The organism is Qipengyuania gaetbuli, from assembly GCF_009827315.1.
GTDB classification, from domain to species: domain Bacteria; phylum Pseudomonadota; class Alphaproteobacteria; order Sphingomonadales; family Sphingomonadaceae; genus Qipengyuania; species Qipengyuania gaetbuli.
The window spans coordinates 1,899,094-1,954,382 of sequence record NZ_WTYF01000004.1 but is presented as its reverse complement, the minus strand read 5'-3'; the positions used below and the strand labels follow the sequence as shown (position 1 = coordinate 1,954,382).

Below are 55,289 nucleotides of genomic sequence, written 5' to 3'. Positions count from 1 at the left end.
AACTGGGTGGTCACGTTGATGACGTTCGCCTGGCCCGCGGTCGGGACGTGGAAGCCGGTCGAATAGGTACCGCGAAGGCGCCATTCGTCCGAGACCTTGAACAGGCCGCCCAGCTTCCAGGTCAGCGTATCGCCGAAGCTCTTGGTGTCCTCGTAACGAACCGCACCCTGCAGGGTCAGCGCGTCGATAAGGTCGGCTTCGATGTCGATATAGGCCGCCTTGTTGTCTTCCTTGCTGGTGCCCGCCGCATTGGTGGCGAAGCCCGGGAAGCCGTTGGAGCTGGTCGAGAAACCCTGGCCCGTTGGGTAGGCAGCGGTCGGCTGGGCAAGCGGGCCCAGTTCGAACGAAGCCGCGTCGCCGGCGGTGATGCCGAATTCCTCGTCGCGATATTCCGCACCGGCCGCGACATAGACGCTGCCGCCGCCGACCGGGATTTCATAACCGAGGTCGAGGTTGATCACGTTCTCGGTCTGCGAATAGCCGCCCGGGTTGAATTCGGTCGGCGTGTTCGGGCCAAGCGAGGCGTTGACCGTGTTGCGGATCGTGAAGGACGACTTGTTGCGCCCGTGACGATAGCTGAGGTCGAAATCGAGCCCGCCGAGGATCTGCCCGCGGATACCGGCTGCGATCGAGTAGTCCTCGATGTCGCCGCCGAAGCGCGGGGTGAAGCCGCCCGGGAACAGTTCGACGAAGCTGAAGCAGTTCGCATCTGCGCTGACCTGGGCAAGGATCGTCGGATCGGGGATCAGGCCGCCCTGTGTCAGCGGGATACCCGCCGGGCAGTCGCCTGCAGTGGTGTTCGAAAGGTCGCCCACGAGGACCGAGGGCACGCCGCCCGATGCCGCGTCGAGCGGCTGGCCAGTGGCCGGATCGACCGTCGGACCGGCATAGACGCCGCCGCGATTGGTCGGGTTGCGGAAGAAGAACCCGCCATCGACGTTACGCTCGGCGTAGTTACCGAAAGCGTAGAGTTCGATCGCATCGGTCAGGTCGACGCCGAAGTTGGCGAAGATCTTGAAGTCGTCGTTGACGTTCGGCTGGCCCCAGATCTGGGCCGGGTCGGCAACGGCGGTGTTGCCGGCAGCGATCAGTGCGGCGGCATCGTCGCGCTGGACCGAACGCACGGTTGCGTCCTGTTCGCCATATTCGGCCGACAGGTTGAGGAAGCCGGTCGAACCGAGCGGAACGCCGACATTGGCAGCGATAGTGTAAGTGTCACCGTCGCCTTCGTAGGTTTCACCCCACTGGCCGGAGATGGTGCCACCTTCGGGGCTGTCCTTGAGGATGAAATTCAGCACGCCCGCGATGGCGTCCGAACCGTATTGCGAGGATGCGCCGTCGCGCAGCACTTCGAGCTGCTTGATGGCGATCGACGGGATGACCGAGATGTCGGGGCCCTGCGAACCATCCGAGATGCCGCCACCGAGGAAGGCGATGACCGCGGCGCGATGCTGGCGCTTGCCGTTGACGAGGACGAGGGTGTTGTCGGGTGAAAGGCCGCGAAGGTTGGCCGGACGCACCAGCGTCGCCGCGTCGGAGATCGGCTGGGTGCCGACGTTGAAGGAAGGAACCGAAACGCGAAGCACGTTGCCGATGTCGCTGTCGGCGTTGTTCGACAGCTCGGCTGCGGAAACGATATCGACCGGCGCGACGGTGTCTGCGGCCGAGCGGTCGGACTGGCGGGTACCGGTCACGATGATGGCCGGCGCATCCGAAACCGAGTCCGTGCGGATCTGCGTCTGGGCGTCCTGCGCAGCGGCCGGGAACGCCATCGCGATGCCTGCGGCACCGGTCAGGAACGCAGCGCGCGTGCGAAATTGGGAACGGGTTTTCCGTAGCATATTTCCCTCCTCCTGTTGTCGGCGGCAATTCGTGTTGCCGCGATGCGCCAAGGTCTATTGCGAATTTTTTACAATTGCAACGAAACGCCCGCAACAAACGGGAAAACCGTGTGGCCCTTGCGCAACAAAAAAAGGCCGGAACCCGCGGGCTCCGGCCTGTGGCTAGTCTTGTGTTCGCAGGAGGAACATCGGTGGGCGGGGCCGCCCGGGGAGAGAGAGGAGAGAGTGGGCGGCCCCGCCAAGTCGGTTGTCAGTTGTAGGCGCGCTCCCCGTGTTCGGAGATGTCGAGCCCGTTGACTTCGTCTTCCTCGGTCACCCGGAGGCCGATTGCAGCCTTGACGATCAGGCCGGCGATCAGCGTGCCGATGCCTGCCCAGGCGATGGTGACGATGACGCTGAAGACCTGCACGCCGAGCTGCGCACCGAGCGCTGTCGAGCCGTCGCCGGGGCCGCCGAGGAACGGCTGGTAGACCACGGCCGTGCCGATGGCGCCGACGATGCCGCCAATGCCGTGGATGCCGAATGCATCGAGGCTGTCGTCATAGCCGAACTTGGCCTTCACCTTGGCAACGAAGAAGTAACAGACCGCTGAGGCGAGGATGCCGAGCAGGATCGCGCCGAAGGGGCCCGAGTTGCCGGCTGCCGGGGTGACGGCGACGAGGCCGGCGATCACGCCCGAACAGAAGCCCAGGGCCGAACCCTTGTGTCCGGCCATCCGCTCGATCACCATCCAGGTCAGGGCACCTGCCGCCGTGGCGACGAAGGTGTTGATCATGGCGAGGCCAGCAGAACCGTCGGCTTCGAGAGCCGAACCGGCGTTGAAGCCGAACCAGCCCACCCACAGCAGGCCCGTGCCGACCATGGTCAGCGTCAGGCTGTGCGGCATCATGGGCTCCTGCGGCCAGCCGCGGCGCTTGCCCAGCAGGTAGGCGAGGACGAGGCCCGAGACACCGGCGTTGATGTGCACCACAGTACCGCCGGCGAAGTCGAGCGCGCCGTCTTCGAACAGCAGGCCGCCGCCGGCCCAGACCATGTGGGCGATCGGGAAATAGACGATGGTCAGCCAGATCGGCACGAACAACATGACGGCGTTGAACTTCATGCGCTCTGCTGTCGCGCCCAGAATCAGCGCCGCGGTGATGGCCGCAAAGGTCATCTGGAAGCTGATGAAGACGTACTTGCTGATCACCTCGTCGGTGAAGGTCGCAGCCGTGCTGGACGCATCGGTGCCGGCAAGGAAGTAGCTACCCCCGCTGACGAACAGGCCCAGAGTGCCTTCATAGGTGGTGTCGCCGAAGGCGAGCGAATAGCCCCACATCACCCAGATGATCATCGCCAGAGCGGCGGTGGCGCCGATCTGGGTCATGGTCGAGAGCATGTTCTTCGAGCGGGTCAGGCCGCCGTAGAAGAGCGTCAGGCCGGGGATGATCATCAGCATGACGAGGACCGTTGCGGTCATCATCCAGGCATTGTTGCCGGGGTTGGGAACGGCAGCGGCAGCTTCTGCGGCCTCCTGCGCGAAAGCTGCCGTGGAGGCAGTCAGGGAAGCTCCGAGCACGGCGGCACCGGAGAAGAACTTACGCATGGTCATGAGTGTCTCCTTGCGGCTCACAGCGCGGTTTCGCCGGTTTCGCCGGTGCGGATGCGAGTGACTTCGGCGAGATCGAGAACGAAGATCTTCCCGTCGCCGATGGCTTCGGTGCTGGCGGTCTGCTGGATCGTCTCGATCACCTGCGGTGCAAGACCGTCCGCGACGGCGATTTCCAGTTTCACCTTGGGAAGCATGTTGGTGGAATATTCGGCACCGCGATAAATCTCGGTCTGCCCCTTCTGGCGCCCGAAGCCTTTCACCTCGGACACGGTCATCCCCGCCACTCCAATGCCGCCGAGGGCTTCGCGCACCTCGTCGAGCTTGAACGGCTTGATGACTGCGATGATGTATTTCACGCGTTCACCCCTCTGGCTGCGCACCGGCCAAGCACCGGCGTTCGCACATGCAGCACGAAGCGTGCCAAACTGCGGAAAGAGGGGAACGCAACGGCAAAACGATGCGTCAGGCGGCCTGTTTGCCTAATTTATGTGCGCGTGGCTATTTTTTGTGCAGCTCAAGCGTTGCCACGACCGGCAGGTGGTCGGAAGCGACGGCAGACAGGGCCGTGTGGTGCACTTCGGACGAAATGCAGCGCCAGTGCTTGCTGGCGACGATCCGGTCGAGCGTGGCGACGGGCTGGCGACTGGGGTAGCTGCGCCCGGGTGTCACGACCATCCAGTCCTTGGTGAACTCGCGCATGGCACCCGTGGCGCGGCCCCACTGGTTGAAATCGCCCATGATGACGGTTGGCAAATTGCGCTTGCAGGCCTCGACATGGCCGATCAGCGAGCGGATCTGTTCGCGGCGGCGAAGGCCCGAGAGGTCGAGATGGGTGCCGATCACGCGGATCACATGGCCTTCCACCAGCAGTTCGCCGCAGGCCGCACCGCGAGGCTCCAGCGTCGGAAGGTCGAGCGCCTCGCCTTCGCTGATTTCCAGGTCGCGGCGCACCAGCAGGGCATTGCCGTGCCAGCCGATGCTGCGCGGCCTGCGCGCGACCTCGACAACGCGCCAGTGCGTATCGTCCAGCTCGGCACGGGGAATGGTCGTCGCCCTGTCGCCGATGCGCCGGTCGACTTCCTGCAGCGCGATTACATCGGCATCGATTTCATGCAGGACCGTGAGAATGCGGTCGGGATCGCGCTTGCGATCGAGCCCGACGGCCTTGTGGATGTTGTAGCTGGCGAAGGTGAGCCGCACTGACGTCCTATTCACCCGAAATGTAGCGGTCGGTCGTGCGCACTGCGATCCCGTCGATGCTCCGGTCGCGACCCTGCGCCCGTGCGAGCCATTCTTCGGGATCGGACTGCGCATGCGCCTTCTTCAGCGTCACGCGCTCGTCCGTGAACTCCATGAAGGGGACGCCCCAGCCGCAGCTGGTCTGCACGCTTTCGACCGCGATATCAAAGATTTGCCGCGTGCCCGGCAACAAATCGAAATGCGCGGACAGCTCCGCCCAGTCCGCATCCTGCGGCAGGACCGCACGGCCCGTGCCGTAGATCCGGAGGATCAGCGCAGGCCGATCGAAATTGCAGAACATGACGGTGATGCGCCCGTCTTTCGATAGATGGGCGTGGGTCTCGTTGCCCGAGCCGGCAAGGTCGAGATAGGCGACGTGCGTCGGGCCAAGCACGCGGAAGGCATCGTAGCCCTTCGGGCTCAAGTTGATGCGGGCATCTTCGGCAGCGGTGGCGACAAAAAAGACCGGCTGCTTGCCGATCATGGCGATGTGCTTGTCGTCCAGCGCGTCGAAGAAGTCGGCCACTAGAGAAACTCTCCCAGCGTCGCCATGAAGCGGTCGAACTGGTCGTGGTGCAGCCAGTGACCTGCGTTTTTGAACTCGATCACCCGCGCATTGGCGAAATGGTCGAGCCTGCCATCACCTTCGGGGTTGGAGGCCCAGCTGTCCGCGCCATACAGCAGCAGCGTGGGCGCCTTGATCGCCGCCCAGGTCTGGTGAAGGAATTCGTCGGCGATATCCTCCACTGGCCAGACGTTGAGGTGCGGATCGAACTTCCAGCTGTAGGTGCCATCCTCGTTGCGGTTGACCCCGTGGATGGTGAGGTGGCGCGCCTGCTCCTCGGTGAGGTAGCTGTTCTCCTCAATCATGCGGGCAAAAGCCGCCTCGATGCTCTCGTACTTGCGCGGGATGCGGCCGGAGGCACGGCGCTTCTGCCCGATCCATTCGGCCATGCGTTCGGGATAGGGGCGCTCCCGCATTTCGGCCTGCCGCTTCGGGCTCGGCCCCAGCCCTTCGATCGCGACGATCTTGGTGACCATGTCGGGAAAGGTGCCGGCATAGCGCAGCGAGACATTGCCGCCCATGGAGTGGCTGACGATCGTCACCGGTCCCACGCCCAGCTGGTGGACCAGCTGCGCCAGGTCGTAAACCATGTCGTTGACGTGGTAATTGCCGTCGCTGACCCAGTCGGAATCGCCGTGACCGCGGTGGTCCATGGCGACGACGTGCCAGTCCTGGCGCAATTCCTCTGCCACCCAGTCCCAGCTGCGGGCATGGTCGCGCCCGCCATGGACGAGCACCAGCGGCGGCTTGCCGCGGTTGCCCCAGTCGAGATAGTTGAGCCGCAGGCGCTGCGAAATGAAGGTCTGCGAAGTCGGTCCGGTGAGCGTCATGCAGGCGCTTTGCAACGCCTCCACGATTGATTCAACCTCACCTTTCCTTCGTGGCCGAGAAAACCAGCTCCGGATTCTTCTCCTGCTGGTAGCTCACGTCCCACGGGCTCTTGGCCATGAACACGAGATCGCCGTCGCGGTCCTTGGCAAGATTGGCGCGGTTGTATTTCTCGAATTCGTCCATCGCCCTGGCATCGCCCCTGAGCCAGCGGGCGGTGGCGAACGGAGAGGCTTCGAGGCGTGCCTCGACCTTGTATTCCGCTTCGAGCCGGCTGATCAGCACTTCGAGCTGGAGCTGGCCGACCACGCCGACGATCCACTGGCCGCCGATTTCGGGATAGAAGACCTGGATCACGCCCTCTTCGGACAGATCGTCCAGCGCCTTGCGCAATTGCTTGGTCTTGGTCGGGTCTTCCAGCTGGACACGGCGCAGGATTTCGGGCGCGAAATTGGGCAGGCCGGTGAAGCGGATCTGGTTCTTTTCCGAAAGTGTGTCGCCGACCCGCAGCGTGCCGTGGTTGGGAATTCCGATGATGTCGCCGGCTTGCGCCGTGTCGGCCAGTTCGCGGTCCTGCGCGAAGAAGAGAATGGGCGAGTGGATCGCGATCGGCTTGCCGAGGCCGGACGGGGTAAGCTTCATGCCGCGTTTGAAGGTGCCCGAGACCTGCCGCATGAAAGCGATGCGGTCGCGGTGGTTGGGGTCCATATTGGCCTGCACCTTGAAGATGAAGCCGGTGACCTCGTCGCGGTCGGGGGAAATCTGCTCCTCCCCGGCGGGCTGCGGGCGAGGAGGCGGGGCGTATTTCGCAATCGCCTCGATCAGTTCGGTAACGCCGAAGTTCTTCAGCGCCGAGCCGAAATAAACCGGCGTCATGTCGCCGCTGCGATAGGCGTCGATATCGAATTCGGGATAGCCGATCTGCGCCAGCTCGACATTCTCGGCGATCGCGTCGGGCAGGTCGAAACCGGCCACCCGCTTGCCCTTGAATTCCTTCGACGGGCCTTCGGGAACCACCACCTCGCCGCTGGCGAAATCGAGGATGCCCTGGAATTCCCCGCCCATGCCGACGGGGTACATCTGAGGGGAAACGTCGAGCGCGAGCATGTCGGCGATCTCGTCGAGCAGTTCGAACACCGACCGCCCTTCGCGGTCGACCTTGTTGACGAAGGTGATGATCGGCACGCTGCGCAACCGGCAGACCTCGAACAGCTTGCGCGTCTGCGGCTCGATACCCTTGGCCGCGTCGATCACCATGATGGCGGAATCGACCGCGGTGAGCGTGCGGTAGGTATCTTCGGAAAAGTCCTCGTGCCCCGGCGTGTCGAGCAGGTTGAAGGTGATGCCGTCGCGCTCGAAGGTCATCACGCTGGAGGTCACCGAGATGCCGCGCTGCTGTTCGATCTTCATCCAGTCCGAGCGCGCACGCCGCGCCGCCCCGCGCGCCTTGACCTCGCCGGCAAGGTGGATCGCGCCGCCGGTCAGCAGCAGCTTCTCGGTCAGCGTGGTCTTGCCCGCGTCAGGGTGCGAGATGATCGCGAAAGTGCGGCGGGACTGGGTGGTATCGGTATTCGCTTGCGCCATGCGCCGCCCGCTAGACCGCAAGCGCCCCCGCGTCCACCGCTAACCGCGCCGCCCCGAGGGGCGCGCTTTAAGTGAATGGAAACACTCGGCATTTATAAAAGGCGATAATATTCGGGGGAATTACAATGAGCCTGTCCAAGTCAATACTCGCCCTGTTCATGGCCGTTTCGCTGGCAGCCTGCGGTGCATCGGGCGATTATTACGAAAAGCCGCCGGCCGAAGTTGCCAAGGCGATCAAGGGCGCGTACCTGCCGACCCACGTGCTCGGCAGCCAGATCAAGCGCAGCCGCGTCACGCAGCCTTCGCCCGATACCGTGGTAACCACTTTGCTGGGCGCTGGCGGGCGCGAGATGATGCATTTCGTCACCACGATCACGCCAGACGGGTCGGGCAGCCGTGTCTCCACCGAACTCAGCATTCCCGAAGGGGTAAAGGACCGGCTCGACGAAGCCGTGTCGAAGGACCCGATGGCAGCGCATGCGATGGGTGTCATGCAGATGCTGGCCAAGGAACACGTCGCCGCCGCGATCGAGGGACGTCCCTTTGACATGACGCTGGGCAATCCCAACGCCAAGGCCGCGATGGCGATGAACCCTGAGATGAAGCAGCACGTCGATGCCGCCAATGCGGCCGCCGCCGACATCGCGCGCCACGAACAGCAGGCGGATTTCGAGAGCAGCTACGGCAGCGAATGGGGCGAAAGCGGCAGTTCGAGCGCCGACGGCTGGGGAAACTGACCCCGGCTCGGCTCAGCCCTAGCGCGCGATCCGGAAACCGGCGAAATCCTGGCTGACGGGCATCAGTTCGAGCGCGTTGATATTGAGGTGCGACGGCAATTCCGCGACCCAGCGGATCGTTTCCGCGATATCGTCCGCCGTCATCGGGTTCGCGCCGCCGTAGAGCGCCTGGTGCGCATCCTCGTTACCGCCGGTGCGCACCAGCGTGAACTCGGTCTCCACCATGCCCGGTTCGATCGAACACACGCGCACGCCGGTGCCATGCAAATCGGCGCGCAGGCCGAGGCTGAACTGGCGCACGAAGGCCTTGGTCCCGCCATAGGCATTGCCGCCCGGATAGGGGTAGGTCGCCGCCACGCTGGAGACGTTGATCACTGCACCCTTGCGCTCGATCAGCGCGGGCAGGAGCTTGTGCGTGATCGAGGCGAGCGCGGTGACGTTCGTCTCGATCATGGTCTTCCACTGGTCGAGATCGGCGCTCTGCGCAGGCGCCGTGCCGAGCGCGAGGCCGGCGTTATTCACCAGCAGGTCGATGGCCGAGAAAGCGTCGGGCAGGCTGGAGAGCGCCGCATCGCGGGCCGCCTCGTCGCGCACGTCGAAGCTGGCTGCATGGACCTTGTCCGCACCGAGCTCCGTCACGAGGGCATCGAGCCGGTCCTTCCGCCGCCCCGTCGCCACGCAGCGCCAGCCACTGGCGACCAGCGCGCGAACCGTCGCCGCGCCAATGCCCGAAGTGGCTCCGGTGACGAGCGCGGTCTTCATCCGCGCAGCTCCGCGCCCTGCTTGGCGGCGCTTGCCACGATGCTGTCGGAGATCGCCTTGATCTCCTCGTCGGTGAAGGTCTTCTCGCCCGGCTGGAGGATAACCTCGACCGCGACCGACTTCTTGCCTTCAGGCACGCCTTGCCCTGCAAACACGTCGAACACGCGGGCATCGACGATAGACTTCTTGTCCGCGCCGCGCACCGCCTTCACCAGATCGCCTGCGGCAAGGCCTGCCGGCACGAGGAAGGCAAAGTCGCGCGTGACCGCCTGCAGCGCGGGCGGCGCATAGGCTGCGCGGGCAAAGCCGCCGCCGCCGCGCTTGGCTGGAATGGAGTCGAGGAAGATCTCGCCGGCGACCACCGGCCCGTCGATGTCGAGCGCCTTCAGCGTATTGAGGTGCAGCGCGCCGAAGCGGGCGAGCACGGTCTTGGGGCCGAGCCGCAGCGTGGCCGACTGGCCCGGGTGGAACTGCTCGCCAGCTTCCCCCATCACCATGAGGTTGGCGACCGGCGCGCCTGCCGCTTCGAGCAGGGCCGTGACTTCGGCCTTGGCGTCATAGGCATCGAAGCCTTGCGCCTTGCCGTTCGCCCAGCCGCGCGGGGTCCGCTCGCCTGCCAGCACGAAGCCGAGAGTCGGCTTCTCGTCGCTCGAACCGTCAGCTGCGCGGAAATAGCGGCGGCCGATCTCGAACAGGCGCGAGGCGTCCGCACCGCGATTGGCATTGCGGCGGGCGGCCATGACGAGGCCCGGCAGCAGCGAGGGGCGCATGACCTTCATGTCCTCGCTGATCGGGTTGTCGAGCGCCCAGAGCTGCGCGCCGTCACCGAAATGCTCGGCTTCCGCGGCGGGCAGGAAGGACCAGGTCACCGCCTCGTTCAGCCCGCGCGCGGCGGCTGCGCGGCGCAGCTTGCGTTCGGTCTGCTGGAGCGGGGTCGCGGTGGGCTTGGCCACGCCGTCGGCGCGCGGCAAGGCGACGCTGGCGACATTGTCGAGGCCGTGGATGCGGACCACTTCTTCGACGAGATCGGCCGGCCCTTCGATATCGTGGCGGCGCGGCGGGCAGGTGACCTGCCAGTCGCTACCCACGCCGAATTCGAGCGCGGTTAGGATGCGGCGCTGCTCGTCTTCGGCCACGTCGATACCGCCGAGATCGCGGGTCAGAGTGGGGTCGAAGGCGACGACCTTCGGCTCCACCGGCGGCTGGCCGGCGCGAACCACTTCGCTCGCCTCGCCGCCGCAGATGCGCTGGATGAGCGAGGTCAGGAGCGCGAGGCCATCGTCGAGGAAGGCCGGGTCGACGCCGCGCTCGAACCGCGTGCGTGCGTCCGAGGCGAGGCCGAGCTTGCGGCCCGTCACGCCGATCCGCTCGGGATCGAAATAGGCGATTTCGAGGAGGACGTCGGTGGTCGCTTCCGTGACGCCCGAATGTTCGCCGCCCATTATGCCGGCGACATCGTGCACGCCCGCATCGTCGGCGATGACGGTCATGGTCTCGTCGAGCGTGTAGGTCTTCTCGTTCAACGCCTCGACCTGTTCGCCGTTCCTGGCGCGGCGGGCGACCACCGGACCGGTCAGCTTGGCGAGGTCATAGGCGTGCGCCGGACGGCCGAAGGCGAGCATTACGTAATTGGTGATGTCGACAATGGCCGAGATCGGGCGCTGGCCGGCCGCGATCAGGCGGCGCTGCATCCATTCAGGACTCGAGCCGTTCGACACGCCGCGGATGGTGCGGCCATAGAAGGCCGGGCAACCTTCGGGATCGTCGGTGCGGATTTCGACCGGGCAGGCGAAGCTGGGCTCGATTGCCGGAATCTCGATCGGCTTGAACGTGCCGACGCCTGCTGCGGCGAGATCGCGCGCGATGCCGTAGACGCCCATGCAATCGGGCCGGTTGGGCGTGATCGCCACGTCGAAGACGGGCGAGGCGTCATGGTATTCGGCAAAGCTGGTGCCGACCGGCGCGTCTTCGGGCAGTTCGATGATGCCGTCGTGTTCGTCGCCGAGTTCGAGTTCGCGCACGGAGCACATCATGCCGTTCGATTCGACGCCGCGGATCGCGCTCTTGCGCAGTTCCATGCCGTTTGCCGGAACCACCGCGCCGGGCAGGCCGAGCACGCCCTTCATGCCGGCGCGCGCATTGGGCGCACCGCACACGACCTGCAGCGGGTTGCCGTCACCCGTGTCGACAGTGAGCACCTGCAGCTTGTCGGCATCGGGATGCGGGGCCGCGGTCAGCACTTTCGCGACACGGAAGCCTGCGAGGCGCTGAGCCGGATCCTCGATCCTCTCGACCTCGTGGCCGATACGGTTGAGCGCAGCCGCGATGTCCGCCGCGCTTGCCTCGGTTTCGAGGAAGTACTTCAGCCATTCGAGCGAGAACTTCATGCCTTCGCTCCTACGCCAGCGGAAAGGGTCGGCTGGTCGAACGGCGAGAAGCCGTAGTGGTCGAGCCAGCGCTGGTCGCCGTCGAAGAACGCGCGCAAATCATCCATCCCGTATTTGAGCATGGCGAGGCGGTCGACGCCCACGCCGAATGCGAAACCCTGCCATTCCTTCGGGTCGAGCCCGGCGAACCCGATCACGCGGGCATTGACCATGCCGCTGCCGAGCAATTCCATCCAGCCGTGATCCGGCGCATCGCCGTCACCGCCGAGGACGCGGCGTCCGCCCACGTCCTGCCAGCCCACGTCGACCTCGACCGATGGCTCGGTGAAGGGGAAGTAGGAGGGGCGCAGGCGCAGCACGATGTCGTCGCGCTCGAAGAAGGCCTTGAGGAAGGTTTCCAGCGTCCACTTGAGGTGGCCGAGGTGGATGCCCTTGTCGATCACGAGGCCTTCGACCTGGTGGAACATCGGCGTGTGTGTGGCGTCGCTGTCGCTGCGATAGACGCGGCCCGGCGCGATGATGCGGATCGGCGCGCCCTGCGCGACCATCGAGCGGATCTGCACCGGCGAGGTATGCGTGCGCAGCAGCATCCGGCGGCCTTCGCTATCCACGTCGGGGAAATAGAAGGTGTCGTGCATGGCGCGCGCGGGGTGCGTTTCGGCCATGTTGAGCGCGGTGAAATTGTGCCAGTCGTCCTCGATTTCCGGACCGGTGGCGACCGAGAAGCCGAGGTCGGCGAAGATTTCGGCAAGCTCGTCCATCACCTGGCTGACCGGGTGCACGCTGCCGCGGGGTGCGTGCGGCGCAGGCAGGGTGAGATCGAGCGTTTCGGTGGCGAGCCGCGCTTCGAGGGCAGCGGCGTCGATCGCGTCCTTGCGCGCGGCCAGCGCGTCGGCGACGTCGGTGCGCAGCGCCTGGATCTTCGGCGCCTCGCTCTGGCGTTCTTCCGGGCTCATCTTGCCCAGCGTCTTCATCAGTGCGGAGATGGAGCCCTGCTTGCCCAGGAACTCCACGCGCAGGGCCTCGAGTGCAGCGGCATCGCCGGCTTCCTCGATACGCGCGAGCGCGGTGTCCCGCATTGTTGCCAGATCGGTCATTGAATCCTCGGGTTTCGTCTTGCGCGCAGCCTCTAGCGGGATGTGCGGCAATGCTAAAGCCCAGTTTCGGACTCTCTTTCGCGGTCGGGATTGTAGAGTGCCTGCATGGCAACGCCGCTGCCCGCATTGGTCACCGCCACGGCGGCGTGGACGATGGGGTGCGGCAGGGCGGCATATTCGCCCGGCGTCATGCCCATCACCGACCGGAAATCGCGAATGAACTGCGCCTGATCCCAGTAATGCGTGTCGAGCGAGCTGATCCAGTTCATGGAAGGGTCGAGCATGTATTTGCCGAGGCTGCGCAGGAAACGCTGGCGGCGCAGCAGATTGCTGGGCGTGAAACCGAAATGGCGTCGGCAGAACCTCACGAAGGTGCGCGACTGCATCCCCGCGATTTCGGCAAGCTCTGTGACGGTATGCACGTCGGTCGAGGTCACAGCGAGATGGACGTCGCGGATCGCCTTCACATCGGCAAGCGGATCGCCGGCGAGCGAGCGGAAGGTCGCGGCGATGAGGTCGGCAGCTTCCTCCATCCTGTCCACCTCGTGGCACAGGGTCGCCAATAAGTCGCCGAGGCCTTCCTCGACCATGGCAGTATCGACCCGCTCGAAACGGTTCGCCATGGTCGCTGCGGACTGGCCCACGAAACGCGCCCAGCCTGCAGGCGTGAGGCCGATCCCCCAGAAATGCCCGCCAGCGATCCTGAGACGCGTGACCCGGTCGGTCGGGCCGGAAAGGATCGCGGCGGGCGCCTTTGCAAGTGCGCTGTCGCCGATGGCCGCTTCGTAGACCTCGGCCTTGCCGCAGCGCAGATTGGCTTCTTCGGGCGGCAACCAGTCCTCGACCACGGTGCCGGGCGCGACTTCGGTGCGGTAGTAGGCCGAAATATAGGGAGCGAGATCGGACGGCGGCCCGGCCACCTGCAAACGCAGGCCGCCTGCCGCAAATTCGGCACTGTGAAAGACGCGATCCGACATTATGCCCTTCCAAGCGCAGGGCGAGGGCAGGAGTTCCCTGCCTGCAGGAATACTCAGTTGGTGCTCGGCGCGCCTTCGGGCTTGTGCAGGACCTGCACGGCTTCTCCTACGACCTCTTTGCGGGCATGGGCAGCCGCGCCCAGCACCGGATGAGGGAGCCTGGCGTACTCACGCGGAGCCATCCCCATGAACCGCTTGAAATCGCGGGTGAACTGTGACTGGTCGTAATACTGCGGGTCCAGCGTCTCGATCCAGTGCATCGAGGGGTCGAGCATGAACTGGGCAAGGCTGCGCAGGAACCGCTGGCGGCGCAGCAGCAGCTGCGGCGAGAAGCCGAAGGCCTCGCAGGAGAAGCGTTCCAGCGTGCGCGTCGTCATCGACAGGCTCTGCGCCAGCTGGGCGACCGTAGCACAGGCCGGATCGATCAGTGCCTGCTGCGCGCGCACGATATCGTCCTCGCGCTTGTGCGGGGTTGCCAGCAGCGGTTTCAGCATGGCGAAGATGCGGTCGCGCTCTTCCTCCAGCGGGGCCTTGTCCTCCAGCCTGCCGAGCGGCTTGAGATGCGCCAGCGCAGGGTCGCGCTCCACGTCGACCGAACGGTCGGCATAGAGGTTGGCAGCCGCATCGACCAGGCGCGCCCAGCCGAGCGGCAATATGCCGATGCCCCAGGTACGCCCGGGGGGTGCGACGAAATTGATAGTCCGGCTGGTCGGCCCGGTCATCACCATGCGCGGCATGGGCTGCGGGTCTTCGGTACCGATGCCGGCCATCAACTGCCCGCTCGTGGAAACCCTGAGGTTCGCCCATTCGGGATGCAGCCAGTCGCGCACCGCGCTGTTCTGGCCGCGTCCTGAACCGCCCACATTCATGTGGTAGACGGCCGTGACGAAGGGCTTCAGCTCCGGCGGAGGAAGGAAGAACGTAAGGGCTACTTCGCCCTGGTCATCCGATCTTGCCACCCGTCAAGCCTCGCTCAGCTGTTCGCCAGGCGAGGCGCCCGCTTCACGGACCGGCGCACCCCAGACGCGCTGCCGCTCGGCTGCGAAGGCACCGAGAATCGGGTGTGGCAATGCGGCATATTCGCTGGGGCTCATTCCCATGAAGGTCTGGAACTCGCGAAAGAAGTGGGATTGGTCGTGATAATGCAGATCGATCGTTTGTCGCCAATTCTTTTCCTTGGCCAGCATGAAGGCCATCAGGCAGCGCGTCATGCGCTGGCGGCGCAGCAGGAAGCGCGGGGAAAAGCCGAAGTGCTTGCGGCACAGCCGCTCCAGCGTGCGCTTGTGCATCTTCGCGGCGTCGGCGAAGTCCTCGATATGGACCAGGTAGGGGTCGACCATTGCCGCGTGGATTGCCCGGATACGGGCTTCATCCGCGACCTTGCCGGGATGGTCGCGAAAGAAGCCGATCAGCGCCGCAAGCTGCTCATCCTCGTCCCCGTCCGGACTGCACAGCACATCGCAAAGCGGCAAGATGCCGGAAAAGGCAGGTTCCACCTCCCCGTCGCCGGCAAAATCGACATAGTCGCTGGCAGAGGCACCGATATAACGCGCCCAGCCCAGCGGCATGAGGCCGACGCCCCACACTTCTGCGCTTCCGGTTTCGAAATGGAGCGCCCGCGCGCGCGGGCCGGTAACGTGGAGCCGCGCTTCGCCAAGGCGGGTCGGCCCGCTGCGTTCCACCTGCCCTTGCCGCTTGGCGGAAACGCCGCAATAGAACCGCAGGTTTGCCCATTCCGGCTGGAGATAATCCTCGATTGTCTCCCCTTCCGGCAGCGACACCCTCAGGTGGTAAATGAGGGTCAGGTAAGGTTCCAGATCGGCAGGCGGCGGAAAGAAGCGCACGTCCAGCCGGCCGGTATCGTCAGGGAAGATCACCTCCACCATGCGTCACAGAGTAACGCAAATACGGAGACTTAGCCAATCGGACAGGGCAAAAAGAAAGGGCGCCTCCCAAAAGGAGACGCCCTTCCTGAATTCGTCTGGCCCTGTCAGGCCGGCATTCAGGCGGGAAGTGCCTTCTTCGCCTGTTCGATGATCGCCTTGAAGGCAGCGCCTTCGTTCATGGCGAGATCGGCCATCACCTTGCGGTCCAGTTCGATGCCGGCCAGCTTGGTGCCGTGCATGAACTGCGAATAGGTCAGGCCTTCGGCGCGCACCGCTGCGTTGATGCGCTGGATCCAGAGAGCGCGGAAGTTGCGCTTCTTGATTTTGCGGTCGCGGTAAGCGTACTGGCCGGCCTTTTCGACGGCCTGGCGCGCGACGCGGATGGTGTTCTTGCGGCGACCGCGATAGCCCTTGGCCTGGTCTAGGAGCCGCTTGTGCTTCTGGCGCGTGGTAACGCCGCGTTTAATGCGAGGCATATCAGTTTCTCCTTAGTTCGCGATCAGTCGAGGCCGTAAGGCGCCCACTTCTTCACCGTCTTCGTGTCGGCTTCCGACAGGACAGAGGTGCCGCGGTTCTGGCGGATATACTTCGCATTGTGGCTGATCAGGCGGTGACGCTTGCCAGCGACGCCGTGCTTGACCTTGCCGGTGGCGGTGATCTTGAAGCGCTTCTTCACACCACTCTTGGTCTTCAGCTTGGGCATTTTCATCTCCTTTACGGATATCGGTTCGGAGACACGTCCAACCAGCCCTGGCAGCCCTTGTGGCCAGACCGGCGGTGAATCACGTGTCGGTGAAGGGCGCGCAAATAGCGTTTCGCGCGGCGAATGCAAGTCAGAAGTGGGTGAGGTAGCCCCCGTCGACCGCCAGCGTCTGCCCGGTAATGTAGCTGGCCTCGTCCGAGGCAAGGAAGGCCACCGCACCCGCGATCTCGTCCGGCTGGCCCCAGCGCCCCAGCGAGGTGCGCCGCTCGAGATGGGCGGCGATGTCCTCGTCGGCGACCATCTCGTCGTTTGCCTCGGTCGCGAAATAGCCCGGCGCCACGGCATTGACGGTGATGCCCTGGCCGCCAAGCTCCGCCGCCAGCGCGCGGGTCAGCGCGGCGAGCCCGCCCTTGCTCGCGGTATAGAGCACGTCGCCGCGCGCGATATCGGCAGCGATCGAGGTGATGTTGATGATCCGGCCCTTGCCCTTGGCCTGCATCTGCAAAGCCGCGCGGCGGGCAAGGTCGAAAGGCGCTGTCAGGTTCACGTCGAGCATGGCGCGCATGTCCTCGCGGCGCAGGTCTGCCAGCGGCCGCCGGTCGCGCTGGCCGACATTGTTGACGAGGATGTCGAGACCGCCCTCGCCTGCCAAACGGTCGAATGCCGCAGCGGTCCCCGCATCGTCGGCAATGTCGAAGGCGAGAGGTTCGCAAGCCCCGCCGATGCGCAAGGCAGCCTCCTTGAGCGCCGCCGCATCGCGCCCGTTGAGCCAGACCTTCGCGCCGCGCCCGGCAAGGCGCTGCGCGATCTCGAAACCCAGCCCCCGCGCCGCGCCGGTGACCAGCGCATTGCGTCCTGCGAGCGATAGACCGTCCTGCATGGCGCCTTCCTAACGCATTCGCCCGGTTTCGCTACCGGATAGAAAAAGGGCGGGCCGCCTCTCCGGCAGCCCGCCCCCGATTTGGCTTGCAAGCCCGCGAGCTTAGAAGCGCGCGCCGAGCGACAGGCCGATGTGGCCGCGCTGGAAATCGAAGCCGTAGATGTCCGAGGCTTCGCTCACGCCCACTTCGGCACGGCCGTAGAGCGTGCTGGTGAAGCCGTGCTCGTAACCCATCGCGAAGGCATAGCCGCCACCCGTTTCGCTCTCGTCGAAGACGAAGGTGGTGTTGGTGCCGGCATCGTAGAATTCGCCGTCGAGGTAGATGGTCTGCTCGCCGTAGCCGAGCTTGGCATAGACCATGCCCGACTTGCCAGTGATCAGACCTGCATGGATGCCGGCCGACCAGAAGCCGTCCGAACCGACGCACAGGCCGTCGGCGCAGTCTTCGACGCTCGAGGCTTCGTAGTTCACGTAGGGGCCGAGCACGACGCGCTCGCTGACCGGGAAATCGACGCCGATTTCACCGCCATAGGCGATGCCCGAACCGATTTCGTAATTGATGCCGGCTTCTTCTTCGGGATCGTTAATACGCTCCCACGAAAGGCGGCCCTCGACGCGCACGCCGGCCTTGTCGGCGGCAACGGCGTTCGAGCTATCGTAATCCTGTGCCTGTGCCGCTGCGGGCATGGCGACGCCTGCGAGCGCAAGCGCGATAATCGTTTTATTCATGTGTTCTGAGACCCTTTTGAGTTCATGCCGTCCAAACGGCGAACGGGTCCCTAGACGCGGCCAAATGATTGTAAAGTGAACGGCGCGGGCTTTTCCCGCCTATTCGGCCAGCCCCATGGCCTCGAGCACGTCTTCGAGCCGCGCGGGATCGCCGATGGCCAGCACATTGCCGTCGCTGCCCGCATGGAGCGGCTCGCCGGACCAGTCGCACATGAGACCGCCTGCGCCTTCCACGATCGGGGCGAGCGCGGCGAAATCGTGCAGCTTGAGGCCCGCCTCGCACACGAGGTCGACATGGCCGCTCGCGACGAGGCCGTAATTGTAGCAATCGCCGCCGTAGATGATCTTGCGCTCGGCCACCGACTTGGCAAGGCCCATAAAATGGTCCGCCTCGTGGTCGGAGAACTGGTGCGGCGTGGTGGTGGCGAGCACCGCATCGCCCAGCGCACGGCAGGGCGCGCTGCGCACCGGCTTGCCGTTGAAAGTCGTCTCGCGCCCCGAAAAACCTGCCCAGCGTTCGCGCCCGATCGGCTGGTCGATGATGCCGAGCACGGGAAAGCCGTCCTGCAGCAGTGCGATCAGCGTGCCGAAGATGGGTCGTCCGGCGATGAAGCTGGTGGTGCCGTCGATCGGGTCGAGCACCCAGCGGCGCCCCGCGCTCTCGTTGCGGATGCCGTATTCCTCGCCGAAAATGCCGTCATCGGGGTGTTCCGCCTCGATCAGCGCGCGCATTGCAGCTTCGGCTGCTCGGTCGGCTTCGGTGACGAAAGTGGAGTCCGATTTCTGCTCCTGCTCCCAGCTCCCGCGGAACAGCGGGCGGATCGCTTCACCGGCGGCATCGGCGAGACGGTTGGCGAAGGCGAGATCGGAATGCGTTGGCATGGCGGTGCATTTGCTGCATTACACAATACGGTCAAGATAGCTTGATAAAGCATCCCGCCTTCGGGTCGCATCGAAGGGGGATTACGTCACGACGTCGAAGGACGCCACTAACCGGCCGGGGCCTGGTGGCACCGAAGCCGACATGTCGTCGATCCACTCCAACACCGGATCGACGCCAAAAGGCATGCCCCTGTCGCTCAACCGGTCGCCGCACCCCGACCTGCGCCACTGGCTGATGCGCGTGGGCGTGACGTCGGTCGACATGCCCGAAGGCGCCTCGATCGAATGCGCGTCCATGTGCGAGCACCCGGTCCTGCGGATGATCTACGGCGCGAAATGGACCGCCGAGACGGCGGACGGCGTGCAGGAGTTCGAGCCGGGCGAAGAGGGCATGGCGCTCTATTTCGGGCCGGAAACGCGCGCGATGAAGCTGAAAGTGCACGGTTCTTTCCGCGTCGTCTCGGTCAATTGCACCTCCGGCTTCGCGCATAATTTCGACCTTCCCGAGGCGAGCGAGATGCTCGACCGCATCCTGCCTATCGACCCGCTGACAGGACACGGCATCCCGCACGAAGGGCACCGCCCGCAGGACGATCCCGTCGCCTGGCTCGATGCCTGCGAGGCCCATCTGCACGAGCGCATCAGCGAGGCCGGGCTCGAGGAGCCGCACGGCCTGCTCGAGGCTTTCGAATGGCAGTGCCTGACCGCTCCCAATGCCAGCCTTGCCGATTTCGCCGACACGACCGGCGTGACCCGGCGCACGCTGGAGCGGACCATCAACCGCCACTGGGGCGTGACGCCCAAGTTCGCCCTGCGCCGGGCGCGCGCGCTGGACATGGCGGCAGCGCTGCTGGGCGTGGCGGACGAGGACGAAGAGCCCGAGCTTCGCCTGCGCTATTTCGACCAGTCCCACCTGTCGCGGGAGATGCGGTATTTCTTCGACCAGACCCCGCGCGGACTGCAGGTCGGCGATTGCCCGCTCTTGCGCATCACCATGGAAATCCGCCAGTCGCGCCGCCTGGAAGCGCTGGCGAAACTGTCCGCCGGAGAACCTGCCCCGTGGCGGGACCCCGACACCGAACCCGATACCGATTGACCCCCTGTCTATCCCATGCGTGACGAAACCGACGAGCCCCTGACCCCGGACAACCACCTGCACTCGCTTGCGGGCGCCACCCGCGACGGCAATCCGCTGTCGTTCAACCGCGCGGCTTGCGAGGAACTGCAGCCCTGGGTCTGCCGCCTCTACGCCACCAAGGTCGAGGCTCCGGCCGACAATCTCGTGTCCTGCGGGGTGTTCTCCGACGTGCCGATCATCCGCTTCATCCTGCGGGGCGACTTGCACGGCGAGACGGCGTCAGGCTCCTACCTCCATGGCCGCGGGTCCTATTTCTACGGGCCCAATTCCAAGCGCATGCCGGCCACCTTCCGCGGCGGCTTTTCGACCGTGGCGATCCAATTCCATCCCGGGGCAGTGGGCGCGCTCGGCGGTCCGGAGATCGCGCCGCTGGTCGACGAGATCAGGACCCTGGCGGAAGTCTATCCCGCCATCCGCGAGGAATGGCTCGACGAGTTCGACCTCGACGGCACACCGCGCGACTGGATCGATTTGGTCGAACAATGCCTGCTCGACCTCGTCCGGGAAATGCAGCCGGAAGCGCCGAGCGAGACGATCCGCCTGTTCGACCTTGCGACGCTGGCCGACCCGAACCTGCAGGTCGGCGACCTCGCCGACCAGCTGGGCGTCAATCCGCGCACGCTGACTCGGCAGGTGCTGCGCGATTACGGCCTGCCGCCCAAGCACGTGCTGCGCCGGGCTCGCGCACTCGACCTCGCCGCGACATTGCGGGGCATCTGCGAGGGTGCGGAGGGCGACGAAGCGGTGATGCGCTATTATGACCAGTCGCACATGATCCGCGAGTTCAGCGAGTTTTTCGGCATGACGCCGATGGTCTTCACCCGCTCGCCCCAGCCGGTCATCACGCTGACGCTGGAAGCGCGGCAGGCGCGCAAGGCCGAGGCGCTGGCGGTCGCGCACGAGGGCGGGGCGCCGAGCTGGCGCGACCCCTCGTCCGAACTGCCGATGGCAGGGCCGGCCGAAACCTAGTCGAAGAGCGAGCTGACCGAACTTTCGTCGGCAATGCGGCGAACCGCCTCGCCGATCAGCGGGGCGATGGTCAGGATGCGGATACGCTCGGAATCGCTGGCCGCATCGGTTGCGCGGATGGAATCGGTGATGACCAGTTCCTTGAGCGCGGAGCTGTCGACACGGGCCACCGCGCCGCCCGAGAGCACGCCGTGGGTGATGTAGGCGGCGACCGATGCCGCCCCTTCGTCCAGCAGCGCCTGCGCCGCATTGCACAGCGTTCCGCCCGAATCGATGATGTCGTCGATCAGGATGCAATGGCGGCCCGACACGTCGCCGATGATGTTCATCACCTCGCTCTCGCCCGGACGGTCGCGGCGCTTGTCGACGATCGCCAGCGGGGCGTTGTCGAGCCGCTTGGCCAGCGCGCGGGCGCGCACCACGCCGCCCACGTCGGGCGAGACAACCATCAGTTCCTGGTCGCCGTAGCGCGCCTGGATGTCGGCCGCCATGACGGGCGCCGCATAGAGGTTGTCGGTCGGAATATCGAAGAAGCCCTGGATCTGGCCAGCGTGCAAATCGACCGACAGCACGCGGTCGGCGCCCGCTTCGGTAATCAGGTTCGCCACCAGCTTGGCCGAGATCGGCGTGCGCGGGCCGGGCTTACGGTCCTGCCTTGCATAACCGAAATAGGGGACCACCGCCGTGATGCGCCGCGCCGAGGCGCGCTTCAGCGCATCGATGCAGATCAGCAGTTCCATGAGATTGTCGTTCGCCGGATAGCTGGTCGACTGGACGACGAACACATCCTCGCCGCGCACGTTCTCGTGGATCTCGACGAAGATCTCCTCGTCGGCGAAGCGGCGTACCTGCGCGTCGACGAGCGGCAGTTCGAGATAGCCCGCGATCGCGCGTGCGAGCGGCAGGTTCGAATTGGCGGCCAAGATCTTCATGCGTGCGAATCCCCGTGAGCGGCTGTGCAATCCGCCTAGCGACACGTCATGGGATTGCAACATGGCATGGCGGGCCTTTCCCCGCCCGGAACCTATTTCGTGCGGTGTTCGCCCTTGATCCAGCGCACGGTGCCGCTGGAGGCGCGCATGACCACGCTTTCGGTCGTCATGATGCCACCGCGGCGGTACTTCACGCCTTCGAGCAGCGAGCCCGAGGTCACGCCGGTCGCGGCGAAGATGCAGTCGCCCTTCACCAGGTCGTCGCGCGTGTAGATGCGGTTGAGGTCTTCGATGCCCCACTTGCGGGCGCGGGCCTTCTCGTCGTCGTTGCGGAAGACGAGGCGGCCGTTGAACTGGCCGCCGACGCAGCGCAGCGCGGCTGCCGCCAGCACGCCTTCCGGCGCGCCGCCCTGCCCCATGTACATGTCGATGGTGGTGTCCTCGTCGGTCACGGCGATGACGCCGGCCACGTCGCCGTCGCCGATCAGCACCACGCCGCAGCCAAGGCTGCGCAGTTCGGCGATGAGGTCGGCATGGCGCGGGCGGTCGAGCACACAGACGATGATGTCGCCCGGCTCCACGCCCTTGGCGGCCGCGACCGCCGTCACGTTCTCGGTCGGGCTCTTGGCAAGATCGATGATGCCTTCGGGATAGCCCGGGCCGACCGCCAGCTTGTCCATGTAGACGTCGGGCGCGTTGAGCAGGCAGCCCTCTGCCGCCGCCGCGAGCACGGCGAGCGAGTTCGGCCCCGCCTTGGCGGTGATGGTCGTGCCTTCCAGCGGGTCCAGCGCGATGTCGATCTTCGGGCCCTTGCCCGGCGCTCCGCCGACCTTCTCGCCGATGAAGAGCATCGGCGCCTCGTCGCGCTCGCCCTCGCCGATGACCACGGTGCCGTCCATGTAGAGCGTGTCGAAAGCGCGGCGCATGGCTTCCACGGCTGCGGCGTCGGCGGCCTTCTCGTCGCCGCGCCCGATCAGCTTGGAGGCGGCGATGGCGGCAGCTTCGGTCACGCGGACCATTTCGAGCACGAGAACGCGGTCGAGGGGATTTTCGGCAGGCGAGTTCATGGCGGGTTCAGTCCTTGAAGCCAGTTTGGGGAGCGACCGGGTGGGCGGTGCGCGAATTCGTATGCGCCGCGCCGATAGACGCAGGAGCATGACATTGTCGAGACGCGTCCTTGCGGTCGTACCCGTCCTCATTGCCGCAAGCCCGTTCGCCGCTTCGGCGAAGGACGCCCTCCAAGCCCAGTCCGCCACGCCGCCCGAGCGCATCGATTTGCGCGTCCAGCTGGAGGAGGACGGCCCGAAATTCGAGGATTGCAGCGCCGAGCAGGATGCCGCCGAAATTTCCGGCGAGATCATCGTTTGCCGCCGCCAGACCGGCGACGAGAACCGCCTCTACGACAAAGAAGCGGCCGAGCGTCGCCATGCGCAGCGCACGCAGGGCCAGAAGCCGGTGGAGATGTTCGGTATCCCGAACCATGGCCCGGTCGTCGCGCGCGGCTGCTTCATTCCGCCCTGTCCGCCGCCGATGCCGGTGCTGATCGATATCGAGGCGCTGCCCGAAGCGCCGCCCGGCTCCGATGCCGACCGCATCGCGCGCGGCCTTGCGCCGCTGGGGCGCGAGACGCCTGTCAGCCAGCTGAGCGAGCCGCAGGTCGTGACCGAGCCGGGCCGGCAGGACAATGCCGACGCGCTCGGCCTTCCCCCCGCCCCGCAGGGGCAGGCGGCAGGGGTCAGTCCTTCAGGATCGGCATCACCAGAGGCGGAGCCGTCAGGCTAGGCGAGCCGTCGAGCAGCGCCAGCGCCTCGTCGACGCAGCGCTCCGGCCCCTCGTGGGTGACCATCGCCACCTGCACCTCGCCGCCCTCGTGGTCGCGGCCGCGCTGGATCAGGCTTTCGATGGAGACGCCCGCATCGCGCATCGCAGCGGTGATTTCTGCCAGCACGCCCGGGCGGTCGGCCACGGTGAAGCGGATGTAGTCGCGGCCCACGCGCTGACCCGGATCGGCGGGCGCGCATTCGCGCAGCGCCGTGACCGGCACGGAGAACGGCGCCCCGCTCTGCCCGCGCGCGATCTCGATGAGGTCGGCTACCACGGCGCTGGCGGTCGGCTTGTCGCCCGCGCCTGCGCCCTGGAACAGCAGCCGTCCCGAAAAATCGCCTTCCGCCACGACTGCATTGGTCGGGCCCGTCACGGCGGCCAGCGGATGGCGGAACGGGACGAGGCAGGGCCGCACGCGCTGGAGCAGGCGCGGCTCGTCGCCGCTTTCGTCGAAGGCGGCAGTGCCGACCAGCCGGACCACGTAGCCCAGCGCATCGGCCTGCGCGATGTCCGAGGCACGCACCTTGGTGATGCCTTCGGTGCGCACGGCGTCGAAATCGATCCGCGTGCCGAACCCGATGGCGGCCAGGATGGCGAGCTTGTGAGCTGCGTCCACGCCCTCGATATCGAAGGCAGGGTCAGCCTCGGCATAGCCCTTCTCCTGCGCGGCGCGGAGCATGTCGTCGAAATCGGCGCCGGTGCGCTCCATCTCCGAGAGCACGTAATTGCAGGTGCCGTTGAGGATGCCGTAAATCCGGTTGAGCGCATTGGCCGCCGTGCCTTCGCGCAGCCCCTTGACCACCGGGATGCCGCCCGCGACCGCCGCCTCGAAAGCGAAGGGGGCGGACTTGATCGCGGCGAGTTCGGCCAGTTCGAGGCCGTGGTGGGCGACCATCGCCTTGTTCGCGGTGACGAAGCCCTTGCCCGCATCGAGCGCGGCGCGGGCGAGCGTCAGGGCCGGACCGTCCGACCCTCCGACCAGCTCGACCACGACATCGACATCGGCGCGTTCGGCCATGGCATGCATGTTGTCGACCCAGCCATAGGGCGACAGGTCGACGCCGCGGTCCCGGCCGCGATCGCGCGCGGTCACCGCGGTAATCTCGATCGGCCTGCCGGCACGCGCCGCGATCATGTCGCGGTTGGTCTCGATCAGGCGGATTACGCCGGTGCCTACTGTGCCGAGGCCGGCAAGCGCGATGCGCAGCGGATCAGCCATGGACAGCCTCCCGCGCCGGGAAGCCGAAGGCAGTGCGCACGGCATCGGGAACCGGCGTCGGGCGTCCTTCGGGCAGGTCGACATGGACGGTGAGCAGACGCATTTCCGCGCGCAGGTCGCCCGTTTCCGCGCCGTGCAAGGTCACCAGCGTTTCCATGCTGGAATTGCCGATGCGTTCGATCGTCAGGCGGCCCTCGATCAGTTCTTCCAAGCGGATGGGCGCGAGGTAATCGACCTCTGCCCGGCGGACGTGGAACTCGACATCGGCGGGCATCCCCCGCTCCTCGCGCGCTTCGCGGAAGAACTCGCTGACCAGCAGGTCGGCATATTCGAGATAGCGCGAATTGAAGACGACGCTCTGCGGGTCGACCTCGGCGTAACGCACGCGGAAGGTATGGGAAAAGGGCTTCATGCCGCCCCGCCTAGCGCAGGCAGGGCGGCGAGGTGAACCAGTTTGTCTTTGGCAGGCCTAAGCGCGCTTTCAGTTCCGCGTGCGCTCGCACGGGCCGAGCTGGTCGATCACGAAGGCATAGTCGCGTGCCGCCAACGCCCTTGCACCCGCATCGCGCGACAGGTTCGCGCTGCCGGGCAGTTCGGCGGGAAGGCTGCAGGCGAGGCGATACCAGGCGATGGTGCCGGCGCGCGGCGCGCGGGCGGACTGGTCGACGATCTCGGTCCAGGACACGCCCCAGCGCGGAGCCTGTCCGGGGCGGCGCACGATGGTGACGGACACCGGCCCGTCGTTCGCCGTGTCGAGGAAGAGCTGGGTTTCCGATTCGCCCACCAGCGTCCCTTCGACGGCCAGCGCGTCGCTGATACCGGTGACTGCAGGAGGTGCATCAGCGGCGAGGAGGTCGGTCAGGATCGGCCGCAGGCGCGTTTCGAGCTCCGGCGAATAGGGCAGTTGCGCCCCGCTATCGACCAGCTGGATTTCACCCGGGCGACCGGCGACGGGGCGCGCGAACAGCAGCACTTCCTGCTTTTTCAGCTTGGGCGGCTTGCCCTTGGCATCGAGCGGCACGTCGACGAGATAGCGCAGTTCCTCGCCGACCGGCACGGTGCCCGAAATGAGCGCCGAGGTGCGTGCCTCGATGTAAAGGCGGGCATGGCCTGGCGCGAGACCGCGGGCCCGCTCGGGCTCCACCGTCGCCTGCTTGCGAATCTGCGCCTTGATCACCAGCGGCGTGCCGTCGGCCAGGTCGACGAGGTCGGCATAGGTGAGCGGCGCCGGGGCAGCCTGCTGCGCGGCGGCCGGAGTCGCGATCGCGAGGACGGCGGCGCAGGCAAGTATATGTCGGGGAAGCATGATCGGGACGAACCTCGTGATTTCTCGGGCGCTTTTCTCAGGCATGGCTCAATATGCCATGGATTCGGCGATAACGGTCATACCTTCCAGCGGTGCCGTGAATCCGCCGTTAACCGATAAAGCGTTTGCCCCTATCTGGCATCGCAGCTAAGGGGATGGCCAGAGCCGGGCGAATGATACAATATTGCCTGAATGGGTCCACTTGCGGATTTTTTCGGGAACAGCCAAAGGCCTGCACCGTCGTTACCCCTAGGGTAATGCACGTGTGAAAAATGGAATTCGGCGTCGGGATTACGGTTGAGTAAGCCACCCCCCACGGCGCCAGAACGGCCCGGTGCGAATCGGGCAGACACGATGGAGTGATGCAACCGAATGGCTTATGCTGACCAAGAGATGAGTGGCAATCGCATCGTTGCGATCATCATCGTTGCCCTCATCCACATAGGACTCGGTTACGCACTGATCACCGGCCTGGCACTCGATGTGGCCAAGTCGGTTGTCGAACGCGTGACCACGATCGACGTGGAAGAACCACCGCCGCCGGAGCCCGAGGACGAGCCGCCGCCGCCGGAAGATATTCCCGAAACGGCCCCGCCGCCGCCGGTGGCCCCGCCGCCGCCGATCAATATCGCGACGACGCCGCCCCCGATCCGTACGCAGACGACGATTCCGCCGCCGGCACCGCCCGCGGTCCGGATTCCGCCGCCCGCTCCGCCGGCTCCGCCCGCTCCGCCGCCCGTCAACAAGTCGCGTGAAGCGACGCCGAAGGGCCTCAGCGGCTGGGCTGCCCGAATCCAGCGCAACTATCCGCGTCGTGCGGAACGCGATGGCATCGAGGGCAACGTGACCGTGCGCGTCACTGTAGGACCCGACGGCCGTGTCTCGGCCTGTTCGGTCTCTGCTTCGAGCGGCAATGCCGACCTCGACGCTGCAGCCTGCGACGGCATGAGCCGTTACGCCCGCTACGATCCGGCGCTGGACCAGAACGGGAACCCGATTCCCGACAGCGACGTGCGTACGATCAGCTACCGTTTGAACTAAGAATCCGCCCGGTCTTGGGCCTGAAAGCAATTACCTAAGAGGATTACTCGCTATGATTATCGAACTTCTTGCCGCGGCGGGCGATGCTGCTCCGCAGACCTCTTTCGGCTTCTGGGAAGCCATGGAACAGGGCGGTTTCGTTGCCTGGTTCATTCTCTCCGTCATGATCATCATGTCGGTGGGTTCGTTCTACATCCTCTTCACCAAGCTGTTCGAACAGCAGAAGGTGATGAACCAGTTCAAGGGCGTCCGTCAGAACTTCTGGCGTGCAACCACCCTCGACGAAGGCGCGAAGAAGCTGGACAAGAACAGCGCATGGCGCCAGCTGGTCGACGATGCCGTCAAGGCTCGCGACAGCCACCACCAGATGGGCGACAGCCTCGAAGCCCACGACTGGCTGCACGGCTCGCTCGCTCGTTCGGAAGCCAGCATCAACGCCAAGCTCGCAGGCGGCCTGCCGTTCCTCGCGACCGTCGGTGCAACCGCACCGTTCGTCGGTCTGCTCGGTACGGTTATCGGTATCTACCGCGCTCTGATCAACATCGGCGCTGCCGGTTCGGCATCGATCGACAAGGTCGCCGGCCCGGTCGGTGAAGCACTGATCATGACCGCCATCGGTCTGCTCGTCGCCGTTCCGGCCGTGTTCGCCTACAACTGGCTGCAGAGCCGTAACCGTCGCATCGCCGAACTGATGACCGGTTTCACCACCGACCTGCTCGCCAACATCAGCTCGGACGGCAAGATCCGCCCGGCAGTGATGACCGCGACTTCGACCCAGCAGGCTGGCAAGGCTGCCGCTGCTCCGGCCGGCACCACGGTCAAGAAGTAAGCTGGATCGGCGGGGGCCTGACGGTCCCCGCCATTCCCGCAAGCAGTCGATAAGTTTTAGCTACGGACAGGACACAAGATGGCGGTTTCAGTAGGCGGCAGCGCGGAAACGCCGATGTCGGACATCAACACCACCCCGCTCGTGGACGTGATGCTGGTGCTTCTGATCATCTTCCTTATCGCGGTCCCGGTCGCGATCCAGACGATCGAGAAGCTCGAGATCCCGATCTTCGAGTCGATCGAATCGAAGGATAAGGTCGAGAACCTGCTCCTGACGGTCAGCACGACCGACGCTGCAGGCCGCAGCGCGGGCGAGGCCGGGTTCGAAGGGGCTGCACGCAACGGCGAATGCCGCGTGTACTTCAACAACACCACGCCGGTGACGTCTGAAGAGCTCTACGACCAGGCATTCGAACGCCTCGACCAGATCGTTCAGCGCTACGGTGGACCCGAAGCGATCATGGAAGATCCCGAAGCGATCCCGCAGGTCCACATTCGCGGCGACGTGAATGCTCCCTGGTCGTGCGTCGCAGGGGCGATCTACAACGTGCAGGCGGCCGGTTACCCGACCGTCGGCTTCATCTCGAACCCGGTCGACCCGAACGGCTGACCGGCTTCGAGCCCGAATTTCTAGGGAGATACCCTCATGGCAATGTCAGGCGGCAAGGATGATGGCGCGCCGATGATGGAAATGAACATGACGCCGCTTATCGACGTCCTGCTCGTTCTCCTCATCATGTTCATCATCACCATCCCGGTGGCGACCCACTCGGTCGACATCGACCTTCCGCAACCGAACCCCAACCCGCCCCCGGTCACGGTGGAGCCGGACAAGAACAAGCTCGTCATCACGCAGGGTGACGAACTGCTCTGGAACGGTGAAGTGATCCAGGAAGGCGATCTGGTGAACCTGCTCGCGCAGTCGCTGACCATCAATCCGGAACCCGAACTGCAGTTCGAGCCGGAAGCCTTGGCCAGCTACGAAGCTTCGGCCCGCGTGCTTCAGATCATCAAGTCGAGCGGCGTGACCAAGTTCGGCTTCGTCGGTAACGAACGTTACCGCACCTTCGGCAAGTCGGCTTCGGCCCAGTAACGCCGGACAATCGGAACATGGGAAAGGGGCGGAGCGATCCGCCCCTTTTCTTTTGCCTGCGGGAAATTCGGCGCTAACTTGTCCTACTCCAATTCTATGGTATGTTATCTTGTCTCATGCAAAGGAGGAGAAGCATGCCTTATCCCTCGCGTACCCTTGCTCCGGCCGGCCGGCCTATGGGCGACATGAACATCACGCCGCTGATCGATGTCATGCTGGTCCTGCTGATCATGTTCATCATGGTGATCCCCATCGCGACCCATGCGCTGCAAATTCCGCTGCCGTCGGGCGGCGCGACCGAGGAGATCAGGGACGTCAACGTCGTCACCATCGACGCGCAGGACCGCCTCTACTGGAACGGTGCCGAGTTGGACCGGCAGCAGCTTCTCAACCAGCTCGCCGCCGGTGCGGACATGCCCGAGGAACCGCTCCTGCGCTTCGAGCCGCACGCCTTCTCCAGCTACGAGGCCTCGGCCCGCACCATCGCGCTCATCAAGGACGCCGGCGTGACGCGCTTCGCTTTCGTCGGGAACGAGAAGTATCGCGAATTCGGCAGCAACGTCCCCAACTAGGGCAAATCGTCGACCCGCATCGCTGCGCCCGCAAGGCTCTCCGCCTCGAGCAGCAATTCGTCGTCGACCGAGCCCTGCGGTGTCGCCTCGCGCCCGATCATGACCATGACGGGTACGGCCAGCGGACTGACCCGGTCGAGCTCGACATGGACCAGCTGCTCTGCCGATCGGTCGAGCAGATTGCCGAGGCGGCCCACGTCGGTCATCCGCGTGCGCGCGTCGGCCCAGGCCGCCTCGAGCAAGACATGGTCGGGCTCGTACTTGCGCAGCACGTCGTAGATAAGGTCGGTCGAGAAGGTGACCTGCTTGCCGGTCTTGCGCTTGCCCGGATGCTGGCGTTCGACCAACCCGCCGATCACCGCGACTTCGCGAAAGGCGCGGCGCAGGAGGTGCGAATTTTGCACCCATTCGATGAATTCGTCCTGCAGGATATCGGGCGACAGCAGCGGCGCAGGATCGGTGACGGGCTTGAGCCCCCAGACCGCTAGCGAATAATCGTTGGCGACAAACCCGCCCGGCATCAGCCCCCGGTCCTCCATGCGCCGTGTAATCAGCATGCCGAGGCTCTGGTTCGCGTTCCAACCCTCGAACGTATAATAGACGCTGTAATGGTGCTTGGCGTGCGGGAAGCTTTCGACCAGCAGCTGGCCCGGCCCCGGCATCCGGCTGCGCCAGTCCTGCACTTCCAGCCATTCGCGCACGTCGTCGGGAAAGCGCGCCCAGCCTGCGCGGTCCACCAGCATCTCGCGCACCCGGTCCGCGAGGTGGGTCGTTAGCGGCATGCGCGCCCCGCCATAGCTCGGGATCATGGCAGATGCCTTGGCGGCCTTCACCACCACCTCCATGTCCTGCAGCTTGACCACTTCGAGGCTCATGCCGGCAAAGGCGAAAGTATCGCCCGGGCTGAGCGAGGCGGCGAAGCGTTCCTCCACCTTGCCGAGGCTACGCCCGCCCCTGCCGCGCCCGGCATTGATGCGCACGTCGAGCATTTCGCTGTCGATGATGATCCCGGCGTTCATGCGGTGCCGCTGCGCCTGTTCGGGATGGCTGAGGCGCCACACGCCCTCACGGTCGCGCACGATGCGCTTGAACTTGTCGTAGGCGCGCAGCGCATAGCCGCCCGTGGCGACGAAGGTCAGCACGCGCTGCCACACCTCCTCGTCGACCCAGGCATAGGCGAGGCTGGAGCGGATTTCGGCCAGCAGCGCCTGCTCCTCGAACGGGGCGGCACAGGCGCAGGCCATGACATGCTGCGCCAGCACGTCGAGGCCGCCGGGGCGGAAATCCTCGCCGTCGCGCTGGCCCTCGTCCACCGCTTCCTTGGCCGCGGTCGCCTCGAGGAACTCGAAGCGGTTGCCGGGCACCAGCAGCGCGCGGCTGGGCTGGTCGAGCCGGTGGTTGGCACGCCCGATGCGCTGGAGCAGGCGCGATGAACCCTTGGGAGCGCCCATCTGGACGACGAGGTCGATATCGCCCCAGTCCACGCCAAGATCGAGGCTGGCGGTCGCCACGAGCGCACGCAGCTCGCCGCGCGCCATCGCCCCTTCGACCTTGCGCCGCGCCTCGCGGGAAAGCGAACCGTGGTGGATACCGATGGGCAGCTTGTCCTCGTTCACGTCCCACAGGTTCTGGAAGATGTATTCGGTAAGGAAACGCGTGTTGGTGAAGACCAGCGTGGTGCGGTTCCTGCGGATCTGTTCGTAAAGCTGCGGGATCGCCCAGGTCGCCGCATGGCCGCCCCATGGCACGCGCTCTTCATCGGGGAGCAGGATTTCGACTTCCGACGGCGCGCCTTCCTCGCCTTCCACCGGCCGCACCGAATCGAGATCGCCCCAGGGGGCAAGCCATTCGCGAAAGGCTTCCGGACTGGCGACGGTGGCCGACAGGGCCACGCGCTGCATATCGGGTGCGATCGCCTGCAGCCGCGCGAGGGCCAGCGCCAGCAAGTCGCCCCGCTTGCCGGTGGCGAAGGCGTGGACCTCGTCGATAACGATCCGCTTGAGGCCCGCAAACAGCGCGAAGCTGTCTGGGAAGGACAGCAGCAGCGAGAGGCTTTCGGGCGTCGTCAGCAACACGTTGGGCGGCTTCTGGCGCTGCCGGCGCTTGCGGTCCGACGGCGTGTCGCCGCTCCGCGTTTCGACCGTTATCGGGAGCCCCATTTCCTCGATCGGGGTCAGGAGGTTTCGTTGGACGTCATAGGCAAGCGCCTTCAGCGGCGAGACGTAGAGCGTGTGCAGCCCTTTGTGCGGCTTGCCGCCGGCCAGTCGTGATGGGGTGAAATCGGCCAGCGTCGGCAGGAACCCCGCCAACGTCTTGCCCGCTCCCGTATCCGCCACCAACAGGGCATGGTCGCCGGCATCGCTCGCCGCGAGCATTTCGGCCTGGTGGCGGCGCACGCACCAGCCGCGACCGGCGAACCAGTCTGCGATTTCCGGCGGGATGGACACGTCGCTCACGCTGTCAGAGCGAGCCGGATGGAAGTGCGTTCCCGCGCGCCTCAGAAGGGGTTCTGTTCCGCAGCCGCTTCGGCGGCGACCTGCATCCCCAGTTCGAGCTCTTCCGCGCTCAGCCCGGCAAGGCCCATGATCCGCTCCTTCTGCGCTGCGGTGAGCGTTGCATAGGTGCGCTTGGCGCCGAGTTCGGCGGTGACGGCAGCCATCTTGGCCTCCATTGCGGCGAACTGTTCGAGCATCACCGGCAGGCTACCCATGGCCGCGCCCATGATGCGCGGGTCGTTGGCCAGCTGGTAGGACTTGCGCGCGAAGGTCGCACCGCTCGGGGTCGAGAAGAAGGCCGAAATGTCGTTCAATTCCGCGACCGAGAAGGTGGCGGCATAGGCCTCGCTCATGCCCTTGCGGATGGCGGGTTCCATCGCCGTCATCAGGTCGACCATGACTTCCTGCATCAGCGCGCCCTCGCGCTCGCGCCGCTCGCGCCAGGCGGGATCGACGATGGCCGCGATCTCGATCACCTGCTCGTCGGTGAGATCGAGCTCGGAGGCGTCGTAGCCGATGTGTTCGGCCAGGTTCGGCGGAGCCTTCTCGGCCAGCTTCATCATCGGGCCGAGCATGCCTTCGAACATGGAGCCCATGACTTCGCCCATGGTCCCCTGCGGCATGAGCTTGTCGACCACGGTGGTGGCGAGCGGCAGGCGGGCCTGCTGTTCGGCGGTCAGCGGCGGCGCGGCGAAGACTTCAGCCATGGCCGCCATCATGTCCGCTTCCTCGGCGGAATTGTCCTGCGCAGCCAGCGGCTGGGCAGCAAAGGCAAGCGGCGCACCCAGCGCCAGCAGCCACCTGGTCATTGGCATTCCCTCTCCGTAAATCCCTTAGTGCCCGACGCTTTCGCCGCGCTCGAGCCCACTGAGGGCCAGCTGTTCGTCGATCTGCGCCATCAGGCGGGCAAGGCCTTCCTCGCTGTCGCTCTCGGCGCGTGCGACGAGCACGTCCTGCGTGTTCGAGGCGCGCAGCAGCCACCAGCCGTCGGGCGTGCTGACACGCACGCCGTCGGTGCCGTTCACGTCGGCATCGGTGCCGGCGAGGCGGTCCTCGACCTCCTTGATGGCAGCAAACTTGCGGCTCTCGTCGACCTGGAAGCGCATCTCCGGCGTGTTCACCAGCTGGGGCATGGCGCCGCGCAGTTCGGTGACCGACTTACCCAGCCGCGCCGAGGCGGCGATCAAGCGCACGCCGGCATAGAGCGCGTCGTCGAAACCGTAATATTCGTCAGCGAAAAAGACGTGGCCGCTCATCTCACCGGCGAGCGGCGAGCCAGTTTCTTTCATTTTGGACTTGATCAGCGAGTGGCCGGTCTTCCACATGAGCGGCTCGCCGCCATGCGCGGTGACATGATCGAACAGGGCGCGGCTGGCCTTCACATCGGCGATGATCGTCGCGCCGCCAAGCGTCTGCAGCAGGTCCTCGGAATAGATCATCAGCAGCTGGTCGCCCCAAATCACCCGGCCCTCGCCGTCGATCGCGCCGATGCGGTCGCCATCGCCATCGAAAGCGATACCGAAATCGAGGGACTTTGCGGAGACGAGCTTTCGCAAATCCGCAAGGTTCTCCTCGACAGTAGGATCGGGATGATGATTGGGAAACGTGCCGTCGACATCGGTGTAGAGAAGGTGATGTTCGCCAGGCAGCTGCGCGACCAGCTTTTCGAGCGCCGGACCGGCGGCCCCGTTACCCGCGTCCCAGCCGATCCGCATGTCCGACAACGCTTCGCTGTCGATGGCGTCGAGCGCGGTCAGCATGCGGTGGACGTATTCGTCGATGATGTCGCGTTTCTCGACTTCGCCTGCACCATCCGTCCACTCGCCCGCAGCCGCGCGGCGCCCCAGTTCCTGGATGTCCGCGCCGAAAAACGGGCGGCCCTGGAACACCATCTTGAAGCCGTTGTAATTGGGGGGATTGTGGCTGCCGGTTATCTGGATGCCGCCGTCGATGTCGTGATCGCTTGCCTCGGCATAATATAGCATGGGCGTCGCGCCGAGGCCGATGCGCACGACATTGCAGCCCGATGCGGTCAGCCCTTCCACAAGGGCATGTTCCAGCATGGGCGAGCTAACCCGACCGTCATAGCCGACCGCGACGCGGCTTCCGCCGGCTTCGCGCAGCATCGAACCGAAGGTGCGCCCGATCGCGCGTGCATCTTCCGCCCCAAGGGTTTCGCCGATGATCCCGCGAATGTCGTATTCGCGCAGGATGGTGGCGTGGAAGGCGTGTGTCATTGGGGAGGCTCCGGATTTTCGTAAGGTAGTTCGTTCAACAGCAGGTCGCGTGCCGCGTTCAATTCCTGCATCTGCGCCTTGTCCCCGCCCCTGTCAGGGTGGAGCAGCGCGGCCATCTGCCGGTGTGCGTCGCGGATTTCGCGGTGGCTTGCCCTCGCCGAGACATTAAGCAGCCGGCGGGCCTTGAAGATCGCCTGTTCGCGGGTCTTGGCGGGCCTCAGATAGTCCCACGGCCACTTGCCCAGCGCCCAGCGGCAAAAGATCGAAAGTGCCGCGGCGATCAGGATGAAACGTGTCATTCGGCAGCCTCTTCATGCGGTCCTGTTGCGCTACCGGGCAGCCTCAGAGAGGCGACCAGTCCGCGCAATTCCTGTCGCGCGACCAGATGGCTGGTCCCCAGATCGCCCAGGTGCCCCTTGTCGAGCAGGGTCAGGCCGGAAGGGAACAGCTCACGGTAGATCACGCGTTCCGACAGACCCTTGGCCGTGCGGAAGCCGACGCGCTTGGACATTTCCGCCAGCGCCTGTTCGATGCGCGCCATGTTGCGCGCCTCGGTGTGGCCGGTGCGGTTGCGCACGACCACCCAGTCCATCGGCGGGCGCTGGCGTTCGAGCTGGGCGCGGCCGCGCTTGATACGCGCCTCCCAGATCAGTTCGGCGTAGAAGGACAGCTTCTTCACCTTAAACGTCTCGCCCTCGACCTGGCCGATGAGGTCGAAATCGACGAAGCTGTCGTTCATCGGCGTGACCAGCGTATCCGCCTGCGTCGCGGCGAAACGGGCCAGCGGATCGTCGCGCCCGGGCGTATCCACGACCACGAAGTCGGCGCCAGCCCCCTGCTCTTCCACGAAGGCGCCGAATTCCTGCTCGTCCATGCCTTCGACCGTGTGGCACCGCACTGTCGGCAATTCGATGCCGCGCCGCGCCGCAGTCTCCGCGCGGTTCTCGAAATAGCGGCACATGGTCCGCTGGCGGTGGTCGAGATCGAAGGCGACGACGTCCGCCCCGCGATAGGCCAGCGCAACCGCGACATGGACGGCCGTGGTCGATTTTCCCGTGCCGCCCTTTTCGTTGGCGAAGGTAATCCAGTGGGGCGTGTCGGTAGGCACGGTGGGGCTGTTCTCGCAAATGGTTGATGCATCCCCGCGCACGGCGCTAGGGCTTGGCATCGGTCCTTATCCAAGGGGATACACTGGTGCAAACGGCCCGTGAACTGGAAGTGTTGAGGAATGAAGTCAAAGCCCTGCGCCAAGGCGGGCGAACGATCGCACTCGTTCCCACGATGGGCGCGCTGCACGATGGGCATCTGACGCTGGTGCGCCGCGCGCGCGAGGCGGCGGACCATGTGGTGGCCTCGATCTTCGTCAATCCCCGCCAGTTCGGAGCGGGCGAAGACCTCGACGCCTATCCGCGGCAGCTTGCCCGCGATTCCGAACTGCTGGAAGCGGAAGGCGTGGTCCTGCTGTGGGCGCCGGTACCCGAAGCCATGTATCCAGCAGGCTATGCCACCAACATCTCGGTCGCCGGGGTGAGCGAGGGCCTGTGCGGCGGAAACCGGCCCGGCCATTTCGACGGCGTCGCAACGGTCGTGTGCAAGCTGTTCAACCAGGTCATGCCCGATGTCGCCTTCTTCGGCGAGAAAGACTGGCAGCAGCTCGCCGTCATTCGCCGGATGGCCCGCGATCTCGATCTCACCCTGCCCCATGTCGACAACATTCGCGGCGTGCCGATCGTGCGCGAGGCGGACGGTCTCGCGATGAGCAGCCGCAATGCCTACCTTTCCGCAGAGCAGCGCAGCCAGGCAGCGGCAATTCCGCAGGCCATGCGCGAAGCCATCGCGGCTGTCGTTAGTGGTCAGGCGGTCGAGAATGAGCTCGTTGCGCTTTCCGCCAAGCTCCTCGAAGCCGGGTTCGACAGTATTGATTACGCGGAAGTGCGCGATGCGGACAGCCTCGTCCTGCTCGATGCAGACAACGGCAATGCGCGTCTCTTCGTCGCTGCACGGATCGGCGGCACGCGGCTGATCGACAACATGGCTGTGGCTTGAAGGCCTGCGGACTGGAGCGGGTAAGGGGAATCGAACCCCTCTAGCTAGCTTGGAAGGCTAGAGCATTACCACTATGCTATACCCGCTCGTGTCCGTCCGGGCGGCCGCGCAAATGCCACCGGGACATGCCTGCCGTCAACAGGTCATTCGCTGGCGACTTCCGATTGCGCGCGCGCTTCTTCTTGCTCCTTGGTGATCGTCTCGATCAGCGTGGGTTCGCGCGCGTCTTCTTCTTCCAATCTGGTGGTCTCGATGGTGATTTCCACCCTGCGATTGGCTGCACGGCCTACTTCGTTGGGCTGGCCATCGGGCAGCGCATTGGGCTCCATCGGGTTCTGTTCGCCGAAGGCGATAACCTTGATCCGGCTTTCGGCGACGCCGTTCTCGACGAGGAAAGCCTCTACCGCCTCGGCCCGCTCGAGCGAAGCGGCGAGGTTGGCTGCATCCGTGCCGCCCGAATCGGAATGACCGCGCAACACGATGCGCCCGCCCTGGCCCATTTGCGGGGAATCGAGCACCGTCGCCAGTTCCGCCAGCGCCGCTTCGGTCAGCTCCGCCGTCCCGTCGGGAAAGCCCAGCGTGGTGACGAGCGGCGGCAGCATGGCTTCGGGGGTATCCGAACCCTTGGGGCCGGCGCCCTCCTTGTCGAAAATCGAGCGAGGCCCGTCGGTGGGCGTCGCTTCCGGATCGGGCGCGTCACCGCTGCCACAGGCGGAAAGCCCTGCGACAGCCACGGCCAGCGCGATGGTGGGGATCCAGGTCCTCGGTTGGCGGGTCATGCTGTCTGGGTTCCCTGTTTTTTGCCCGGCTTCCGGCGGGCCGCATTGTCTTCCGCAGTGCGGGGTTGCGGCGGGAGGAAGCTCAGGATCGTGTCGCCCGCGCGCGGTTCGGGCCGCGCGGCGTGCGTGAAGAAGCGGATCGTGCCGTCGCGGCGGATCAGCAGCAGCATGTTAGCGGCGTCAGGCAGGCGCTCGCGCGCATCCTCGAAGTCGAATTCGTCCGACAGCTTGGTCTTGCGGAAGACCCAGCCCTGGCGCTGGCGCTCGGACACGTCCTCCACGCCGAAGCCGGATTCGAACAGGGCGCGCCCGCGCAGGCTCTCGGGCAGCGAGTGGCGGTCGTCGCTCTGCGCCGCCTCGCCCAGCTGGAACACCTTGTCGCGCCCGATCTCGAAGGCGAATTCATTGCAGACGAGCGCGTTGTAGGCCTCGTTCTCGGTCGCCGCGACGAGGTTCTGGTAGGGCGCGAGCTCGAGATTGTGCTCGGTCGCTTCGTTGAGGATTTCGCCGTGGTAGAAGGGGATGCCCTTCTGCCGTGCGAGTGCGAGGCGCTGCCAGCTGGCATCGACGATGATGACGGGCGCCTTCATGTCACGCACCTGTTCTGCCAGCGCGATGGTCCAGGGCGTGCTGCCGACGATCAGGATGCCGGGCCGGGTGGCGCCTTTCACATTGAGCAGCCTGGCGACGAGGTTCACGGTGAAGCCGTGCGCCACGATGGTCACGACGACCACGGCAAAGCTGAGGCCGATGAGCAGGTTCGCGTCCTTGAAGGCGAGCGGTGGCTCGGCGAGGCGCAGCGCGAACAGGCCCGAGATGGCGACCAGGACGATGCCGCGCGGGGCGATCCAGGACAGGAACAGGCGCTCGTTCCACGGGATATTCGTGCCGAGAAGGCTGATGAGGATGGTTGCCGGTCGCACCACGAACAGTAGGGCGAGCAGGAAGGCCACGATCGGCCAGTTGATCAGCCTGATGTCCTCGAAACTGAGCGAAGCCGAGAGAAGGATGAAGATGCCCGACACCAGCAGGATCGCGATGTTTTCCTTGAACGGATGGATGGAGCGCAGGCTGGAGACATGCATGTTGGCCAGCGCAACGCCCATCACGGTCACCGCGACGAGGCCTGCCTCGTGCTCGATCAGGTTCGAGATCACGAAGACGCCGATCACTGCGGTCAGCAGCACCGGGACTTTGAGGTATTCCGGCACCGCGCCGCGCGGGAAGGACCAGGCGATGGCGAGCGCGGCGACATAGCCGATGATACCGGCGATGATGGCAGCGATGATGAGCGGGGGGACGACTTCGAACAGGGTAGCGTTCGGCTGTTCGGCGACTTTGCGGAAATATTCGAAGGCAATGACCGCACACAGGGCGCCGGTCGGATCGTTGACGATCGCTTCCCACTTGAGGATCGAGGCGGGGCGCGACTTGACCGAGCTCTGCCGCAGCAGCGGGATCACGACGGTCGGGCCGGTCACGACAAGGATGCCTCCGAACAGGATCGCCACTTCGGGCGCAAGGCCGGCGATGTAGATGCCGGCCAGCGAGCCGAACAGCCAGCCCAGCACCACGCCGACGGTCGCAAGGCGCATGACCGCGCTGCCCGTGTGGCGAAGCTCGCGGAAATCGAGGCTCAGCCCGCCCTCGAACAGGATCAGCGCAACGCCGACGGCCACCATGGGTTCAAGCAGTTCGCCGAACGCGTGTTCAGGGTCGAACACGCCCAATACCGGTCCTGCAAGGAAGCCGGCTGCAAGCATCAGGACGATGGCAGGCCACCCGGTCCGCCACGCAAGCCATTGCGCGCCGATCCCGAGGATGCCCACCAAGGCTATGACAAGTGTCTGTTCCATGCCCCTCGCACTGACTGCCGACGCCCCCGCGGCACGTCACGCAGCCTCAATGCCCGAAACGCCCGATATATCCAAATTTTCGCAGGACTTCCGGCTAATCGCCTTCGAATTCCATCAACGAGCGCACCTGCACGCCGGTGGCTTCGAGACGCTTCGCCCCGCCGAGGTCCGGCAGGTCGATGACGAACGCCGCCACGGGCACGCTGGCACCGGCCTTGCGTAGAAGCTCTGCCGCCGCACAGGCAGTGCCGCCGGTCGCGAGCAGGTCGTCGACGATCGCGACCTGCTGGCCTGCCGCGACCGAGGTCGGGTCCATCTCCAGCCGGTCGGCGCCGTATTCCAGCGCGTAGTCGACGCCGATGGTCGCAATCGGCAGCTTGCCGGGCTTGCGGATCGGGATGAAGGGGAGGCCAAGCGCGGACGCACTCGCCGCGCCGAAGATGAACCCGCGCGCTTCCATGCCGGCGATCGCCTGCGCGCCAGAATCGGCAACCCGTTCGACCAGCCAATCCACGCTGGCCCGGAAGCCTTCGCCATGCCCGACCAGAGTGGTGATGTCGCGGAACTGGATGCCCGACTTGGGAAAGTCCGGAACGGTCCGCACGAGAGCCTTGAGCTCGGCCGGGGTCATCGAAACGCTACTCCTGAAATGCAGAGCGCCCCTCTCATCGCTGGGATGGAGGGGCGCCCTGTTATCGTGATTGAAGCGGGGATCAGTCTTTCCGCGGCTTCACCGCAGCCCAGATCTGCTTCTTCGACATGTAAGCGAGGATCGTCGCGAACAGCAGGAAGACCAGCACCGGCCAGCCGGTCTGCTTGCGCTTCACCAGCGTCGGTTCTGCCGTCCAGGTGAGGAAGGCGGCGACGTCTTCCGACATCTGCTTCACCGTCGCCTCGGTACCGTCGTCATAGGTGACCTGGCCGTCGGTGGTGATCGGCGGGGCCATGGCGAGGTTGAGGTTCGGGAAATAGATGTTGTGGTGGAGGCCCGGCGACGGAGCCGCTTCGGGGTGTTCTGCCAGCAGTTCCGCGCTCGGCTCCTGGTAACCCTGAAGCAGCGAGGCGACATAGTTCGTGCCGTCGCCGCGTGCCTTGGTGATCAGCGAGAGATCCGGCGGGATCGCGTTGCCGTTAGCAGCCGCAGCGGCAACCGCGTTCGGGTAGGGCGACGGGAAGTAATCGGTCGGCAGGCCCGGACGCATGTTGGCTTCACCGGTCTGCGGGTCGATGCCCGGGACCTGCTTGGAAGCGGCGAATGCCTTCACCTGGCCTTCGGAATAGCCGAGTTCCTCGAGGTTGCGGAAGGCAACGAACTTGAGGCTGTGACAAGCGGCACAGACTTCGCTGTAGACCTTGAGGCCGCGCTGCAGCTGCGCCTTGTCCCAAGTGCCGAAGGGGCCGTCGAACGAATAGTCGACGTCCACCGGCTTGGAATACGGCAGGTGTCCCTGCGCTTCTTCGGTGGCGGCGTTATAGGCGCCGATCACGAAGGCGAAGAGAGCAACGAAGGCGAAGCCGAGGCCGACGAGAATGGCGACGAGGCGGACGCTGAGGAGTTTGGTCATGACCTTGTATCTTTCTCGTATCGCTTAGACGGCCGGCGTCGTGTTTTCGCCGAGCACGGCCTTCTTGTCCGAACCCAGGACCGCTTCGGTGATCGAATAGGGCAGCGGTTCGGGCTTCTCCACGCTGCTGACGATCGGCAGAATCACCAGGAAGTGGAGGAAGTAGTAGGCCGTGGCGATCTGGCTGAGCATCACGTAGGGCTCTTCAGCCGGAGCGCCGCCGCAGATGAACAGGACGATCATCGCCGGGATCAGGCCGAACCAGAAGAACTTGCGGAACATCGGGCGGTAGTGGCCGCTGCGCACCGGCGACTTGTCGAGCCAAGGCAGGAAGAACCACAGCAGGATGGCGCTGAACATGGCGATCACGCCCCACAGCTTTGCCGGCAGGATGAAGTCCACCGTGAAAGCACGCAGGATCGCGTAGAACGGCCAGAAGTACCATTCCGGAACGATGTGTGCCGGGGTCGAGAGCGGGTTCGCCTCGATGTAGTTGTCCGGGTGGCCGAGCGCGTTGGGCAGGAAGAAGACCAGCGCGAAATAGGCCAGCAGGGCGATGCCGAGGCCGAAGCCGTCCTTCGCCGTGTAATAGGGGTGGAAGGGAACGGTGTCGCTTTCGCTCTTCACTTCGACGCCGGTCGGGTTCGACGAACCCGGGATGTGCAGCGCCCAGATGTGCAGGATCACCACGCCCAGGATCACGAAGGGCAGCAGGAAGTGCAGCGAGAAGAAGCGGTTCAGTGCGGCGTTGTCGGGGGCAAAACCGCCGAGCAGCCAGATCTGGATCGGCTCGCCGACCAGCGGGATCGCGCCGAACAGGCCGGTGATGACCTTCGCGCCCCAGAAGCTCATCTGGCCCCAGGGAAGGACGTAACCCATGAAGGCGGTGGCCATCATGAGCAGGAAGATCACGACGCCGAGCAGCCAGATCATCTCGCGCGGGGCCTTGTACGAAGAGTAGAAGAGGCCGCGGAAGATGTGGATGTAGACGACAATGAAGAAGAAGCTGGCGCCGTTGGCGTGCGCATAGCGCATCAGCCAGCCCCAATTGACGTTGCGCATGATGTGCTCGGTCGTCGCAAAGGCGACCTGCGCATTCGCCGCGTAGTGCATGGCGAGCACGATGCCGGTGACGATCTGCACCATGAGGAACACGCCGGCGAGCACGCCGAAGTTCCAGAAATAGGACAGGTTGCGCGGAACCGGGTAGCCGGCACCGACAGCGTTATAGACGAGGCGCGGAAGCGGCAGCTTCTCGTCGAGGAAGCGGGTAAAGCCGTTGCTCGGCTGGTATTCGCGTGCCCAGGGAAAGCTCATGATCTTGTCTCTCGTCTCTTAGCTCAGCCGACCTGGATGACCGTGTCCGAGGTAAACTCGTATTCCGGCACTTCGAGGTTGGTCGGTGCCGGGCCTTTGCGGATGCGGCCGGCCGTATCGTAGTGCGAACCATGGCAGGGGCAGAAATAGCCGCCGAATTCGCCCTTCACCTCGCCTTCGGCGGCGCCCAGCGGCACACAGCCGAGGTGGGTGCAAACGCCCATGGTGACGAGCATGTCGTTGTGGCCTTCCTTGGTCCGCTCTTCCAGCGTCTGCGGGTCGCGCATCGCCGACAGCGGGGCCGAGTTGGCTTCGGCGACTTCCGCCGGGGTGAGGCGGCGCACGAACAGCGGCTGCTTGCGGAACACGGCCTTGATGGCCTGCCCCGGCTGGATCGCCGAAACGTCGACTTCGGTCGTGCTGGCAGCAAGGACGTCCTTGGAGGGCGCCATCTGGCTCACCAGCGGGTAGACGACCGCGAGGCCGCCGACGCCGGCTGCGCCGATTGCTGCCACGTCGAGGAAGTCGCGACGGCGGATGCCGTCCTCGGTCGTGGTCACGGTTTCGTTGGAAGCGGTTGCAGTCGTGTCTGCCATCAGCGCGTTGCCTTGCCTGCCTTACATGTCACACGCCCGGGACGGGCGTTCGACCAAAAGAATTGCGATCCGTTTGCCGGAGATTCCGGTGCAGCTTCGGCGTGCCGAAAAAGCCTGCGCGAAAGCCCCCGGTGTCCCGGTTTGGTCCGGGCCTCTAGCCTTATTGCGCATCCTTGCCAACCGCCATTTTGGCGACGGGCGTTCGCAAACATGCAACTATCCACGAAGCCCGATAACGCTGAGCTGGCGCCCCTCGGTGGGCTCCTGCCGGTGCGTGGCGCGGCGATAGGAATAAAACCGCGCAGGCTCGGCATAGGTATCGAGCGCCAAGTCGTCGATTCGCCCGACGCCTGCCCTGCCGAGCCGGTGCGCGACGTAAGCAGGCAGGTCGAATTGCAGGCGATCTCCCTGCCCGCTTTCGAAGAATCGCCCGTCGTCCGCCTCGAACTGGTCGCGGAAGCCGCCGTCCACCTCGTAGCTGGCCTGCGCGATGGTCGGCCCGATGGCGGCCTCAATCCGGGATGCCAAAGCGCCGAGCGATTCCATCGCCTCGATCGTGTTTTCCAGCACGCCGCGGTGCGCGCCGCGCCAGCCGGCATGCGCCGCGCCGACCACTCCGGCCTCGCGGTCGGCGAGGAGAACCGGCGCGCAATCGGCCGTGACGATGCCCAGCAGGAGGCCCGGCCTGTCCGTCACCAGCGCATCGCCCTCGCGCGGCTCGCTGGGCGGCTCGCGCAGCTTGATCGCATCGGCGGAGTGGATTTGCACCAGCTTGCAGAGGGGCGCGCCGGGCAGGACGTCGTCGGAGGTCAGCCCGCCGCGCGTCGAGAAGCCGTGGGGCAGCCCTTCGAGCAGCGGGGAGCGGACAATCTCAGCCAAGGGAGCGGGTCACCTGCTCGAACGTATCGCGCGACAGCTTGGGCGCCTCCGCGATCCGTTCCAGCTGCTCGCGCATCATCGCCGCACGGCCCGGTTCGATCCTGCGCCAGCGGCCGAGCGGCGGCACGAAGCGCGCCGCGGTCTGGGCGTTGATCGGGTCGAGCGCGAGGATCAGGTCGCCGATCATGCGATAGCCTTCCCCGTCGGGGGCATGGAAGCCGTGCGGATTGGCCGCAAAGGCCATGTAGAGCGAGCGCACGCGGTTGGGATTGCGCAAGGTGAAGTCGGGGTGTTCCGCCAAGGCCTTCACATGCTCCACCACGCCGGGGTGCAGCGAGGACGCCTGCAGCGCGAACCACTTGTCGACCACCAGCGCATTGCCGCGATAGCGGTTGTAGAAGTCGAGCAGCTTGTTCGTCCGCTCCACCCCTTCGAGGCCGGTCAGCACCATCAGCGCACCCTGGCGGTCGGTCATGTTGTCGGCGCGCTCGTACTGGGAGGCGGCCAGCTCGGCAGCCTTGGCAGGATCGCTGGCGGCGGCATAGGTCAGCACCAGCGTCTTGACCTTGCGCGCGCCCTTGGCCTCCGCCTCGAGCGAGAAGGGGATCTTCTCCGCGCGGTCGTAGAGCGCGTGCATTTCTGCCGAGAGCCTGCTGCCCAGTTCCGCCTTAAGCGCCTCGCGCTCGGTATGGATGCGGCCCGGGTCGGAGACGTCCATCTGCTCAGCGATGTAGGTCTGGCTCGGCATGATCATCAGTTCGCCGCGCATCAAATCGTCGAGCTTGGCATCGGTCAGGATCGCGCGCATCGCCTCGGCGATATCCTCGCGCCCGCCCCTGCGTTCATCGTCCGAAAGCGTCCCGCCGACCGCGGCGACGAGATGGCCGACCATCAGGTCCTGCATCGCCTCGTAGCGGGCGAAGGGATCGTCGTCGCGCGCGGCGAGGAACACTAGCTCCTCGCGCGGGATGCTGCGTTCCACCGTGACGGGCGCGGAAAAACCGCGGTTGATCGAGAGCACCGGCTTTTCGGCAAAGCCCTGGAAGCGGTATTCGGCGCTCGCCTTGTCAAGCACGACCAGTTGTTCGCCCGAATGCTTTCCGCTCGCCCGGTCGAACAGGGCAACTTTGAGCGGGATGGGCATGGGCTGCTTGAGCGGCTGGCCGGGCGTTTCCGGCACGGTCTGGCCGAGTTTCAGTACCGCCTCGTCGCCTTCGTGCGACAGGTCGACGGTCACTTTCGGCGTGCCGGCCTGCGAATACCACAGGCGGAACTGCGTGAGGTCGAGCCCCACGCCGTCCTCGATCGACTTGACGAAATCCTCGCAGGTTGCGGCCTCGCCGTCGTGACGGTCGAAATAGAGGTCGGTCCCCTGACGGAACCGTTCCTCGCCCGCCATGGTGCGCATCATGCGGATGACTTCGGCGCCCTTGTTGTAGACCGTCGCAGTGTAGAAATTGCTGATCTCGCGGTAGCTGTCGGGCCGGATCGGATGCGCCAGCGGGCCGCTGTCCTCGGGGAACTGCGCGCTGCGCAGGATGCGCACGTCCTCGATCCGCTTGACCGGGGCAGAGCCCATGTCCTGGCTGAACAGCTGGTCGCGCAGGACCGTGAAGCCTTCCTTGAGCGAGAGCTGGAACCAGTCGCGGCAGGTGATGCGGTTGCCCGACCAGTTGTGGAAATACTCGTGCCCGATCACGCCTTCGACGGCGTCGAAATCGCCGTCCGTCGCGGTGTCGGGGTCGGCCAGCACGTATTTGGTGTTGAAGACGTTGAGCCCCTTGTTCTCCATCGCCCCCATGTTGAAATCGCTCACCGCGACGATGTTGAACAGGTCGAGGTCGTATTCGCGCCCGAAGGCTTCCTCGTCCCATTTCATCGAGCGCTTGAGGCTGTCCATGGCGTGCTGCGTGCGTTCGAGATCGCCTTCGCGGACCCAGACGTTCAGTTCGACCTTGCGGCCGTTCATGGTGGTGAAGCTGTCGGTATTGGCGACAAGGTCGCCTGCCACCAGCGCGAAAAGATAGGACGGCTTGGGCCACGGGTCGTGCCATTCAGCCCAGTGGTCGGCGCCCTCCTCGCCCGTCGCCACGCGGTTGCCGTTGCACAGCAGGATCGGGAACTGGGCCTTGGGCCCGCTCATGCGGACGGTATAGGTCGAAAGCACGTCGGGCCGGTCGGGGAAGAAGGTGATGCGGCGGAAGCCTTCGGATTCGCACTGGGTGCAAAGCATGCCGTTCGAGGCATAGAGGCCCATCAGCTGCGAATTCGATGCCGGATCGATCTCGGTCTCGATGGCGATCTCGTGCGCATCGCCCGGCAGGGTCAGCACTATATCGTCGCCGTCCATGGTGAAGGCGCTGGTCGGCTCGCCGTCGACCTTGACGCGGGTGGCGGTAATACCGTCGCCGTTCAGGCGTATTGTGGGCGACTTGTCCGCCTTTGCATTGCGAACGACGGTCAGGCGCGAGCGGACGCGCGTGCTGTCGAGGCCGAGTTCGAAATCGAGCCGGGTGTCGGGGACGAGCCAGGGGAATGGGCGGTAATCCTCGCGCCGGATCTCGGGCGGATCGTGCGGCTGCATCGCGGCATCGGCCATCTCGATATTGCCGTCGGGGTTCGAGGGGGTGCGGGCGATATCCATGGTTTTCCTGATAAATGCTGGGGTCGGGTGCTCTGTGTCACCCAAACCAACGCCCGTCGAGGGCTTGCGTTCACTCGTCGGACCGCAAGCGCGGTGCGATTGACAGATTCGCCGCTCTCCCGCAGCCAGCGCGCAGGAGGGAATTTGCCATGCTGGACCTGCTTGCCACGGCAGCGGGCGGTTTCGATGTCGAAACCGCGACGCGCGCCTATCTCGATACCTTGCAGGGCCCGGCCCGCGCACAGTCGGACGCCTATTTCGAAGGGGGCTACTGGCTGATCCTGTGGGGCGCACTGGCCAGCATCCTGGCCGATTGGCTGCTGCTGCGCTTCCGCCTGGCCGCAGCCTTCCGCAACATCGGCGAGCGGGTGAGCAAACGCCGCTGGGCAGTCACCGGCATTACCGCCCTGCTCTACTCGATCGTCGCGCCGATATTGCTGCTCCCCTGGACGATCTACACGGAGTTCTTCCGCGAGCAGCAGTACAGCCTGATGTCGCAGAATTTCAGCACATGGGCAGGCGAACAGCTGGTGGGGCTCGCCATCGAACTCATCATCGCGCCGCTCCTGATCATAGCGATCTATGCGCTGATCCGGCGCGCGCCGAAGAGCTGGTGGCTCTGGGCGACCGGCGTCATCGGGGTGTTCATGCTGGTCGGCATGGTGCTGGCACCGGTGTTCGTCTCGCCGCTTTTCAACACCTACGAGGAAATGGAACAAGGCCCGCTGCGCGACAGGATCGAGGCGGTGGCAGCGAAGTACGACATCCCGGCCGAGCACATCTACGTGTTCGACCAGTCGAAGCAGCACAAGCGCATTTCGGCCAACGTATCCGGGCTCGGCCCGACGATCCGCATCTCGCTCAACGACAACCTGCTCGAACGCACCAGCGAGGAGGAAATCCTTGCCGTGATGGGTCACGAGATGGGTCACTACAAGCTCGACCACGTCTGGTGGATCGTCGGCATCTACCTCGCGATTTTCGGCACCGGCCTGTTCACGATCAGCCGCGTCGCACCCCGGCTGATCGCGCGGCACGGCCAGAAATGGGATGTGCGCGACATCACCGACCCGGCTTCGCTGCCGGTCCTGACGATCCTGTTTTCCGCGTGGATGCTGGTGATGACCCCGGCGACCAATTCGCTCGTCCGCTGGGCGGAGAGCGAGGCCGATGCCTTCGGGCTCGATGCGGCGCAGGAGCCGGACGGTTTCGCCAAGGTAGCCATGCGCCTGTCGGAATATCGCAAGATCGAGCCGGGTCTGGTCGAGGAAATGCTGTTCTTCGACCACCCGAGCGGCGCAACCCGCGTTCGCATGGCGATGCAGTGGAAGGCCGACAATGTCACCGATCCGCAGGTCGTCATTCCCGAGGAAGGCTATCTCGACGCCGAATGAGCCGCCTTCTTATCTTCGGCCTTGGCTACACCGCCTCGCGCATAGCCGACGCGCTGCACGGGCGCGGCTGGGAGGTGCGGGCCACCGGCAGTGCGGGCGATCTCGATTTCGCCGATCGCGAAGGCGTTCTCGCCGCACTCGATGATGCCAGCCACCTGCTGAGTTCCGTCCCGCCGGCAGAGGAAAGCGATCCGGTGCTCGATGGCTTCGGCGATGTGCTGGGGGACAAATGGCTCGGCTACCTGTCCTCGACCGGCGTCTATGGCGATGCGCAGGGTGCCTGGGTTGACGAGAGTGCGCCTGTCGGAACCGGGCGCCGCGCCGCGCGGGCGGAATGCGATTCACGCTGGCTTGCGATGGGCGCCCGCGTGTTCCGCCTGCCCGGCATCTACGGCCCGGGACGCAGTGCGCTTGACCGTGTGCGTTCGGGCAAGGCCCATCGGATCGACTTGCCGGAGCAGGTGTTCAGCCGGGTGCACGTCGACGATATCGTGGCCGGCGTGGTCGCGGCAATCGACAGTGATGCGCCGGAGGGCGCCTACAACCTTTCCGACGACCTGCCCACCAGCCAGAATGCCGTGATCGAGGAGGCTTGCCGCCTGCTCGGGCAGGAGCCGCCACCGCTGCAATCGATGGAAGAGGCCGACCTCTCGCCCATGGCGCGCGGCTTCTATGCGGAGAACCGGCGCGTGGCGAACGGCAAGGCGAAGCGAGTGCTCGGCTGGGAGCCTCTCTATCCGACATACCGCGAAGGGCTGGCGGCGATCAGGGCTCGGGAGTAGCGCGGCGCGGCGGCGCGGCGCGGGTGCGCATCGCGACGACCATGCCGGCGAGCGTGATGGCGGCTCCGGCTGCAGGCAGCCAATCCCACTGGAACCCTTCGAACAGGGTCGAAAGGATCATTGCCACCACCGGCACCACGACCGAACTGTAGGCTGCCTGCCCTGCCCCGACCTTGCGCACAAGGCCGTAATAAAGCGGGAAGGTAACGACCGATCCCATCAGGCCGAGGTAGAGGATGCCGAGGGCATATTCGGGCCGCGGATCGAATTGCGGCGGGCCCTGCGTCACCAGCGCGAAAATCGAATTGATCGCCACGCCGCACAGCATTGCCCAGGCGAGCAGCGTGCGCAGCGGGATGCGTTTCGCCCCCTCGGTCGCCTGCACGATATTGGCGACACTGGCGGACAGGATCCCGCCCAGTGTCAGCGCCGCGCCGAGCAGCACTTCCCCGAGCGTTGCCGGGGATGCGCGATATTCATGCGCGAACAGCATGGCGACACCGACCGCCGCGATGCCAGACCCGATCACGAACTCGCGCCGGATCGGCTGGCCCAATACGAAGCGGCCGAGCACGGCATTGGGCACGACCAGCAGCGCGAACATCACTGCCACGAGGCCGGAGGTGATGTAGTGTTCCGCATTGTAGACGAAGCTGAAATTGAGCGAGAACTGGAACAGGCCCAGCGCCAGTACCCAGACCCAGCCTTCGCGCGGGAGTGCCAGCGGCTCGCCCCGCATCCTGGCGAGGATGAACATCCCCGCAGCCGCGACGATGAAGCGGTAAGCGATCGACCAGCTTGGCGGGACCGAGGATATCTGGTCGCGGATCACCAGCCATGTGCCGCCCCAGATCACGCTCACCAGCAGGAAGGCCGCGAGATTGCGCGGGAAAAGCAGGCTTTCGTCGCCGGACGCTGCGCTCATAGAGCGGCGATCGCTGTCGCCAGCGCGCGGGCGTCTTCCTCGCGCGTATTCCAGGCAGTGACGAAGCGGGCCGCGTCATCGCCCCAGTCGTAGAAAGCAAATCCCTGACCGCGCAGCACCTCGCGCTCGGCAGCAGTGCAGTTCACGAACAGCTCGTTCGCTTCGACCGGGTGCATCAGCCGGTCGCTGCAGGCACTGGCAATTTCCTGCGCCGCATCATTGGCCGCGCGGGCATTGGCGAGCCACAAATCGCCCTCCAGCATGGCGTGGATCTGGGCGGCGAGATAGCGGCCCTTGCTTTGCAAATGTCCGGCGCGCTTGCGGCGATAGCGCGCGACATCGGCCAGCGAGGCGTCGAAGAAGACGATCGCTTCTGCACTCATGCCGCCGTTCTTCACGAATCCGAAGCTCAGCGCATCGACATCGCCTGCCACCTCTGCGGCGGGAAGTCCGAGGAACGCAGCCGCATTGCCGAAGCGCGCACCGTCCATGTGGAGCCCGAGCCCGCGTTCGCGTGCCAGCGCGGAAATCTGCGCGAGTTCGTCCGGCCGGTAGCTGCGGCCATATTCGCTCGCCTGCGTAATCGAGATCGCGTGCGGCTGGACCTGGTGGACGTCGTCGCGGATCGGGTCGATCACGGCGCGGATTGCATCGGGCGTCAGCTTGGCGCCCTCGCCCTGCCCGAGCAGCAGCTTGGCACCGTGCAGATAGAAGCCGGGCGCGCCGCCTTCGTCCACCTCGATATGCGCCTCCTCGTGGCAGACCACGCCGCCATGCGGCTGGACCATGGTGGCAAGCGCAAGGCAGTTTGCCGCCGTTCCCGTCGCCACCCACAGCGCGGCACACTCGCGGCCGAACAGGGCGGAAAACTTCTCGTCCAGCGCCGCGCTGACGGCATCGCCGTCGTACGGAGAATCGGGCGCATCGGCCGCCTGCATGGCCTCCCAGACGCTGGGATGGACGCGGGCGGCATTGTCGGAAAGAAAGAGGGCCTGGCTCATGTCAGGAACGCCACTAGCGCGCACGGCGTTGCTTGCACAGAAAGGATATTTTGTGAGCGATACGATCACCGTCGAACACGACGGCAGCGAAACCGCAGGCCGTTATTTCGCCACGGTCGAAGGCGCACCGCGCGATGCCGAACTGACCTGGCGGGGGGATGGCAAGGTGCGCCATGCGACGCATACTTTCGTGCCGACCGCGGCGCGGGGCAAGGGTATTGCCGAAAAGCTGGTGAATGCGATGATCGCCGATGCACGCGAGCAGGGTTTCCGCATCGCGCCCGACTGCTCCTATGTCGACACCTATTTCCGCCGCCATGCGGAGCTGTCCGACTTGCGCGCCTAGGTCGCGCGGGCATCCACCTGCGCTTCGACGAGTTCTGAAAAATCGGTCCTGCCGATGCTGTCGAGTATCCCGGCGCGCCATTCGCGCGCGCGGTCGACCGGCATTCCGTGCACGCGCAGATTGCCGCCCGCCAGCCCCAGCAGCAGGCTGGCATAGCCGCGGTGGCGTGCGATCGGACCCTGCAGGATTTCGACCGACTGCAGCTTCACCCGCGAGCCGATCGCGAGGCTGGGAGAGAACCAGCCGTGCAGGCTGTAGAGCTGGCGGGCATCGATCGCGTGCCGGTCATAACGCCAGCGCCACCAGTTGTGCACCACGGCTGCGCCGAGCACTCCGGCAGGCATTAGCCACTGGAGCGAATCGGCGATGAAAATGGCAGCGATGGTGGCCGGTAGCAGCACGATGGCCGCCAGCACGATATTGTCGAAGCGATAGCGGTCCATCGCGCGCATCCAGATCGTGTCCTGCGGCGGCAGGGCAAAGCCGGTTTCGGCGACCACGGGCGCGATTTCATCCATCTGGCCGAAGGGCACCGCCTCGTGATTGGCCGCCCCGCTATCGCTCGCGAGGCTGACAACCTTGAGGCTGTGCCAGCCGAACAGGCGGCGCAGGAAACCCGTCTCCACCCGCAATGCCTGGACGCGGTGCACGGGCATGACGAGGTCGGTGCGGGTGAGCAGGCCACGGCGACGACGCAGGCCCTTGGCCGTGCGGTCGAGCCGGAAGTCCCACTCTCGCAGCGCGGTGCGGACGATGCCGGTCGCAAAGCCGATCAGCGAGAGGCTCGCTAGCGCCATTGCTATGCCGACCACCTGCGCCAGCGGGCCCAACCCCGCGAGCCACTGGCCCGGACCGGTCAGCCTCTCCAGCCAGCCGTCGATGTCCCACAGGTCGAACGGCAGGAGGAATTCGAACTGCTGCGCAAGACCGCCTATCACTGCCACTACGGCGAGCGAGAACTCAAACAGGCCGAAGGTGAGGACGCGCTTGCCGTCCATTGCGAAAAGGGGTGCGGTTTCCGGCAAAGCTTCGGTGGGAACGGCCTCAGCGATGGCAGGCGCATCGCCCTCGCGGCGTTCGCGCACCAGTTCGCGCAGGCGCTCCCCTTCGGCTTCGGACAGATAGGTCAGCGCCAGGTCTTCCTTGCCGCCCGCACCCGTTTCGAACTTCACTTCGACGAGACCGAACAGGCGCGGCAGGAGCTTCTGTTCGAGGCTCACGTCCTGGATGCGTTCGTAGGGGACCGAACGGGCAGCACGCGACAAAAGGCCGCTCTCGACGCGGATATCCGCTTCGCCCACCGTGTATGTCAGCCGCGTCCATTGCAGGTAGGCGACCGCCACGTTGAACAGGATGATCGCGACGATGAAAGGGACGGCATAGGCGATCCGTCCGGCGAACTCGCCATCGTCGAAGATCGTCACGGCCGCGATACCCATCGGAACGACGAGCTGGAACAGCATCGTCACCGCGCGCACTGCGAAGCTGCGCGGATCGGTACGCTGCGGGGTCGCGGGCGGTTGCATTACTGGGTGTCGCGCCGGATGGCCGCACGGATTTCCTCGCGCATGGCGACGGCATCCTCATGCGCGAGGCCGGGCAGCGAAACGGACGCATTATGGCTGCCGGCCGTGTGCACGGTCAGCGTGGCGAGGTGGAAGGCGCGTTCGAGCGGTCCCTGGTCGACATCGATATGCTGGACGCGGCCGAAGGGCACGACCGTGTCCGAGCGGAACAGTACACCGCGCACCACCCTCAGCCGCTCCTCCGCCAGCGAATAACCGCGCGCCGCAAAACGCCGCATCGGCAGCCAGATAACGACGTAGAGGATAACCAGCAGCGCCGGGACCCAGACGATGCCCGTCCAGCCGGGTATCGCCATTTCGGCAATGCTCGCCCCGACGAACAGGAAAACGGCAAATATCGCCGCGACCAGACGCATCATCGTCTTGTAGCGCGGGTCGAGCTGGGTGAGGTCTGCGGTATCGTCCATACCGTTCTATCTATGCAATACAGCGTTGCCTATCAACGCCTTTGATCGAACCTTCGCCCGACAATCGCCGCAGCGATATTGGTCTTCTGAACATCGGTAGTCCCGCCGGCGATGCCCCAGGCAAAACCGTCGCGCACGCGCTGCTCCATGCCGTAATCCTTGTGATAGCCGTAGCCGCCCATCACCTGCATGGCGTTGGCCGTCACGCTGCGCACGATTTCGTTCGCAAAGCACTTGGCAGTCGAACTTTCATAGACGCTCGGCAGGCCGCCCTCATTGTGCTCGGCATTGGCAGCGGCTCGGTAGATGAGCAGCCGCGCTGCCTCGACCTGCATGGCCATTTCGGCAAGCCGCATCTGCACTGCCTGGAAATCGACGATCGGCTTTCCGAAGGCCTTGCGTTCCTGGACGTATTCGGTCGCCTGTTCCAGCGCACCGGCGGCAAGGCCGAGCGACTGGGTGGCATTGCCGCAGCGTTCGAGGCCGAAAGCGCTCATCAGCTTGCCGAACCCGCCGGCCGGCACGATCCGGTTTTCCTTGGGCACCCGCACGCCGTCGAAAGTGATGTCGCGCGTCTCGATCCCGCGGAAGCCCATCAGGTTCTCCCGCTTGCCGAAGCCGACGCCCTCCATTTCCTTGTCCACCAGCAGCGCACCGATGCCGCGTGCGCCGGGCTCGTCCGACAGGCGCGTGTAGACGACATAATAGCGGGCATGGCCCGCGCCGCTGGTCCAGCGCTTGTTGCCGTCGAGCACGTAATGGTCGCCTGCATCCTGCGCGCGGGTAGTCAGGTCGGTCAGCGCGGTACCGGCATCGGGTTCCGACATGGAGACGGCGACCGTCGCCTCGCCCGAGACGACCTGCGGCACGATCTGGGCCTTCAGCGCATCCGAGGCGAAGCGTTCCACTGTGCGCACCGGACCGACCAGCGCCTCGAACACGGGAAAGGCGACAGCGTTCGAAATCATCGCGAACTGTTCGAGCACCAGCAACGCCTCGAGATGGCCGAGGCCGAGGCCGCCGTATTCCTCCGGCAGGTTGACGCCGAGGAAGCCCATCTCGCCATAGCGGCGCACCATGTCAGCCGGGACGGAGAAATCCTTCTCCTCCATCTCCCGCGCCAAATCGGGCAATTCCTTGCGCGCAAACGTGCGCGCCGCATCCTGCAGTTCGCGTTGCTGTTCGGTCAGGCGGAAATCCATGCAACTCTCCCTTGGCTGGAGGAGTGCCGCGCCAAATGGTCTTGTGCAACCCGCTTCCTGGCCACGGCAGTCAAAGCGCGACCGCGCGCCGCCGCTTTTGCGGCGAAGCCAAGCGACGCGGACGCGGCGCGCCCGGCGTTTGGGGGTACAACAAGAAAGGAAAATGGTGCTGCTGGGGAGGATTGAACTCCCGGCCTCACCCTTACCAAGGGTGCGCTCTACCACTGAGCTACAGCAGCACTGGTCCGCCGCAAGACGCCTTGCGGGCTGGAGGCGCGCGCTATCGGCAGGACCGGCGGGAAAGTCAACCTTCGCTTGCGGAGGCAGGCGATTTTCGCAAAAGGTTGCGCGATGAGCGCTGCAGACGAAAAGATGACCCGCGAGGAACGCCTCGCCGCGAAACTTCGCGAGAACTTGCGTCGCCGCAAGGCGCAGGGACGCGAAATGCGCGAATCGGACGCAGACGGGGTTTCCAAGCCGGACGCGGACCGCTAACGCGCAGTGCTCCTAGGGAAATCGGGAGCTTTCATGTCCAAGCTGATCCTCGTTCGCCACGGCCAGAGCGAGTGGAACCTCGCCAACCGCTTCACCGGCTGGTGGGACGTCGACCTCACCGAGAAGGGCGAGGCCGAGGCGCGTGGGGCGGGCGAGCTGATGAAAGCCAAGGGCGTGCTGCCGACGGTCGCCTTCACTTCCGTGCAGAAGCGCGCGATCAAGACCATGAACCTGGCGCTCGAAGCCTGCGACCGGCTGTGGATCCCGGTGACGCGCGACTGGCACCTGAACGAGCGCCACTATGGCGGCCTCACCGGCCTCGACAAGCAGCAGACCCGCGAGCGGCACGGCGACGAACAGGTGCACATCTGGCGCCGCAGCTTCGACGTGCCCCCGCCCGAACTCGAGCCGGGCAGCGAATTCGACCTGTCTGACGACCCGCGTTACGCAGGGATCGACGTGCCGCGCACCGAAAGCCTCAAGCTGACGATCGAGCGCGTCCTGCCCTATTGGGAAAAAGCGATCCTGCCGCAGCTGGCCAAGGGCGAAAACGTGATCATCTCCGCACACGGCAATTCGCTGCGCGCGCTGGTGAAGCACCTGTCGAACATTTCCGATGACGAGATCACCGAACTGGAGATCCCGACCGGCCAGCCGATCGTCTACGACTTCGACGGCACCACGGTCGTCGGGGACCGCTATTACCTGAAGGACAGCTGATATGGGGGCAAAGGTCGCAATCGTCATGGGGAGCCAGTCGGACTGGTCGACCATGACCTGCGCCGCGCAGGTGCTGGAAGAACTGGGGGTCGAAACCGATGTGCGGATCGTTTCCGCCCACCGCACGCCCGACCGGATGTACGATTTCGCCAAGGGCGCGGAGGCGGACGGCTTCGAGGTCATCATTGCCGGCGCCGGTGGCGCTGCGCACCTGCCCGGCATGATCGCCGCGCTGACCCATGTCCCCGTGCTCGGCGTACCGGTCCAGTCGCGCGCGCTGTCGGGCGAGGACAGCCTCCTCTCCATCGTGCAGATGCCCGCCGGCATCCCGGTCGGCACGCTGGCCATCGGCGAGGCGGGTGCGACCAATGCGGGCCTGCTCGCCGCCGCGATCCTCGCCAGCCACG

Annotated in this window: 57 protein-coding genes and 2 tRNA genes (2 of these 59 only partly in view); 16 read left to right on the top strand and 43 right to left on the bottom strand. The window is 65.5% G+C overall.

Annotated elements, in window-relative coordinates:
* The 7 genes from GRI42_RS12115 to GRI42_RS12085 all read right to left on the bottom strand — a co-directional run.
* Window positions 1-1,841 carry the 5' portion of a TonB-dependent receptor plug domain-containing protein gene (locus GRI42_RS12115; RefSeq protein WP_160608733.1) on the bottom strand. Its footprint begins 919 nt before the window's first position, so 1,841 of the gene's 2,760 nt are visible here — the first part of the coding sequence; its start codon is at window positions 1,839-1,841; its stop codon lies beyond the left edge, outside the window.
* Between the two features lie 250 nt (window positions 1,842-2,091).
* Window positions 2,092-3,432: an ammonium transporter gene (locus GRI42_RS12110; protein WP_160608732.1), complete on the bottom strand. Its 1,341-nt coding sequence runs from the start codon at window positions 3,430-3,432 to the stop codon at window positions 2,092-2,094.
* Between the two features lie 17 nt (window positions 3,433-3,449).
* The gene (locus GRI42_RS12105) at window positions 3,450-3,788 is read right to left on the bottom strand and encodes a P-II family nitrogen regulator (RefSeq protein WP_160608731.1); all 339 of its coding nucleotides are present in this window, start codon (window positions 3,786-3,788) and stop codon (window positions 3,450-3,452) included.
* A gap of 142 nt (window positions 3,789-3,930) precedes the next feature.
* Window positions 3,931-4,632, bottom strand: a complete 702-nt coding sequence (locus GRI42_RS12100; RefSeq protein WP_160608730.1) for an endonuclease/exonuclease/phosphatase family protein — start codon at window positions 4,630-4,632, stop codon at window positions 3,931-3,933.
* Between the two features lie 7 nt (window positions 4,633-4,639).
* On the bottom strand, window positions 4,640-5,197 hold the full coding sequence (locus GRI42_RS12095) for a pyridoxamine 5'-phosphate oxidase family protein (RefSeq protein WP_160608729.1): 558 nt from the start codon (window positions 5,195-5,197) through the stop codon (window positions 4,640-4,642).
* On the bottom strand, window positions 5,197-6,066 hold the full coding sequence (locus GRI42_RS12090; RefSeq protein ID WP_160608728.1) for an alpha/beta fold hydrolase: 870 nt from the start codon (window positions 6,064-6,066) through the stop codon (window positions 5,197-5,199). The genes GRI42_RS12095 and GRI42_RS12090 overlap by 1 nt, the downstream gene beginning before the upstream one ends.
* 37 nt (window positions 6,067-6,103) lie before the next feature.
* Window positions 6,104-7,648, bottom strand: coding sequence for a peptide chain release factor 3 (locus tag GRI42_RS12085; RefSeq protein ID WP_160608727.1), 1,545 nt, complete (start codon window positions 7,646-7,648; stop codon window positions 6,104-6,106).
* Between the two features lie 125 nt (window positions 7,649-7,773).
* Here GRI42_RS12085 and GRI42_RS12080 point away from each other — a divergent pair, with 125 nt between their 5' ends.
* On the top strand, window positions 7,774-8,385 hold the full coding sequence (locus GRI42_RS12080; protein WP_160608726.1) for a hypothetical protein: 612 nt from the start codon (window positions 7,774-7,776) through the stop codon (window positions 8,383-8,385).
* A gap of 18 nt (window positions 8,386-8,403) precedes the next feature.
* On the opposite strand, the gene GRI42_RS12075 is transcribed toward GRI42_RS12080, so the two are convergent.
* The 11 genes from GRI42_RS12075 to hisN form a co-directional block, all read right to left on the bottom strand.
* Window positions 8,404-9,147 (bottom strand): SDR family NAD(P)-dependent oxidoreductase, encoded by a 744-nt coding sequence (locus GRI42_RS12075; RefSeq protein WP_160608725.1) that lies wholly within the window; start codon window positions 9,145-9,147, stop codon window positions 8,404-8,406.
* Window positions 9,144-11,534, bottom strand: coding sequence for a phenylalanine--tRNA ligase subunit beta (pheT, locus tag GRI42_RS12070; RefSeq protein WP_160608724.1), 2,391 nt, complete (start codon window positions 11,532-11,534; stop codon window positions 9,144-9,146). Before pheT ends, GRI42_RS12075 begins: the two co-directional genes overlap by 4 nt.
* The gene (gene pheS / locus GRI42_RS12065) at window positions 11,531-12,631 is read right to left on the bottom strand and encodes a phenylalanine--tRNA ligase subunit alpha (RefSeq protein WP_160608723.1); all 1,101 of its coding nucleotides are present in this window, start codon (window positions 12,629-12,631) and stop codon (window positions 11,531-11,533) included. Before pheS ends, pheT begins: the two co-directional genes overlap by 4 nt.
* A 53-nt stretch (window positions 12,632-12,684) precedes the next feature.
* Window positions 12,685-13,608: a helix-turn-helix domain-containing protein gene (locus tag GRI42_RS12060; protein WP_160608722.1), complete on the bottom strand. Its 924-nt coding sequence runs from the start codon at window positions 13,606-13,608 to the stop codon at window positions 12,685-12,687.
* A 53-nt stretch (window positions 13,609-13,661) separates the two neighbouring features.
* Window positions 13,662-14,567 (bottom strand): helix-turn-helix domain-containing protein, encoded by a 906-nt coding sequence (locus GRI42_RS12055; RefSeq protein WP_325065332.1) that lies wholly within the window; start codon window positions 14,565-14,567, stop codon window positions 13,662-13,664.
* A gap of 3 nt (window positions 14,568-14,570) precedes the next feature.
* Window positions 14,571-15,494 carry a helix-turn-helix transcriptional regulator gene (locus GRI42_RS12050; RefSeq protein ID WP_160608721.1) on the bottom strand — a complete coding sequence of 308 codons (924 nt, stop codon included), beginning with the start codon at window positions 15,492-15,494 and terminating at the stop codon, window positions 14,571-14,573.
* A 116-nt stretch (window positions 15,495-15,610) separates the two neighbouring features.
* On the bottom strand, window positions 15,611-15,970 hold the full coding sequence (gene rplT, locus GRI42_RS12045) for a 50S ribosomal protein L20 (RefSeq protein ID WP_160608720.1): 360 nt from the start codon (window positions 15,968-15,970) through the stop codon (window positions 15,611-15,613).
* A gap of 23 nt (window positions 15,971-15,993) precedes the next feature.
* The gene (rpmI, locus tag GRI42_RS12040; RefSeq protein WP_160608719.1) at window positions 15,994-16,197 is read right to left on the bottom strand and encodes a 50S ribosomal protein L35; all 204 of its coding nucleotides are present in this window, start codon (window positions 16,195-16,197) and stop codon (window positions 15,994-15,996) included.
* 130 nt (window positions 16,198-16,327) lie between these two features.
* Window positions 16,328-17,077, bottom strand: coding sequence for an SDR family oxidoreductase (locus GRI42_RS12035; RefSeq protein WP_160608718.1), 750 nt, complete (start codon window positions 17,075-17,077; stop codon window positions 16,328-16,330).
* 102 nt (window positions 17,078-17,179) lie between these two features.
* Complete coding sequence (locus GRI42_RS12030; RefSeq protein WP_160608717.1) at window positions 17,180-17,806, bottom strand: hypothetical protein; 627 nt, start codon at window positions 17,804-17,806, stop codon at window positions 17,180-17,182.
* Window positions 17,807-17,905: 99 nt separating this feature from the next.
* Window positions 17,906-18,688 carry a histidinol-phosphatase gene (gene hisN / locus GRI42_RS12025; RefSeq protein WP_160608716.1) on the bottom strand — a complete coding sequence of 261 codons (783 nt, stop codon included), beginning with the start codon at window positions 18,686-18,688 and terminating at the stop codon, window positions 17,906-17,908.
* Between the two features lie 142 nt (window positions 18,689-18,830).
* Here hisN and GRI42_RS12020 point away from each other — a divergent pair, with 142 nt between their 5' ends.
* A complete protein-coding gene (locus GRI42_RS12020) occupies window positions 18,831-19,784 on the top strand; it encodes a helix-turn-helix domain-containing protein (RefSeq protein ID WP_160608715.1) in 954 nt (317 codons plus the stop codon).
* A 15-nt stretch (window positions 19,785-19,799) separates the two neighbouring features.
* Window positions 19,800-20,795: a helix-turn-helix domain-containing protein gene (locus GRI42_RS12015; protein ID WP_160608714.1), complete on the top strand. Its 996-nt coding sequence runs from the start codon at window positions 19,800-19,802 to the stop codon at window positions 20,793-20,795.
* Here the strand turns inward: GRI42_RS12015 and GRI42_RS12010 are convergent.
* Both GRI42_RS12010 and glpX read right to left on the bottom strand, forming a co-directional pair.
* Window positions 20,792-21,727 carry a ribose-phosphate pyrophosphokinase gene (locus GRI42_RS12010; RefSeq protein WP_160608713.1) on the bottom strand — a complete coding sequence of 312 codons (936 nt, stop codon included), beginning with the start codon at window positions 21,725-21,727 and terminating at the stop codon, window positions 20,792-20,794. The two genes, GRI42_RS12015 and GRI42_RS12010, sit on opposite strands and share 4 nt — an antisense overlap.
* Window positions 21,728-21,819: 92 nt before the next feature.
* Window positions 21,820-22,794: a class II fructose-bisphosphatase gene (glpX, locus tag GRI42_RS12005; protein WP_160608712.1), complete on the bottom strand. Its 975-nt coding sequence runs from the start codon at window positions 22,792-22,794 to the stop codon at window positions 21,820-21,822.
* Between the two features lie 94 nt (window positions 22,795-22,888).
* Between glpX and GRI42_RS13870 the strand changes: the two genes are divergently transcribed.
* A complete protein-coding gene (locus tag GRI42_RS13870; protein ID WP_170289994.1) occupies window positions 22,889-23,509 on the top strand; it encodes a hypothetical protein in 621 nt (206 codons plus the stop codon).
* Here GRI42_RS13870 and GRI42_RS12000 read toward each other — a convergent pair.
* The 3 genes from GRI42_RS12000 to GRI42_RS11990 form a co-directional block, all read right to left on the bottom strand.
* Window positions 23,463-24,770: a homoserine dehydrogenase gene (locus tag GRI42_RS12000; RefSeq protein WP_160608711.1), complete on the bottom strand. Its 1,308-nt coding sequence runs from the start codon at window positions 24,768-24,770 to the stop codon at window positions 23,463-23,465. The two genes, GRI42_RS13870 and GRI42_RS12000, sit on opposite strands and share 47 nt — an antisense overlap.
* Window positions 24,763-25,182, bottom strand: a complete 420-nt coding sequence (locus GRI42_RS11995; protein ID WP_160608710.1) for an acyl-CoA thioesterase — start codon at window positions 25,180-25,182, stop codon at window positions 24,763-24,765. Before GRI42_RS11995 ends, GRI42_RS12000 begins: the two co-directional genes overlap by 8 nt.
* Window positions 25,183-25,251: 69 nt before the next feature.
* Window positions 25,252-26,121, bottom strand: a complete 870-nt coding sequence (locus GRI42_RS11990; RefSeq protein WP_234033943.1) for a hypothetical protein — start codon at window positions 26,119-26,121, stop codon at window positions 25,252-25,254.
* A gap of 348 nt (window positions 26,122-26,469) precedes the next feature.
* Between GRI42_RS11990 and GRI42_RS11985 the strand changes: the two genes are divergently transcribed.
* The 5 genes from GRI42_RS11985 to GRI42_RS11965 all read left to right on the top strand — a co-directional run bounded on the left by GRI42_RS11985 (window position 26,470) and on the right by GRI42_RS11965 (window position 29,610).
* Window positions 26,470-27,117, top strand: coding sequence for an energy transducer TonB (locus GRI42_RS11985; RefSeq protein WP_234033942.1), 648 nt, complete (start codon window positions 26,470-26,472; stop codon window positions 27,115-27,117).
* Window positions 27,118-27,169: 52 nt separating this feature from the next.
* Complete coding sequence (locus GRI42_RS11980) at window positions 27,170-27,946, top strand: MotA/TolQ/ExbB proton channel family protein (protein ID WP_160608708.1); 777 nt, start codon at window positions 27,170-27,172, stop codon at window positions 27,944-27,946.
* 78 nt (window positions 27,947-28,024) lie between these two features.
* Window positions 28,025-28,555 (top strand): ExbD/TolR family protein, encoded by a 531-nt coding sequence (locus tag GRI42_RS11975; RefSeq protein WP_199800462.1) that lies wholly within the window; start codon window positions 28,025-28,027, stop codon window positions 28,553-28,555.
* 36 nt (window positions 28,556-28,591) lie between these two features.
* On the top strand, window positions 28,592-29,038 hold the full coding sequence (locus tag GRI42_RS11970; protein WP_160608707.1) for an ExbD/TolR family protein: 447 nt from the start codon (window positions 28,592-28,594) through the stop codon (window positions 29,036-29,038).
* A 134-nt stretch (window positions 29,039-29,172) separates the two neighbouring features.
* Window positions 29,173-29,610: an ExbD/TolR family protein gene (locus tag GRI42_RS11965; protein WP_160608706.1), complete on the top strand. Its 438-nt coding sequence runs from the start codon at window positions 29,173-29,175 to the stop codon at window positions 29,608-29,610.
* Here the strand turns inward: GRI42_RS11965 and GRI42_RS11960 are convergent.
* The 5 genes from GRI42_RS11960 to GRI42_RS11940 are packed head-to-tail and all read right to left on the bottom strand — an operon-like array spanning window position 29,607 to window position 35,450.
* On the bottom strand, window positions 29,607-32,066 hold the full coding sequence (locus tag GRI42_RS11960) for a ligase-associated DNA damage response DEXH box helicase (protein WP_160608705.1): 2,460 nt from the start codon (window positions 32,064-32,066) through the stop codon (window positions 29,607-29,609). The genes GRI42_RS11965 and GRI42_RS11960 overlap by 4 nt on opposite strands.
* Before the next feature lie 41 nt (window positions 32,067-32,107).
* Window positions 32,108-32,914: a DUF2059 domain-containing protein gene (locus GRI42_RS11955; protein ID WP_160608704.1), complete on the bottom strand. Its 807-nt coding sequence runs from the start codon at window positions 32,912-32,914 to the stop codon at window positions 32,108-32,110.
* Window positions 32,915-32,938: 24 nt separating this feature from the next.
* A complete protein-coding gene (gene pgmG / locus GRI42_RS11950; protein ID WP_160608703.1) occupies window positions 32,939-34,342 on the bottom strand; it encodes a phosphoglucomutase/phosphomannomutase PgmG in 1,404 nt (467 codons plus the stop codon).
* On the bottom strand, window positions 34,339-34,641 hold the full coding sequence (locus GRI42_RS11945; RefSeq protein ID WP_160608702.1) for a J domain-containing protein: 303 nt from the start codon (window positions 34,639-34,641) through the stop codon (window positions 34,339-34,341). Before GRI42_RS11945 ends, pgmG begins: the two co-directional genes overlap by 4 nt.
* Entirely contained in the window at window positions 34,638-35,450 is an 813-nt protein-coding gene (locus GRI42_RS11940) for a division plane positioning ATPase MipZ (protein WP_407692168.1), read from the bottom strand. Before GRI42_RS11940 ends, GRI42_RS11945 begins: the two co-directional genes overlap by 4 nt.
* Before the next feature lie 86 nt (window positions 35,451-35,536).
* Here GRI42_RS11940 and panC point away from each other — a divergent pair, with 86 nt between their 5' ends.
* Window positions 35,537-36,388, top strand: coding sequence for a pantoate--beta-alanine ligase (gene panC / locus GRI42_RS11935; protein ID WP_160608700.1), 852 nt, complete (start codon window positions 35,537-35,539; stop codon window positions 36,386-36,388).
* Window positions 36,389-36,400: 12 nt separating this feature from the next.
* On the opposite strand, the gene GRI42_RS11930 is transcribed toward panC, so the two are convergent.
* The 9 genes from GRI42_RS11930 to pepN form a co-directional block, all read right to left on the bottom strand.
* Window positions 36,401-36,474, bottom strand: a tRNA-Gly gene (locus tag GRI42_RS11930).
* Between the two features lie 57 nt (window positions 36,475-36,531).
* Window positions 36,532-37,167 carry an OmpA family protein gene (locus tag GRI42_RS11925; RefSeq protein WP_160608699.1) on the bottom strand — a complete coding sequence of 212 codons (636 nt, stop codon included), beginning with the start codon at window positions 37,165-37,167 and terminating at the stop codon, window positions 36,532-36,534.
* Window positions 37,164-39,023 (bottom strand): cation:proton antiporter, encoded by a 1,860-nt coding sequence (locus GRI42_RS11920; protein ID WP_160608698.1) that lies wholly within the window; start codon window positions 39,021-39,023, stop codon window positions 37,164-37,166. Before GRI42_RS11920 ends, GRI42_RS11925 begins: the two co-directional genes overlap by 4 nt.
* A 94-nt stretch (window positions 39,024-39,117) precedes the next feature.
* The gene (locus GRI42_RS11915; protein WP_160608697.1) at window positions 39,118-39,654 is read right to left on the bottom strand and encodes an adenine phosphoribosyltransferase; all 537 of its coding nucleotides are present in this window, start codon (window positions 39,652-39,654) and stop codon (window positions 39,118-39,120) included.
* A gap of 82 nt (window positions 39,655-39,736) precedes the next feature.
* A complete protein-coding gene (locus GRI42_RS11910; protein ID WP_160608696.1) occupies window positions 39,737-40,588 on the bottom strand; it encodes a cytochrome c1 in 852 nt (283 codons plus the stop codon).
* Window positions 40,589-40,612: 24 nt separating this feature from the next.
* Window positions 40,613-41,905, bottom strand: a complete 1,293-nt coding sequence (locus tag GRI42_RS11905; protein WP_160608695.1) for a cytochrome b — start codon at window positions 41,903-41,905, stop codon at window positions 40,613-40,615.
* Between the two features lie 23 nt (window positions 41,906-41,928).
* Window positions 41,929-42,501, bottom strand: a complete 573-nt coding sequence (gene petA, locus GRI42_RS11900; RefSeq protein ID WP_160608694.1) for a ubiquinol-cytochrome c reductase iron-sulfur subunit — start codon at window positions 42,499-42,501, stop codon at window positions 41,929-41,931.
* A 216-nt stretch (window positions 42,502-42,717) separates the two neighbouring features.
* Window positions 42,718-43,380, bottom strand: a complete 663-nt coding sequence (gene pgeF, locus GRI42_RS11895) for a peptidoglycan editing factor PgeF (RefSeq protein ID WP_160608693.1) — start codon at window positions 43,378-43,380, stop codon at window positions 42,718-42,720.
* Complete coding sequence (gene pepN, locus GRI42_RS11890; protein WP_160608692.1) at window positions 43,373-46,024, bottom strand: aminopeptidase N; 2,652 nt, start codon at window positions 46,022-46,024, stop codon at window positions 43,373-43,375. The genes pgeF and pepN overlap by 8 nt, the downstream gene beginning before the upstream one ends.
* Window positions 46,025-46,173: 149 nt before the next feature.
* Here pepN and GRI42_RS11885 point away from each other — a divergent pair, with 149 nt between their 5' ends.
* Window positions 46,174-47,418, top strand: coding sequence for a M48 family metallopeptidase (locus GRI42_RS11885; protein WP_160608691.1), 1,245 nt, complete (start codon window positions 46,174-46,176; stop codon window positions 47,416-47,418).
* Entirely contained in the window at window positions 47,415-48,200 is a 786-nt protein-coding gene (locus GRI42_RS11880; RefSeq protein ID WP_160608690.1) for a Rossmann-fold NAD(P)-binding domain-containing protein, read from the top strand. Before GRI42_RS11885 ends, GRI42_RS11880 begins: the two co-directional genes overlap by 4 nt.
* On the opposite strand, the gene GRI42_RS11875 is transcribed toward GRI42_RS11880, so the two are convergent.
* Both GRI42_RS11875 and GRI42_RS11870 read right to left on the bottom strand, forming a co-directional pair.
* Window positions 48,184-49,125, bottom strand: coding sequence for a DMT family transporter (locus GRI42_RS11875; RefSeq protein ID WP_160608689.1), 942 nt, complete (start codon window positions 49,123-49,125; stop codon window positions 48,184-48,186). The genes GRI42_RS11880 and GRI42_RS11875 overlap by 17 nt on opposite strands.
* Entirely contained in the window at window positions 49,122-50,126 is a 1,005-nt protein-coding gene (locus GRI42_RS11870) for a threonine aldolase family protein (RefSeq protein WP_160608688.1), read from the bottom strand. Before GRI42_RS11870 ends, GRI42_RS11875 begins: the two co-directional genes overlap by 4 nt.
* 52 nt (window positions 50,127-50,178) lie before the next feature.
* Here GRI42_RS11870 and GRI42_RS11865 point away from each other — a divergent pair, with 52 nt between their 5' ends.
* Window positions 50,179-50,472 carry a GNAT family N-acetyltransferase gene (locus GRI42_RS11865; protein WP_325065331.1) on the top strand — a complete coding sequence of 98 codons (294 nt, stop codon included), beginning with the start codon at window positions 50,179-50,181 and terminating at the stop codon, window positions 50,470-50,472.
* Here the strand turns inward: GRI42_RS11865 and GRI42_RS11860 are convergent.
* The 4 genes from GRI42_RS11860 to GRI42_RS11845 form a co-directional block, all read right to left on the bottom strand.
* A complete protein-coding gene (locus tag GRI42_RS11860; RefSeq protein ID WP_160608686.1) occupies window positions 50,469-51,998 on the bottom strand; it encodes a PH domain-containing protein in 1,530 nt (509 codons plus the stop codon). The two genes, GRI42_RS11865 and GRI42_RS11860, sit on opposite strands and share 4 nt — an antisense overlap.
* Entirely contained in the window at window positions 51,998-52,465 is a 468-nt protein-coding gene (locus tag GRI42_RS11855) for a PH domain-containing protein (RefSeq protein ID WP_160608685.1), read from the bottom strand. The genes GRI42_RS11860 and GRI42_RS11855 overlap by 1 nt, the downstream gene beginning before the upstream one ends.
* 32 nt (window positions 52,466-52,497) lie before the next feature.
* The gene (locus GRI42_RS11850) at window positions 52,498-53,667 is read right to left on the bottom strand and encodes an acyl-CoA dehydrogenase family protein (protein WP_160608684.1); all 1,170 of its coding nucleotides are present in this window, start codon (window positions 53,665-53,667) and stop codon (window positions 52,498-52,500) included.
* A gap of 164 nt (window positions 53,668-53,831) precedes the next feature.
* Window positions 53,832-53,906, bottom strand: a tRNA-Thr gene (locus GRI42_RS11845).
* A 112-nt stretch (window positions 53,907-54,018) separates the two neighbouring features.
* On the opposite strand from GRI42_RS11845, the gene GRI42_RS13865 reads away from it, so the two are divergent.
* The 3 genes in view from GRI42_RS13865 to purE are tightly spaced (at most 33 nt apart) and all read left to right on the top strand, a layout consistent with a single transcriptional unit that may run on beyond the window.
* Window positions 54,019-54,162 carry a hypothetical protein gene (locus GRI42_RS13865; RefSeq protein ID WP_170290017.1) on the top strand — a complete coding sequence of 48 codons (144 nt, stop codon included), beginning with the start codon at window positions 54,019-54,021 and terminating at the stop codon, window positions 54,160-54,162.
* Window positions 54,163-54,195: 33 nt separating this feature from the next.
* Complete coding sequence (gene gpmA / locus GRI42_RS11840; protein WP_160608683.1) at window positions 54,196-54,882, top strand: 2,3-diphosphoglycerate-dependent phosphoglycerate mutase; 687 nt, start codon at window positions 54,196-54,198, stop codon at window positions 54,880-54,882.
* A 1-nt stretch (window position 54,883) separates the two neighbouring features.
* On the top strand, window positions 54,884-55,289 hold the 5' portion of the coding sequence (purE, locus tag GRI42_RS11835) for a 5-(carboxyamino)imidazole ribonucleotide mutase (protein WP_160608682.1). It continues 77 nt past the right edge of the window; the window shows 406 of its 483 coding nt (coding positions 1-406); its start codon is at window positions 54,884-54,886; its stop codon lies beyond the right edge, outside the window.

Bases quoted from the DNA above. Each gene is read 5' to 3' on its own strand.
- GRI42_RS11945 (WP_160608702.1), bottom strand. From the start codon at position 34,641: ATGACACGTTTCATCCTGATCGCCGCGGCACTTTCGATCTTTTGCCGC.
- GRI42_RS12050 (WP_160608721.1), bottom strand. From the start codon at position 15,494: ATGGTGGAGGTGATCTTCCCTGACGATACCGGCCGGCTGGACGTGCGC.
- pheT (WP_160608724.1), bottom strand. From the start codon at position 11,534: ATGAAGTTCTCGCTCGAATGGCTGAAGTACTTCCTCGAAACCGAGGCA.
- GRI42_RS11915 (WP_160608697.1), bottom strand. From the start codon at position 39,654: ATGACCCCGGCCGAGCTCAAGGCTCTCGTGCGGACCGTTCCGGACTTT.
- GRI42_RS12060 (WP_160608722.1), bottom strand. From the start codon at position 13,608: ATGTCGGATCGCGTCTTTCACAGTGCCGAATTTGCGGCAGGCGGCCTG.
- GRI42_RS12010 (WP_160608713.1), bottom strand. From the start codon at position 21,727: ATGAAGATCTTGGCCGCCAATTCGAACCTGCCGCTCGCACGCGCGATC.
- rpmI (WP_160608719.1), bottom strand. From the start codon at position 16,197: ATGCCCAAGCTGAAGACCAAGAGTGGTGTGAAGAAGCGCTTCAAGATC.
- gpmA (WP_160608683.1), top strand. From the start codon at position 54,196: ATGTCCAAGCTGATCCTCGTTCGCCACGGCCAGAGCGAGTGGAACCTC.
- GRI42_RS11905 (WP_160608695.1), bottom strand. From the start codon at position 41,905: ATGAGCTTTCCCTGGGCACGCGAATACCAGCCGAGCAACGGCTTTACC.
- GRI42_RS12000 (WP_160608711.1), bottom strand. From the start codon at position 24,770: ATGGCTGATCCGCTGCGCATCGCGCTTGCCGGCCTCGGCACAGTAGGC.
- GRI42_RS12035 (WP_160608718.1), bottom strand. From the start codon at position 17,077: ATGCAGGACGGTCTATCGCTCGCAGGACGCAATGCGCTGGTCACCGGC.
- pepN (WP_160608692.1), bottom strand. From the start codon at position 46,024: ATGGATATCGCCCGCACCCCCTCGAACCCCGACGGCAATATCGAGATG.
- GRI42_RS11885 (WP_160608691.1), top strand. From the start codon at position 46,174: ATGCTGGACCTGCTTGCCACGGCAGCGGGCGGTTTCGATGTCGAAACC.
- GRI42_RS12030 (WP_160608717.1), bottom strand. From the start codon at position 17,806: ATGAATAAAACGATTATCGCGCTTGCGCTCGCAGGCGTCGCCATGCCC.
- GRI42_RS11995 (WP_160608710.1), bottom strand. From the start codon at position 25,182: ATGAAGCCCTTTTCCCATACCTTCCGCGTGCGTTACGCCGAGGTCGAC.
- GRI42_RS11970 (WP_160608707.1), top strand. From the start codon at position 28,592: ATGGCAATGTCAGGCGGCAAGGATGATGGCGCGCCGATGATGGAAATG.
- GRI42_RS11985 (WP_234033942.1), top strand. From the start codon at position 26,470: ATGAGTGGCAATCGCATCGTTGCGATCATCATCGTTGCCCTCATCCAC.
- GRI42_RS11860 (WP_160608686.1), bottom strand. From the start codon at position 51,998: ATGCAACCGCCCGCGACCCCGCAGCGTACCGATCCGCGCAGCTTCGCA.
- petA (WP_160608694.1), bottom strand. From the start codon at position 42,501: ATGGCAGACACGACTGCAACCGCTTCCAACGAAACCGTGACCACGACC.
- GRI42_RS11965 (WP_160608706.1), top strand. From the start codon at position 29,173: ATGCCTTATCCCTCGCGTACCCTTGCTCCGGCCGGCCGGCCTATGGGC.
- glpX (WP_160608712.1), bottom strand. From the start codon at position 22,794: ATGAACTCGCCTGCCGAAAATCCCCTCGACCGCGTTCTCGTGCTCGAA.
- GRI42_RS12015 (WP_160608714.1), top strand. From the start codon at position 19,800: ATGCGTGACGAAACCGACGAGCCCCTGACCCCGGACAACCACCTGCAC.
- GRI42_RS11870 (WP_160608688.1), bottom strand. From the start codon at position 50,126: ATGAGCCAGGCCCTCTTTCTTTCCGACAATGCCGCCCGCGTCCATCCC.
- GRI42_RS13865 (WP_170290017.1), top strand. From the start codon at position 54,019: ATGAGCGCTGCAGACGAAAAGATGACCCGCGAGGAACGCCTCGCCGCG.
- GRI42_RS11920 (WP_160608698.1), bottom strand. From the start codon at position 39,023: ATGGAACAGACACTTGTCATAGCCTTGGTGGGCATCCTCGGGATCGGC.
- GRI42_RS11925 (WP_160608699.1), bottom strand. From the start codon at position 37,167: ATGACCCGCCAACCGAGGACCTGGATCCCCACCATCGCGCTGGCCGTG.
- rplT (WP_160608720.1), bottom strand. From the start codon at position 15,970: ATGCCTCGCATTAAACGCGGCGTTACCACGCGCCAGAAGCACAAGCGG.
- GRI42_RS11880 (WP_160608690.1), top strand. From the start codon at position 47,415: ATGAGCCGCCTTCTTATCTTCGGCCTTGGCTACACCGCCTCGCGCATA.
- GRI42_RS12075 (WP_160608725.1), bottom strand. From the start codon at position 9,147: ATGAAGACCGCGCTCGTCACCGGAGCCACTTCGGGCATTGGCGCGGCG.
- GRI42_RS11875 (WP_160608689.1), bottom strand. From the start codon at position 49,125: ATGAGCGCAGCGTCCGGCGACGAAAGCCTGCTTTTCCCGCGCAATCTC.
- GRI42_RS12020 (WP_160608715.1), top strand. From the start codon at position 18,831: ATGTCGTCGATCCACTCCAACACCGGATCGACGCCAAAAGGCATGCCC.
- pheS (WP_160608723.1), bottom strand. From the start codon at position 12,631: ATGACCGATCTGGCAACAATGCGGGACACCGCGCTCGCGCGTATCGAG.
- GRI42_RS11855 (WP_160608685.1), bottom strand. From the start codon at position 52,465: ATGGACGATACCGCAGACCTCACCCAGCTCGACCCGCGCTACAAGACG.
- GRI42_RS12080 (WP_160608726.1), top strand. From the start codon at position 7,774: ATGAGCCTGTCCAAGTCAATACTCGCCCTGTTCATGGCCGTTTCGCTG.
- GRI42_RS11850 (WP_160608684.1), bottom strand. From the start codon at position 53,667: ATGGATTTCCGCCTGACCGAACAGCAACGCGAACTGCAGGATGCGGCG.
- hisN (WP_160608716.1), bottom strand. From the start codon at position 18,688: ATGCCAACGCATTCCGATCTCGCCTTCGCCAACCGTCTCGCCGATGCC.
- GRI42_RS11910 (WP_160608696.1), bottom strand. From the start codon at position 40,588: ATGACCAAACTCCTCAGCGTCCGCCTCGTCGCCATTCTCGTCGGCCTC.
- GRI42_RS12110 (WP_160608732.1), bottom strand. From the start codon at position 3,432: ATGACCATGCGTAAGTTCTTCTCCGGTGCCGCCGTGCTCGGAGCTTCC.
- GRI42_RS12085 (WP_160608727.1), bottom strand. From the start codon at position 7,648: ATGGCGCAAGCGAATACCGATACCACCCAGTCCCGCCGCACTTTCGCG.
- pgmG (WP_160608703.1), bottom strand. From the start codon at position 34,342: ATGACACACGCCTTCCACGCCACCATCCTGCGCGAATACGACATTCGC.
- GRI42_RS11975 (WP_199800462.1), top strand. From the start codon at position 28,025: ATGGCGGTTTCAGTAGGCGGCAGCGCGGAAACGCCGATGTCGGACATC.
- GRI42_RS11990 (WP_234033943.1), bottom strand. From the start codon at position 26,121: ATGCCTGAGAAAAGCGCCCGAGAAATCACGAGGTTCGTCCCGATCATG.
- GRI42_RS11955 (WP_160608704.1), bottom strand. From the start codon at position 32,914: ATGACCAGGTGGCTGCTGGCGCTGGGTGCGCCGCTTGCCTTTGCTGCC.
- GRI42_RS11980 (WP_160608708.1), top strand. From the start codon at position 27,170: ATGATTATCGAACTTCTTGCCGCGGCGGGCGATGCTGCTCCGCAGACC.
- GRI42_RS12090 (WP_160608728.1), bottom strand. From the start codon at position 6,066: ATGACGCTCACCGGACCGACTTCGCAGACCTTCATTTCGCAGCGCCTG.